Annotated in this window: 48 protein-coding genes and 2 pseudogenes; 28 read left to right on the top strand and 22 right to left on the bottom strand. The window is 71.8% G+C overall.

Annotation, left to right across the window (positions count from 1 at the left end):
* On the top strand, positions 1-396 hold a 396-nt coding region (locus tag DMB66_RS49020; RefSeq protein WP_148112843.1), incomplete at its 5' end, for an integrase core domain-containing protein.
* Positions 397-907: 511 nt separating this feature from the next.
* Here the strand turns inward: DMB66_RS49020 and DMB66_RS64775 are convergent.
* From DMB66_RS64775 to DMB66_RS48985, 7 genes are all read right to left on the bottom strand, one after another.
* Positions 908-2389, bottom strand: coding sequence for an HNH endonuclease signature motif containing protein (locus DMB66_RS64775; RefSeq protein WP_158647606.1), 1482 nt, complete (start codon positions 2387-2389; stop codon positions 908-910).
* Positions 2390-3179: 790 nt separating this feature from the next.
* The gene (locus tag DMB66_RS49005) at positions 3180-4109 is read right to left on the bottom strand and encodes a PDR/VanB family oxidoreductase (RefSeq protein WP_125810975.1); all 930 of its coding nucleotides are present in this window, start codon (positions 4107-4109) and stop codon (positions 3180-3182) included.
* Entirely contained in the window at positions 4106-4273 is a 168-nt protein-coding gene (locus DMB66_RS63140) for a hypothetical protein (RefSeq protein ID WP_199753080.1), read from the bottom strand. The genes DMB66_RS49005 and DMB66_RS63140 overlap by 4 nt, the downstream gene beginning before the upstream one ends.
* Before the next feature lie 200 nt (positions 4274-4473).
* Positions 4474-5499, bottom strand: coding sequence for an aromatic ring-hydroxylating dioxygenase subunit alpha (locus DMB66_RS49000; protein WP_125810974.1), 1026 nt, complete (start codon positions 5497-5499; stop codon positions 4474-4476).
* 64 nt (positions 5500-5563) lie between these two features.
* The gene (locus tag DMB66_RS48995; protein WP_125810973.1) at positions 5564-6328 is read right to left on the bottom strand and encodes an IclR family transcriptional regulator; all 765 of its coding nucleotides are present in this window, start codon (positions 6326-6328) and stop codon (positions 5564-5566) included.
* 3 nt (positions 6329-6331) lie between these two features.
* Entirely contained in the window at positions 6332-7120 is a 789-nt protein-coding gene (locus DMB66_RS48990; RefSeq protein WP_125810972.1) for an alpha/beta fold hydrolase, read from the bottom strand.
* Between the two features lie 30 nt (positions 7121-7150).
* Positions 7151-7594 carry a MarR family winged helix-turn-helix transcriptional regulator gene (locus tag DMB66_RS48985; RefSeq protein ID WP_125810971.1) on the bottom strand — a complete coding sequence of 148 codons (444 nt, stop codon included), beginning with the start codon at positions 7592-7594 and terminating at the stop codon, positions 7151-7153.
* Between the two features lie 181 nt (positions 7595-7775).
* On the opposite strand from DMB66_RS48985, the gene DMB66_RS48980 reads away from it, so the two are divergent.
* The 7 genes from DMB66_RS48980 (at position 7776) to DMB66_RS48950 (ending at position 15405) form a co-directional block, all read left to right on the top strand.
* Complete coding sequence (locus tag DMB66_RS48980) at positions 7776-8885, top strand: NAD(P)-dependent alcohol dehydrogenase (protein ID WP_125810970.1); 1110 nt, start codon at positions 7776-7778, stop codon at positions 8883-8885.
* A 25-nt stretch (positions 8886-8910) separates the two neighbouring features.
* On the top strand, positions 8911-10383 hold the full coding sequence (locus DMB66_RS48975) for an aldehyde dehydrogenase (protein ID WP_125810969.1): 1473 nt from the start codon (positions 8911-8913) through the stop codon (positions 10381-10383).
* 38 nt (positions 10384-10421) lie between these two features.
* The gene (locus tag DMB66_RS48970) at positions 10422-11315 is read left to right on the top strand and encodes an SDR family NAD(P)-dependent oxidoreductase (RefSeq protein ID WP_125810968.1); all 894 of its coding nucleotides are present in this window, start codon (positions 10422-10424) and stop codon (positions 11313-11315) included.
* On the top strand, positions 11312-12184 hold the full coding sequence (locus DMB66_RS48965; protein ID WP_125810967.1) for an amidohydrolase family protein: 873 nt from the start codon (positions 11312-11314) through the stop codon (positions 12182-12184). The genes DMB66_RS48970 and DMB66_RS48965 overlap by 4 nt, the downstream gene beginning before the upstream one ends.
* A gap of 27 nt (positions 12185-12211) precedes the next feature.
* On the top strand, positions 12212-13714 hold the full coding sequence (locus DMB66_RS48960; RefSeq protein ID WP_125810966.1) for a long-chain fatty acid--CoA ligase: 1503 nt from the start codon (positions 12212-12214) through the stop codon (positions 13712-13714).
* The gene (locus DMB66_RS48955; RefSeq protein ID WP_125810965.1) at positions 13711-14169 is read left to right on the top strand and encodes a MaoC family dehydratase; all 459 of its coding nucleotides are present in this window, start codon (positions 13711-13713) and stop codon (positions 14167-14169) included. The genes DMB66_RS48960 and DMB66_RS48955 overlap by 4 nt, the downstream gene beginning before the upstream one ends.
* Before the next feature lie 171 nt (positions 14170-14340).
* Positions 14341-15405, top strand: a complete 1065-nt coding sequence (locus tag DMB66_RS48950) for a cellulose-binding domain-containing protein (protein ID WP_233625385.1) — start codon at positions 14341-14343, stop codon at positions 15403-15405.
* Positions 15406-15505: 100 nt separating this feature from the next.
* Here the strand turns inward: DMB66_RS48950 and DMB66_RS48945 are convergent, their stop codons facing one another.
* The gene (locus tag DMB66_RS48945) at positions 15506-16756 is read right to left on the bottom strand and encodes an MFS transporter (protein WP_125810963.1); all 1251 of its coding nucleotides are present in this window, start codon (positions 16754-16756) and stop codon (positions 15506-15508) included.
* 143 nt (positions 16757-16899) lie between these two features.
* Between DMB66_RS48945 and DMB66_RS48940 the strand changes: the two genes are divergently transcribed.
* Positions 16900-18111 (top strand): DUF418 domain-containing protein, encoded by a 1212-nt coding sequence (locus tag DMB66_RS48940; protein ID WP_125810962.1) that lies wholly within the window; start codon positions 16900-16902, stop codon positions 18109-18111.
* A gap of 507 nt (positions 18112-18618) precedes the next feature.
* Here DMB66_RS48940 and DMB66_RS48935 read toward each other — a convergent pair.
* Complete coding sequence (locus tag DMB66_RS48935) at positions 18619-18843, bottom strand: hypothetical protein (RefSeq protein WP_125810961.1); 225 nt, start codon at positions 18841-18843, stop codon at positions 18619-18621.
* 142 nt (positions 18844-18985) lie between these two features.
* Here DMB66_RS48935 and DMB66_RS48930 point away from each other — a divergent pair, with 142 nt between their 5' ends.
* Positions 18986-19390: a hypothetical protein gene (locus DMB66_RS48930; protein WP_125810960.1), complete on the top strand. Its 405-nt coding sequence runs from the start codon at positions 18986-18988 to the stop codon at positions 19388-19390.
* A 130-nt stretch (positions 19391-19520) separates the two neighbouring features.
* Positions 19521-19726, top strand: a pseudogene (locus DMB66_RS64770) (ISNCY family transposase); the annotation flags it as partial.
* Between the two features lie 35 nt (positions 19727-19761).
* Here DMB66_RS64770 and DMB66_RS48925 read toward each other — a convergent pair.
* Entirely contained in the window at positions 19762-20721 is a 960-nt protein-coding gene (locus tag DMB66_RS48925) for a LysR family transcriptional regulator (RefSeq protein ID WP_199753079.1), read from the bottom strand.
* Between the two features lie 63 nt (positions 20722-20784).
* Here DMB66_RS48925 and DMB66_RS48920 point away from each other — a divergent pair, with 63 nt between their 5' ends.
* Together DMB66_RS48920 and coaD are read left to right on the top strand one after the other, a co-directional pair.
* Complete coding sequence (locus DMB66_RS48920; protein ID WP_125810959.1) at positions 20785-22893, top strand: MMPL family transporter; 2109 nt, start codon at positions 20785-20787, stop codon at positions 22891-22893.
* A gap of 57 nt (positions 22894-22950) precedes the next feature.
* Positions 22951-23388: a pantetheine-phosphate adenylyltransferase gene (gene coaD, locus DMB66_RS48915; RefSeq protein WP_125810958.1), complete on the top strand. Its 438-nt coding sequence runs from the start codon at positions 22951-22953 to the stop codon at positions 23386-23388.
* Between the two features lie 229 nt (positions 23389-23617).
* Here the strand turns inward: coaD and DMB66_RS48910 are convergent, their stop codons facing one another.
* The 4 genes from DMB66_RS48910 to DMB66_RS48895 form a co-directional block, all read right to left on the bottom strand.
* A complete protein-coding gene (locus tag DMB66_RS48910; protein WP_158647605.1) occupies positions 23618-24289 on the bottom strand; it encodes a DUF998 domain-containing protein in 672 nt (223 codons plus the stop codon).
* Between the two features lie 105 nt (positions 24290-24394).
* Positions 24395-24592 carry a hypothetical protein gene (locus DMB66_RS48905; protein ID WP_125810956.1) on the bottom strand — a complete coding sequence of 66 codons (198 nt, stop codon included), beginning with the start codon at positions 24590-24592 and terminating at the stop codon, positions 24395-24397.
* 132 nt (positions 24593-24724) lie between these two features.
* Complete coding sequence (locus tag DMB66_RS48900; protein ID WP_125810955.1) at positions 24725-25177, bottom strand: DoxX family protein; 453 nt, start codon at positions 25175-25177, stop codon at positions 24725-24727.
* A 148-nt stretch (positions 25178-25325) separates the two neighbouring features.
* Complete coding sequence (locus DMB66_RS48895; RefSeq protein ID WP_125810954.1) at positions 25326-26471, bottom strand: acyl-CoA dehydrogenase family protein; 1146 nt, start codon at positions 26469-26471, stop codon at positions 25326-25328.
* A 78-nt stretch (positions 26472-26549) separates the two neighbouring features.
* On the opposite strand from DMB66_RS48895, the gene DMB66_RS48890 reads away from it, so the two are divergent.
* From DMB66_RS48890 to DMB66_RS48870, 5 genes are read left to right on the top strand one after another with little or no spacing between them, the layout of a single operon-like run.
* On the top strand, positions 26550-28346 hold the full coding sequence (locus DMB66_RS48890; RefSeq protein ID WP_125810953.1) for an acyclic terpene utilization AtuA family protein: 1797 nt from the start codon (positions 26550-26552) through the stop codon (positions 28344-28346).
* Complete coding sequence (locus DMB66_RS48885; protein ID WP_370320758.1) at positions 28343-29941, top strand: acyl-CoA carboxylase subunit beta; 1599 nt, start codon at positions 28343-28345, stop codon at positions 29939-29941. The genes DMB66_RS48890 and DMB66_RS48885 overlap by 4 nt, the downstream gene beginning before the upstream one ends.
* 8 nt (positions 29942-29949) lie before the next feature.
* The gene (locus DMB66_RS48880; protein WP_125810952.1) at positions 29950-31935 is read left to right on the top strand and encodes a biotin carboxylase N-terminal domain-containing protein; all 1986 of its coding nucleotides are present in this window, start codon (positions 29950-29952) and stop codon (positions 31933-31935) included.
* The gene (locus DMB66_RS48875; RefSeq protein ID WP_125810951.1) at positions 31928-32602 is read left to right on the top strand and encodes a TetR/AcrR family transcriptional regulator; all 675 of its coding nucleotides are present in this window, start codon (positions 31928-31930) and stop codon (positions 32600-32602) included. The genes DMB66_RS48880 and DMB66_RS48875 overlap by 8 nt, the downstream gene beginning before the upstream one ends.
* 43 nt (positions 32603-32645) lie before the next feature.
* Complete coding sequence (locus DMB66_RS48870; protein WP_125810950.1) at positions 32646-34937, top strand: bifunctional diguanylate cyclase/phosphodiesterase; 2292 nt, start codon at positions 32646-32648, stop codon at positions 34935-34937.
* On the opposite strand, the gene DMB66_RS48865 is transcribed toward DMB66_RS48870, so the two are convergent.
* The 4 genes from DMB66_RS48865 to DMB66_RS48850 all read right to left on the bottom strand — a co-directional run bounded on the left by DMB66_RS48865 (position 34911) and on the right by DMB66_RS48850 (position 39023).
* Positions 34911-35687, bottom strand: coding sequence for a heme ABC transporter ATP-binding protein (locus DMB66_RS48865; protein ID WP_233625384.1), 777 nt, complete (start codon positions 35685-35687; stop codon positions 34911-34913). The genes DMB66_RS48870 and DMB66_RS48865 overlap by 27 nt on opposite strands.
* Positions 35684-37024, bottom strand: coding sequence for an iron chelate uptake ABC transporter family permease subunit (locus tag DMB66_RS48860; RefSeq protein WP_233625383.1), 1341 nt, complete (start codon positions 37022-37024; stop codon positions 35684-35686). The genes DMB66_RS48865 and DMB66_RS48860 overlap by 4 nt, the downstream gene beginning before the upstream one ends.
* Complete coding sequence (locus DMB66_RS48855; protein WP_233625382.1) at positions 37021-37974, bottom strand: hemin ABC transporter substrate-binding protein; 954 nt, start codon at positions 37972-37974, stop codon at positions 37021-37023. Before DMB66_RS48855 ends, DMB66_RS48860 begins: the two co-directional genes overlap by 4 nt.
* Before the next feature lie 278 nt (positions 37975-38252).
* A complete protein-coding gene (locus DMB66_RS48850) occupies positions 38253-39023 on the bottom strand; it encodes a hypothetical protein (RefSeq protein ID WP_125810948.1) in 771 nt (256 codons plus the stop codon).
* A 164-nt stretch (positions 39024-39187) separates the two neighbouring features.
* On the opposite strand from DMB66_RS48850, the gene DMB66_RS48845 reads away from it, so the two are divergent.
* Entirely contained in the window at positions 39188-40354 is a 1167-nt protein-coding gene (locus tag DMB66_RS48845) for an HtaA domain-containing protein (protein WP_125810947.1), read from the top strand.
* 325 nt (positions 40355-40679) lie between these two features.
* On the top strand, positions 40680-41564 hold the full coding sequence (locus DMB66_RS48840; protein ID WP_125810946.1) for a WxL protein peptidoglycan domain-containing protein: 885 nt from the start codon (positions 40680-40682) through the stop codon (positions 41562-41564).
* Here DMB66_RS48840 and DMB66_RS48835 read toward each other — a convergent pair.
* Entirely contained in the window at positions 41536-42570 is a 1035-nt protein-coding gene (locus tag DMB66_RS48835; RefSeq protein WP_125810945.1) for an NAD(P)-dependent alcohol dehydrogenase, read from the bottom strand. The two genes, DMB66_RS48840 and DMB66_RS48835, sit on opposite strands and share 29 nt — an antisense overlap.
* A gap of 252 nt (positions 42571-42822) precedes the next feature.
* Here DMB66_RS48835 and DMB66_RS48830 point away from each other — a divergent pair, with 252 nt between their 5' ends.
* On the top strand, positions 42823-44325 hold the full coding sequence (locus tag DMB66_RS48830; RefSeq protein ID WP_125810944.1) for an FGGY-family carbohydrate kinase: 1503 nt from the start codon (positions 42823-42825) through the stop codon (positions 44323-44325).
* 7 nt (positions 44326-44332) lie between these two features.
* Here the strand turns inward: DMB66_RS48830 and rfbD are convergent, their stop codons facing one another.
* A complete protein-coding gene (gene rfbD, locus DMB66_RS48825) occupies positions 44333-45175 on the bottom strand; it encodes a dTDP-4-dehydrorhamnose reductase (protein WP_199753078.1) in 843 nt (280 codons plus the stop codon).
* The gene (gene rfbB / locus DMB66_RS48820) at positions 45175-46152 is read right to left on the bottom strand and encodes a dTDP-glucose 4,6-dehydratase (protein WP_125810943.1); all 978 of its coding nucleotides are present in this window, start codon (positions 46150-46152) and stop codon (positions 45175-45177) included. Before rfbB ends, rfbD begins: the two co-directional genes overlap by 1 nt.
* Before the next feature lie 46 nt (positions 46153-46198).
* Between rfbB and rfbA the strand changes: the two genes are divergently transcribed.
* The 7 genes and pseudogenes from rfbA to DMB66_RS48775 all read left to right on the top strand — a co-directional run bounded on the left by rfbA (position 46199) and on the right by DMB66_RS48775 (position 54314).
* Positions 46199-47083, top strand: coding sequence for a glucose-1-phosphate thymidylyltransferase RfbA (rfbA, locus tag DMB66_RS48815; RefSeq protein ID WP_125810942.1), 885 nt, complete (start codon positions 46199-46201; stop codon positions 47081-47083).
* Positions 47080-47679 (top strand): dTDP-4-dehydrorhamnose 3,5-epimerase family protein, encoded by a 600-nt coding sequence (locus DMB66_RS48810; RefSeq protein ID WP_125810941.1) that lies wholly within the window; start codon positions 47080-47082, stop codon positions 47677-47679. Before rfbA ends, DMB66_RS48810 begins: the two co-directional genes overlap by 4 nt.
* A 348-nt stretch (positions 47680-48027) precedes the next feature.
* Positions 48028-49533 carry a sugar transferase gene (locus DMB66_RS48805; protein WP_125810940.1) on the top strand — a complete coding sequence of 502 codons (1506 nt, stop codon included), beginning with the start codon at positions 48028-48030 and terminating at the stop codon, positions 49531-49533.
* A gap of 16 nt (positions 49534-49549) precedes the next feature.
* Complete coding sequence (locus DMB66_RS48800; protein ID WP_125810939.1) at positions 49550-50875, top strand: UDP-glucose/GDP-mannose dehydrogenase family protein; 1326 nt, start codon at positions 49550-49552, stop codon at positions 50873-50875.
* 105 nt (positions 50876-50980) lie between these two features.
* Positions 50981-51913: a glycosyltransferase gene (locus DMB66_RS48795; RefSeq protein WP_233625381.1), complete on the top strand. Its 933-nt coding sequence runs from the start codon at positions 50981-50983 to the stop codon at positions 51911-51913.
* A gap of 268 nt (positions 51914-52181) precedes the next feature.
* Positions 52182-52792: pseudogene (locus tag DMB66_RS64765) on the top strand (integrase core domain-containing protein); the annotation flags it as partial.
* A 232-nt stretch (positions 52793-53024) separates the two neighbouring features.
* A complete protein-coding gene (locus DMB66_RS48775; RefSeq protein ID WP_125810935.1) occupies positions 53025-54314 on the top strand; it encodes an IS256 family transposase in 1290 nt (429 codons plus the stop codon).
* Between the two features lie 7 nt (positions 54315-54321).
* Here the strand turns inward: DMB66_RS48775 and DMB66_RS48770 are convergent.
* On the bottom strand, positions 54322-54724 hold a 403-nt coding region (locus tag DMB66_RS48770), incomplete at its 5' end, for an integrase core domain-containing protein (RefSeq protein WP_148112842.1).

The following is a 54724-nucleotide window of genomic DNA, read 5'->3' as shown; positions in this document are numbered from 1 at the left end:
GCGGTCGCGGACCACATGCGCACCGAGTTGGTCGTCGACGCTATTGAGATGGCGGCCCGTAACATCACCATACCGAAAGGTGCGATCTTCCACTCTGATCGCGGCAGCCAATACATGTCGCACGAGTATCGCCGGACGCTGAAGAAACTCGGTCTGCGGTCCTCGGTCGGCCGTACGGGGGTCTGCTGGGACAACGCCCTAGCAGAATCGTTCAATGCCAGCCTGAAAAATGAGATGGTCAACCGGACCGTCTTCCCGACGAAAGCCCACGCACGAGACGCTATTGTGCGCTATGTCGAACTGTACTACAATCGCCAAAGGATCCACTCGGCGCTCGGCTATAAGACGCCGTACGAAATTCTCAGCGGACGCACGGACAACACATTAGCGGCGTGAAAACACGCTAAAAGCACTGTCCGGAAAACGCGCGGCAGCCCAAGGCGGGTTTCGTTGGCGGTCGACTCGATCAGAGTCCGCGGGGCGGCTCGGTCGTTGTTGTCGGCTCGGTCGTTGTTGTCGGCTCGGTCATTGTTGACGGTTCGGTTCGGTTGCGGCTGTCGGTGGCGCGGGTCGTCAGGATTGCCACCTGGTCTTGAACCCTGTCTGGCTGCGTGCCAGGTAGATCTGGTCGCGATGCTCGGCGACGAGCCGACCCGGCCGGCGTGGAAGGCCGGCATGGGAGACCGACGTAGAAGACCGGCGTGCAAGACCCGCATGGACAGCCGACGTGCAAGACCGACGTGCAAGACCCGCACGGACAGCCGACGTGCAAGACCGACGTGCAAGACCCGCACGGACAGCCGACGTGCAAGACCCGCATGGACAGCCGACGTGGGAGGCCGACGTTCAGGTCGTGAAGGGGTTGCCGGGAGTGCTCCCGGGGGCGGTTCGGCGCTGCATGGTGGGCTCATTGGCGGCGGTGGTAGAGGTTGCGTTGGGGGCGGCGTTCGGGGTCGAGGGTGGCCGGTGGGAGGAATTCGGGGTGTCCGTCGGGGCCGAGACGGGCCTGCCAGCCGCTGTCGTTGTGCAGCAGGCGGTGGTGTCGGCGGCAGACGAGGGAGGCGTTGGCCAGGGTGGTGGTGCCGCCGTCCGCCCAGGGGATCAGGTGGTGTCCCTCTGTCCAGCGGGCGGGTCTATCGCAGTGCGGGAAAGCGCACCCGTGGTCGCGCAGGATGAGTGCGCGGCGGAGCGGGCCGGTGAACAGTCGTCGGGCGCGGCCGAGGTCGAGGACTTGGCTGTCGCCGCCGAGGACGGCGGGCACGATGTGGGCGTCGCAGGCGAGGCGTCGGGCTTCGGCTGGGCTGATCGGGGCTCCGGTATCCAGCCAGCCCACCCCGTTTCCGGCGCTGCCATGGCCGTGTGGCCTGGTGTTGGTGTGGGCGCCTGTCTGGGGCGCTCGGTCGCGGGTCTGACCCCCGGTGGCGGCGGTGCCAGTAGCGGCCGAGCCAGTAGCGGCCGAGCCAGTAGCGGCCGAGCCAGTAGCGGCCGAGCCAGTAGCGGCGGTGGCGGCGGCGGTGGTGGCGGTGGTGGCGGTGGTGGCGGCGGTTGGCTCGGTGTTCGCGGGCGGTTCGGTCAGCGTGGTGAATGGGATCGTGACGACCATTTGCACCGGATCACGGCCTTGGCCTGGCAGATCCGATCCACCGCGCGACGCACCGATGCAGATGTCCACCAACGCGTCCGCGCGCCGCTGCGCCGGGGTGCGTTCCTCTGCCGGGTCGTACCGGGGATGGCACAGCGGGTCCAGGGCGGCGGTGACGGCGCCGGCGCCGGTGACGTCGAGGTAGCCGGACAGCCGAACTTGGCCGTTGCCGAGCGGGCTGAGGGTGAATGCCCGCCGGTGGTGGGCTCGGGCTTCTTGGCGGGCCAAGAAATCAGCCTCGCGTTGCTCGGCGGCCTCGGGGGCGACATGCTCCAAGATCCGTCCGCCCAGTCTGCCCAAGGTTGCCGGGTCGAAGTCGTCGGCCCAGTCCACCAGCATGACCTCGGCTTTGTCGGTGACCTCCCGGCCCACCTCGGCCGGCAGGTCCGCGATCTTGGCCGCGATGGCCGTGGCGTGGTCGGCGGAGACCGTGCCCGCGCACACCTCGGTGTCCAGCACCGGCCGCGCGTGCAGAGCCTCGGCGATTTTGACCAGCCGCACCGCCGCGCCAGGGCTGACCCGGAGCTGATGGCGTAGCCACACCGCGGTGCTGGTCGCCGCGTGCGCCTGCGGCAAACCCTGTGCTTGCGCCTGCTGGATCAGATGCGCGGTCACTGCGGTGAGCTGCTGCACCGCGGCCCAGGACTGCTGCAGGCACTCGACCAGATCGCGGTCCGAGACTGCCCAGGCAGGGGCCGCGGCGCACGCGGCAGCCGCGCGGCGGGTCTCGGACAACAGCTCCAACACCCGACCAATTTGGCACATCCGTACGACAGGATGGGGGCCTGTGGATAACCCCGTGCCGACCCGCCCGACCCGGCATCCTCGAGGCGGGCAGGGCGCCGATGGCACCCGCTGGACATGCCCGCCCGGACGCGACACCACGGCTGTACCGGGCGAGGTGGGACACCGACGCCGCCCGCGACGACGCGCGAGCCCTGGTATGCAGCGGCTCGACAACACAACCGCTCGGCAACACAACGTTTCGGCAATACAGCTGCTCGGCAATACAGCTGCTCGGCAATACAGCTGCTCGGCGATCCGAACGCCGTGCTGGTTCCGGATGAGACCGGGAACCTAAAGAGGGGCACCCAGCCGGTCGGGGCCAGCGGCAACACATCGGCACCACCGGCCAGATGGCAAGACCCATCGCCGCGCCCGATGTCATCGCCGCCGGAAGGCCTGCCGCTGAGCTGCCTGCCGCTCAGCTGCCTGCCGCTCAGCTGCCTGCCGCTCAGCTGCCTGCCGCTCAGCTGCCTGCCACTGAACCGCCCGCCGCTGAGCCGCCACTGAACCGCCTACCACCGCCCGCCGCTGAACCGCCACTGAGCCGCCTGGCAGTGCCGCCCAGCCGGCGCCGGATCCAAAAGGCGAACGACTCAACGACTGGCCCCGGCTCGACAACATCACCACCAAGGCCACACCAAAAGGCCAGCGAAGGCCACACCAAAAGGCCAGCGCCGGCACTCCCGGCACCCGCCGCCCCAACCTCGCATTCCAAACATGATCGCGAACGGCGGCTGCCGTACCAGGGATGTCAGAGGTCGAGCACCAGGCTCCGCCCCCGGCACCGGGACACGCAGATCATCATGACGTCACCGGCGGCGCGCTCCGACTCGGTGAGCACCGAGTCGCGGTGTTCCGGTTCCCCGTCGAGGACGCCGGTCTCGCAGGTGCCGCACGTGCCCTCCCCGCAGGAGGAGAGCACGGTGACCCCGTCCTGCTCGACGGCCTTGAGGATGGAGATGCCCGCGGGCACCCGTACCGTCCGGCCGCTCTGCCGCAGCACCACCTCGATGTCGTGGTCGACGGCCGGCGCCGCCGGCCGCGCGGCGAACCGTTCGGTCCGCAGGGCGCCCTCCGGCCAACCGGCGCAGCGCTCCTCCACGGCGGCGAGCAGCGGTTCGGGCCCGCAGCAGTACACCAGGGTGTCCGGGCGCGGGGTGTCGAGCGGGCTCAGGTCGAGCAGGCCGGTTTCGTCCTGGGCCCGCACGCCGACCCGGTCGCCGTAGCGGTTCAGGAGGTCCAGGAAGGCCATCGACGTGCGTTGGCGGCCGCCGTAGAGCAGCCGCCAGTCGGCCCCGTTCGCCGTGGCGGCGGCGACCATCGGGAGGATGGGGGTGATCCCGATGCCGCCGGCGATGAAGAGGTACTCGCGGGCCGGCAGCAGCTCGAAGTGGTTGCGCGGGCCGTCCACGGGCAGTCTCATGCCCGGCGCCAGCCGCTCGTGGACGTGCCGGGAGCCGCCCCGGCCCGCAGGTTCGCGCAGCACGGCCAAGCGCCAGCGGTGCCGGTCGGCCGGGTCGCCGCAGAGCGAGTACTGCCGCACCAGCCCGGGTTCCAGCACCAGGTCGACGTGGGCGCCCGGGCGCCACGGCGGCAGCTCGCCGCCGTCCGCCGCCCGCAGGGTCAGCCCTCGCACACCGTCGGCCAGCGGCTCCACCCGTTCCAGGATCATCTCGATCATCGGGCCCGCCCGTCCGGCGCGGCCACGGCGTGGTCCGGGTGCGCCAGCAGCCACTGCCACATCTCGACCGGATCGTCGGCGTCGTGCTCGGCACCGCAGTGGCAGGTGCCGTGCAACCGGTCCGAGCCCGGCGCCCAGACGATCCGGTAGACGGTGCCGCTCATGCTGTGCCCACCTCCCGCATGCACTCCAGGCCCTTCCCCCGCAGCCTCCACCCGGCGCAGCCGCTCATGCTCTGCCCACCTCCCGCACGCGCTCCAGGCCCTTCCCCCGCAGCCTCCACCCGGCGCAGCCGCTCATGCTGAGCCCACCTCCCGCACGCGCTCCAGGCCCTTCCCCCGCAGCCTCCACCCGGTGCCATCGCTCATGCACCCGCGAGCTTCCGCAGCAGGCGCCGGGCGGCCAGCCCGCCGGTGTCGATGTTGATGCTCAGCTCCTGGTAGCCGTCCGGCTCGCCGGCGATCGCCAGTTCCAGGGCGTTGAGGGCCACCACGTCCTGCATGACTACGGTGTGGTTGCTCTTCGCCAGGTAGTCCGAGACTTCCTCGTCGCCGACGGCGAAGTCGCGGGCGACCATCCAGAAGTCCAGGGTGCTGTTCGCGGTCTCCGGGGTGATGGCGTAGACGATCTCGGCGTGGCAGGCGGCGCTGTCGTCGCCGTCCGGGCCGGGTTCGACGCCGGTCGGCGCGATCCGGCTGTGCAGCAGGTACAGGCCCGGCGGGTGGTATTCGATGTCCTGCCAGCGGTCGATGCGCCCCTCGATGCCGGTGGACTTCGCATAAAACGGCGGGCACTCGACATCCTTCATCCGGCGTCGCACGTGCACGATGCCGGCGCCCTCGTCGACCTCGGTGGTGATCGGCGTCTCCGCCACCTCCGGGGTGCCGATGTAGCCGCCGTGCAGGTACGTCTCGTGGGACAGGTCGAGCAGGTTGTCCACCAGCAGGCCGTACCGGGCGGCCAGCGGTTCCATCCCCCGCACCGTGGTGTAGGCCGGCGAGGACAGCCAGGGCACCCGGGGGATGGTGCCGGCGTCGGCCCGTTCCGGCTCGCCGATCCACACCCAGACCAGCGAGTCCTGTTCCACGACCGGGTAGGCGGGCACCCGGGCGGTGCGCGGGATCCGGGTCTGCCCGGGCACGTAGACGCAGGCGCCGCTGGGTTCGTAGGTGAAGCCGTGATAGCCGCAGACGATGCGGTCGCCGTCCCGGCCGCTCAGCGACAGCGGGTACCGGCGGTGCACGCACCGGTCGCTCAGCGCCACGGCGGTGCCGTCCTGGGTGCGGTAGAGAACGATCGGTTCGCCGAGGATCGTCCGGCCGAGCAGCGGCTCCCCGACCTCCTCGCTGTAGGCGGCGACGTACCACTGGTTGCGGACAAAGTCGGTCATCGGCGTCTCCCGTTCCCCTGCGACGTGTGTCACTCCGACGATCGGTGCCGGCCGGCTCCGGTCGCTACGGACCTTCCATTGAGCGGAAGGATTGCGGCTGCGCCCGGAGCGCGCGCGAGATGCCACGGGCGGCGGTGCGGACCGCCGGAGCCAGCGCCGCCGGTGCGACCGAGCCCGCCCGGACCACAATGGACAGAGCCGCCACCACGTCGTCGGCGGTGCCGTGCACGGGCGCGGCCACCGACAGCGCGTCCAGGGTCACCTGACCGTCGCTCACCGCGTACCCGCAGCGCCGGACCTGGGCCAGTTCCCGGCGCAACCGGTCCGGGTCGGTGATGGTCCGGTCGGTGAACCGGGCCAGCGGCCCGGCCAGGTAGCGCTCCTGCGTCCCGGCGGCGGCGTACGCGAGCAGCACCAGGCCGACGCCGGTGCTGTGCGCGGGCCACCGGCCGCCGACCCGGGTGCGCACCCCGACCGAGGAACGGCCGGCGAAGCGCTCGACGTAGACCACGTCGGCGCCGTCGAGCACGGCAAGTTGCACGTTTTCGTGGGTGGCCTCGTACAGGTCCTCCAGGAACGGCAGGGCCATCTCGCGCAGGCCGAGGCCGCGCGGGGCGAGCGAGCCGACCTCCCACAGCCGCAGGCCGATCCGGTACCGGCCCTGGGCGTCGCGTTCCAGCGCACCCCAGGCCGCCAGCTCGCCGACGAGGCGGTGGGTGGTGGCCAGCGGCAGGCCGGTGCGCCGGCTGAGCTGGGTGAGCGACAGGTTCCGGTGGTCGGCGCCGAACGCGCCGAGCACCGCCAGCACCCGGCTGGCCACCGAGTCCACGGCCTACTCCGCGAGCAGGAACTTCTGGACCGCGTCGAGGAGCTCGGCCGGGCGCTCGAAGACCACCACGTGGCCGCTGTCGATCTCGGCGTACTGGCTGCCGGCGATCGCGTCGTGCAGCGCCCGGGCCCGCTCGACCGGCACGACCTGGTCCCGGGTCAGCCCGACCACCAGCGTCGGCGCGGTGATCCGGGGCAGCAGGGGGCGCAGGTCGGCGGTGCGGTCGACCTCGAGGTGCCGGCGCATGCCGGGGGTGATCGGCGGACCGTTCTCGACGAACTGCCGCAGGCCCTCCGCGCCCAGCCCGTGCAGGAACGGCGCGCTGAAGCACTGCACCTGCAGGAACCGGTTGAGCAGGTCGTGGTCGGTGGCCTCCAGCCGGGACCACACGTCCATCAGCAGCTGGTGCCGGCCGTCCTCGGGGTCCGGCCAGCCGGCCACCAGCACCAGCCGGCGGACCAGGTCGGGACGGCTGCCGGCCACCGCGGCGGCGACGACGGCGCCGAGCGAGAAGCCCACCATGTCGACCGGGCCGTCCGGCGAGGCCGCGGCGGTCGCCGCCGCGATCTGCTCGGCGAGCAGGTCGAGGGTGAGCTCGCCGCCGGGGTCGGTGGTCTCGCCGCCGCCGGCGTAGTCGGCCAGGACCACGGTGCGGTCACCGGTGAACGCGTCCAGCAGGTGGCCGTAGTTGAGGTCGGCGGACAGCCCGGTGCCGGGCACGAGGACCAGCGCCGGGCCGGCCCCGGCGGTGCGGTAGTGCACGGTCGTGCCGGCGACGGAGGTGGTGGGCATCAAAGGCTCCTTCGGGTACGGGGGTCAGGATCAGGCGGTGTCGCCCATCGGGTGGGCGAGCGCCAGGTGGCAACGTTCCAGCAGCTTGCGCAGGGTGGCCTGCTCCGCCTCGGTGAGATCGGCGAGCATCTCCCGTTCGATCAGGTCGGCGTCGGCGCGGCATTCGGCGAGCTTGGCGGCGCCGGCCGGGGTGAGCTGCGCGAGCAGCACGTGCCGCCGGTCGGCGCTCGGGTGGCGCAGGATCAGGCCCTGCCGTTCCAGGGTGACGACGAGTTCGTGCATGGTCTGCGGCCGGACGAAGCAGCGCCGGGACAGCTGCGCCGAGGACAGGTCGCCGCGGTGCTGCAGCACGGTCAGCGCGGTGTACTGCACCGTGGTGACGCCGTGCTGCCGCAGGGCCACGTCCAATCGCGCCCGGATGGCCGATTCCACCTGTTTCACCAGGTACGTGGTCAGGGACGGCGGGCCGGCCATGCTTCGACTCCTTCTTGAGATGCGGATCCAGCGTGAGATACGAGCTCTTGGGAGATACGGACATTTCGCCCGATCCGCGAGCCGCTGTTGACGACGCCGTAACGGGCAAGCTACAAACTAGCAATCAGGATTCCTGATAGCCAGACGGTCAACCAGATGAATTGAGACCGCAGGAGGCACCATGTCGCTCGTTACCGCCGCGGCCGCCGTAGCCGGCGCCGGCAAGCCCTTCACCATCGAACAAATCACCCTGAACGGGCCGGCCGACCACGAGGTCGTGGTGCGCATGGTCGCCGCCGGCATGTGCCACACCGACCTGACCGTGCAGGCCGGGTTCATTCCGTTCCCGCTGCCGGGAGTCCTCGGCCACGAGGGCGCCGGCGTGGTCGAGGCCGTCGGCGCGGCGGTCGCCTCCGTCGCACCCGGCGACCGCGTGCTGCTGTCGTTCACCTCGTGCGGCACCTGCGATGCCTGCCGGGACGGCCGGCCCGCGCTGTGCGAGACCTGGCTGCCGCGCAACCTGCTCGCCGGCGCCCGCCCCGACGGTACGGCGCCCCTGACCGACGCCGACGGCGGCGAGATGCACGGCTCCTTCTTCGGGCAGTCCTCGTTCGCCCGGCACGCCCTGGTCGACGAGCGCAGCGTCGTGAAGGTCGGCCCCGACACCCCGCTGGAAGTGCTCGCCCCGCTCGGCTGCGGCGTGGTCACCGGCTTCGGCACGATCGTCAACGTGCTCAAGCCCGGCCCGGGCCAGAGCATCGCCATCCTCGGCGCGGGCAGCGTGGGCCTCAGCGCCGTGATGGCCGCCGCCCTCAGCCCCGCCGACCGGATCATCGCGGTCGACCGGGTGTCGCAGCGCCTCGAGCTGGCCCGCGAGCTCGGCGCCACCGACACGATCGACACCACCGGCACGGACCTCGCCGCGGCGCTCACCGAGCTCACCGGCGGGCGCGGGGTGGACCGCGTTCTCGACGCCACCGGCGTGCCGGCCCTGATCAGCGCCGGCATCGCCGGGCTCGCGGCCGGCGGCATCTTCGCGTTCGTGGGCGCGCCGCCGTTCGGCACCACCGTTCCGGTCGACGTCAACGCGATGCTGCCGGGCCGCAGCCTGGTCGGCGTGACCATCGGCGACGCGCAGACCCAGTCGCTGATCCCCGCCATGGTGCGCCTGCACGCCCAGGGCCGGCTGCCGGTGGAGAAGCTCATCACCTCGTACGCGTTCGACCAGATCCAGCAAGCCGCCGACGACATCCACGCCGGCCGTGTCATCAAGCCGGTCCTGCACTTCTGATACCCGCCCGCCGAGGGAGCACACCATGACCCAGACCCAGGAACCCGTACGCGAGACATCCGCCCCGGCCGTGGCACCCGGCCGGCTCTACATCGGCGGCGGCTGGCGCGACGCCGTCGCCGGCCGCCGGCGCGACGTGATCAACCCGGCCAACGGCACCCGGATCACCACCGTGGCCGAGGGCGACGCCGCCGACATCAACGCCGCCGTGATCGCCGCCCGGGTCGCCTTCGACGAGGGCCCGTGGCCGCGGCTGAGCGCCCGCGAGCGCGGCGACGTGCTGCTCAAGATCGCCGCCACGCTGCAGGAGCACCGCGAGGAACTGGCCCAGCTGGAGAGCATCGACACCGGCAAGCCCATCACCTTCGCCCGGATGGTCGACCTCGGCGACACCGTCGACCATTTCACCTACTACGGCGGCCTGGCCGGCACCGTCGAGGGCGCCACCCGCAGCATCCGCCGGCCCGGGTTCGCCTACACCCTGCGCGAGCCGATCGGCGTGGTCGGCGCGATCAGCCCGTTCAACTTTCCGCTGATCCTGTCCACCAGCAAGATCGCCCCGGCGCTGGCGGCCGGCAACACCGTCGTGCACAAGCCCGCCGAGGACACCCCGCTCACCGCCCTGCGGCTGGCCGAGTTGCTCACCGAGGCGGGGCTGCCCGACGGCGTGCTCAACGTGGTCACCGGCGGCGGCGCGGCCGGGGCGGCCCTGGCCGAGCACCCCGGCGTCGACAAGATCGCCTTCACCGGTTCGACCGCCACCGGCGCCAAGGTCGCCACCGCGGCGGCCGCCCGGGTCACCCCGACCACGATGGAGCTCGGCGGCAAGAGCGCCCAGATCATCTTCGCCGACGCCGACGTGGCCCGCGCCATCGAGGCGGCGGTCGGCGGCTTCGTGTTCAACACCGGCCAGTTCTGCATGGGCGGCACCCGCCTGCTCGTGCACCGCGACCTGTACGACACCGTGCTCGGCGCGCTCGCCGAGGCGGCCACCCACGTGCCGGTCGGCGACCCGCGGCAGGAATCCACCGTGGTCGGCCCGATGGCCGGCCCGCACCACCTGGAGAACGTCGAGCGCTACATCGCCCTCGGCGAGGGACGGGTGGTCGCCGGCGGGCACCGGCTGGACATCGACGGCGGCTACTACTACGCCCCCACGGTGCTCGCCGACGTGGCCGACGACGCCCGCGTGGTCCAGGAGGAGATCTTCGGACCGGTGCTCACCGTGCAGCGCTTCGACACCGAGGACGAGGCGGTCGCGATGGCCAACGGCACCCCGTACGGGCTCGCGGCCGGCCTGCACACCAACGACGTCGCCCGCGCGCACCGGGTCGCCGCGAAGCTGCGCGCCGGGATCGTCTGGGTCAACTCCTGGGCGGTGCTCGACGCGGCCCTGCCGTTCGGTGGCTACGGCCGGTCCGGGCACGGCCGGGAGAACGGCCCCGAGGGTCTCGACGAGTACCTGCAGACCAAGTCCGTCTACCTGCCCACCGACTGACCCGCTGAAGAAACCGACCCGCTGAAGAAGAGGAATCCATGGATCTCACCGGAAAAGTCGCCGTCGTCACCGGCAGCGGGCAGGGCCTCGGCCTCGCGTACGCCCGGGCGCTGACCGCGGCCGGCGCCAGTGTCGTCATCAACGACATCGACGCCGACGTGGCCAAGCGGGCCGTCGCGGAACTGCCCGCCGGCCGCGCGGTCGCCGAGGTGGTCGCGGTCGGCGACGCCGACGCGGCGCAGCGCCTCGTCGACCGGGCGGTCAGCGAGTTCGGCCGCCTCGACATCATGTGCACCAACGCGGGCATCCTGCGCGACCGGGTGCTGTGGAAGATGTCCGACGAGGAATTCGACGCCGTCGTGCGGGTCCACCTGCGCGGCACGTTCACCTGCGTACGGGCCGCCGCGCAGCGCATGCGGGAGCAGAACGAGGGCGGCACGGTCATCGTGGCCGGCTCCCCCGCCGGCCAGCGCGGCAACTTCGGCCAGACCAACTACGCCGCGGCCAAGGCGGGCATCGCCGCGATGGTGCGCACCTGGGCCATGGAGCTGGCCAAGGCACAGATCACGGTCAACGCGGTGGTCCCCAACGCCGCCACCGCGATGACCCGGACCATCCCGGCGTTCGCCCCGTACGTCGAGGCCTGGGAGGAACGCGGCGAGCCGCTGCCGGACGCGCTGCGCAAGGGTGAGGGCTTCGGCACCGCCGACGACTGCGCCGGCCTGGTCGTCTTCCTCGCCTCGGCGGCCGCCCGCCAGGTGACCGGCCAGTGCATCGGCATCGGCGGCGACAAGCTGTCACTGTGGTCGCACCCCCAGGAGATCGCCAGCGCGTACACCGACGGCGGGTGGAGCGCCGACGCCATCGCCGCGGCGTGGCCGACGAGCGTGGGCCGGCGCCCCGAGACGTACGGCATCGTGATGCCCTCATGAACGTCGCCGACCTGGTCGCCATCGACGTGCACACCCACGCCGAGGTCTCCTCTCGCGGTTCGGAATCGCTGGCGGAGGACCTGCGGGCGGCGTCCGACGACTACTTCAAGACCGGCGGCCGGAAACTGCCGACGCTCGACGAGATCGCCGGCCACTACCGGGAACGCCGGATGGCCTGCGTCGTCTTCACCGTCGACGCGGAGGCCGCCACCGGCGTGCCGGCGATCGCCAACGAGGAGATCGCCGAGGCCGGCGCCCGGCACCCCGACGTGATCATCCCGTTCGCCAGCATCGATCCCGCCAAGGGCCGGCTCGGCGCCCGGCAGGCCGGCCGGCTGGTCCGCGACCACGGCGTCCGCGGGTTCAAGTTCCATCCCAACGTGCAGGCGTTCTACCCCAACGACCGGGCGGTCTACCCGCTGTACGAGGCGATCCAGGAACTGGGCGTGCCGGTGGTCTTCCACACCGGACAGACCGGCATCGGGGCCGGCGCGCCGGGCGGCGGCGGCATCCGGCTCAAGTATTCCAACCCGATGTTCGTCGACGACGTGGCCGCCGACTTCCCGGACCTGCCGATCATCCTGGCCCACCCGTCGTTCCCGTGGCAGGACGAGGCGCTGGCCGTGGCGACCCACAAGCCGCTGGTGCACATCGACCTGTCCGGGTGGTCGCCGAAATACTTCCCACCGCAACTGGTCCAGTACGCCAATACGCTGCTGCAGGACAAGGTGCTGTTCGGCTCCGACTACCCGCTGCTGACCCCGGACCGGTGGCTCGCCGATTTCGACAAGCTGCCGATCAAGCCCGAGGTACGACCGAAGATCCTCAAGGACAACGCCGCCCGGCTCCTCGGGCTGGCCAAGAGCTGAGCCCCACCCGGCGGAGGGACGCTGCACATGCGCAACCAGGGAATCGGCTCGTGGCCGGCACGGCGGGCCCGCAAGACGCCCGACCGGGTCGCCATCGAGTACGGCGACGAGGCATGGACCTACCAGCAGCTGCACGAGCGGGTGCAGCGGGTGGCGCACGGGCTGGGCCGGCTCGGTGTGTCCCCCGGCGACCGGGTCGCCTACCTGGGGCCGAACCACCCGGCGTTCCTGGAGACGATGTTCGCCACCGGCCTGCTCGGCGCGGTCTTCGTGCCGCTCAACTCCCGGCTCGCCGGGCCCGAGCTCGCCGTCCAGCTCACCGACGCGGGCGTCGGCACCCTCGTGTACGACCCGCGGCTGGCCGCCGTGGCGGCCGAGTTGCCGCCGGTCCGGGCGCTCGCGCTCGACGACGGCTACCAGGAGCTGCTGGCCGGCACCGCCACCACGGTCGTCGACGAGGCCGTCTCGCTCGACGACCCCTGCATCATCATGTACACCTCCGGCACCACCGGCACGCCCAAGGGCGCCGTGCTGACCCACGGCAACATCACCTGGAACGCCATCAACGTGGTGGTCGACTCGGACCTGGCCGGCGACGAGGTGACGCTGCTGGTGGCGCCGCTGTTCCACACCGCCGGGCTGAACATGAACTGCATGCCGACCCTGCTCAAGGGCGGCCGGGTGGTGCTGGAGCACGCCTTCGACGCGGGCCGGGTGCTCCGGCTCATCGAGGAGCGCGGGGTGACGCTGATGTTCGCCGTACCGGCGATGTACAACACCCTCGCCACCCATCCGCGCTGGCCGGACACGGACCTGAGCAGCCTGCGGACGCTCATGTGCGGCGGGGCGCCGGTGCCCGAGGCGACGATCCACACGTACCTGGGCCGCGGCCTGGCCTTCGTGCAGGGTTACGGGATGACCGAGGCGTCGCCGGGGGTGCTGCTGCTCGACCGTACCCAGGTGCTGGCCAAGGCCGGCTCGGCCGGCGTGCCGCACTTCTTCACCCAGGTCCGCGTGGCGCGGCCGGATCTGACCGACGCGGGACCGGGTGAGAAGGGCGAGGTGCTGGTCGCCGGGCCGAACGTGATGTCCGGCTACTGGGGCCGGCCCGAGGCCACCGCGGCCGCGTTCACCGACGACGGGGTGTGGTTCCACTCCGGCGACGTGGCCGTGACCGACCGGGACGGCTACGTGTACCTCGTCGACCGGGTCAAGGACATGATCATCTCGGGTGGCGAGAACATCTACCCGGCCGAGGTGGAGAAGGCCCTGGCCGAGCATCCCGCCGTGGCCGACGCCGGAGTGTTCGGCGTGCCCGACGCCAAGTGGGGCGAGGTCGGCTACGCCGTCGTGTCGCTGCGCCCCGGCCAGCGGGCCGACGCGGAGGACCTGCGCGAGTTCCTGCTCGGCCGCATCGCCAAATACAAGATCCCGGCCTCGTTCCGCTTCGTGGACGAGCTACCCCGCAACGCCGTCGGCAAGGTTCTCAAGAACCGGCTGCGCGACGCCTACGCCAAGGAGACACCATGACCATCACGGTGCAGGGCCTGACCGAGCTCAAGACGAAGGCCGGCACGGACCTGGGACACAGCGACTGGCTGGAGATCACCCAGGACCGGGTCAACGCCTTCGCCGGCGCCACCGACGATCACCAGTGGATCCACGTCGACCCGGAGCGGGCCAAGTCGGGGCCCTTCGGCCGGACGATCGCGCACGGCTACCTCACCCTGTCGCTGCTGATTCCCCTCTTCAACGAGTTGCTGGTGGTCGAGGGCGTCGGGATGGCCGTGAACTACGGGCTGAACAAGGTGCGGTTCCCGGCACCCGTACCGGTCGGCGCCAAGATCCGGCTCGCCGGGCGGCTGGCGGAGGTGGAGGACGTCGCCGGTGGCGGCGTCCAGCTCCTCGCCGACTTCACCGTCGAGGTGGACGGCGGCACCAAGCCGGCGTGCGTGGCGCAGGCCGTCTACCGCTTCTACGCCTGACTTCACCTCCTGGGGGTGACGCGCCGGCCGGTAGCCACCGGCCGGCGCGTCATATATTGACGCTCATCGAACGCTGTGACAGCATTCGCTGCAGATCGCCTCATGCGTCATCCGGGCAGACGCGACGGACGCCAGCGGGTCTCCGCTGGCCGCGAGCCCTGGGAGACAGCAGTGAGACTTCAGAGACCCCGGTTCAAGCTCCTCGCCCTGGCGCTGGCCGCGACCGTCACCGGTGTCACCGCCGGAGCGGCCGTCGCCAGCGCCGCCGCCGCCGGATGCCGGGTCACCTACGCGGTCGGCTCGCAGTGGGCGGGCGGCTTCACCGGCAACGTCGGCATCACCAACCTCGGCGATCCGCTGACCTCCTGGACGGTGCGCTGGTCGTTCACCGCCGGCCAGACCGTGACCCAGGCGTGGAACGCCGGAGTCAGCATGAGCGGTAGCACCGTGACGGCGGTCAACACCACCTGGAACGGCGCGCTGGCCACCGACGGCAGCGCGTCGTTCGGCTTCAACGGCTCGTGGACCACCGCGAACCCGGTGCCGGCCGGCTTCACCCTCAACGGCGTCACCTGCACCGGTACCACGACACCGCCGGCTACCACCACGCCGACCGCAAGTCCGTCGACTACGACACCGCCGTCCACCCCCCAGCAGCGGACCGTCCGGGTCTACTGGCTGAAGCCGTCCGACGTGGCCTTCGACCAGCGGTGGCCGGACGGCATCGCCAACGTCATGCGCGAGGCGCAGCGCTACTACCGGCAGGAACTGGGCCGGACGTTCACGCTCAACAACCAGGTGGTCGAGGTCGTGAACGGCGACCACGTGAAGTCCTGGTACGAGAACACCCCGAACGGCAACGACCGATACTGGTGGTCGGTGTTCAACATGCAGCAGGAACTGATGCGCAAGCTCAGCCTGCGGGCGCCGGACAGCCGCTGGATCAACGTCGGACTGATCAGCGCGGAGGGCCCGGGCGCGGGCGGCGGGGGCGGCGGCGGCTGGGTCATCCTCTGCCAGCACGACGCCGACGGCGCGGCGGGCGTGAACGGCCCGATGAACCGGTGGTACGGCGGCATGGTCCACGAACTGGGCCACGCCCTGGGCCTGCCCGACTCGACCTCGACCGACGGCACGCCGATGTCGGCGTCGTTCTACTCCTATCCGGACACCCACTTCAACCAGAGCCAGAAGACCCAGATCCTGAACGGACCGTACGGCAGCTTCCTGTCCTGAACCCGGCTTCGCGGCCCCGCCCGTCGGTCAACGCACCGGGTGGGGCCGCTCGTCGGCGTGGTCAGCTCCCGGCCGGCTGGGGCCGCCCGTCGCCGTACGGTCAGCTCCCGGCCGGCTGGGGCCGCTCGTCGGCGTGGGCGATGCGGGTCATCTCCCGCCAGAGCAGGACGACGAAGGCAGCCGAGCCGGCGAACGCGAACCAGAACGGTGCCGTGACCCCGTAGTGGGTGGCCAGGGCGCCGCCGACTGCCGAACCGACCACCAGGCCGCCGTACACGCCGATGGTGTTGACGCTGGTGACGCGGCCCTGCAGGCGTGCCGGCACCGCGCGCTGCCGGACGGTGATCGAGGTCGTGTGCCAGATGAACGCGTGGGCGCCGAAGACGAAGAAGATCAGCATGGCTACCCACGCCGAGGTGGTCACGGCGAGGGCGAGGTGGGTGAGGGTCTCGATGACGAGCCCCGCCCGCATCACGTTGCCCAGGCTCACCCGCCGGGTGAGCCACCCGTAGAGCCCGGTCCCGAGTATGCCGCCGACCGCCGAGACCGTGGTGAGCAGGCCGAACCCGATGGCGCCGAGGCCGAGCCGCTGGGTGGCGTAGAGCACCAGCACCGACCACGCCGCACCGAAGGTGACATTGAAGATCAGAATGGTCAGCACCAGCGTGCGGACCGCGGGGTTGCGCACCACCCACCGGAAGCCCTCGGCGATGTCGCGGCGCACGCCGGCCCGCACCTCCGCCGCGCTGCGGCCGTGCGCGGGCAGCACGATTCTCGACACCAGGAGCACGCCCGCGGCGACCAGGAGGAACTGGGCGGCGAACGGCCACATGGCCCCGACGGCGAACAGCGCGGCGCCGATCGACGGCCCGACCAGTTGGTTGAGCGTGATGAACCCGGTCTGCAGCCGGGCGTTGGCGGTCGCCAGGTCGTCGCGGCGCACCAGCATCGGCGTCAGCGTCGTCGCGGTGTTGTCGGCGAACACCTCCGCGGTGGCGAGCAGGCCCAGCGCCACCAGCGCGACGACCACCGAGACCGTACCGGTGACCAGCATGACGGTCAGCGCGCCCAGCACCGCGACCCGGGCCGCGTTCGCGGCGATCACGACCCGGCGGCGGTCGTGCCGGTCGGCCAGCACCCCGGCGTAGAGGCCGAACACCAACGGCGGCGCCCACCGCATCATGGCGGCGAGCGAGATCAGGAACGGATCGTGGGTCAGCGACGCGACCAGCAGCGGGCCGGCGGCGGCCGCGACACCGTCACCGAGATTCGTCGACCAGGACGAGGCGAGCAGCCACCGGAAGCCCGCCCCGAGGCGCGCCGGTATCAGGATCTCCGCGGTTCTGCTCACAAGTCGAGGACCCTACGGTCACCGGCCGCCGGGGCGCACCCGGTTATCCCGGCGCCGACCGGCCTCGCGGACACCGACTTTGGTTATCGCATACCGACCGATGGGCGACGAGGATCGCGGCTCCGGCTGATTGGCTGAGGGCCATGACAGCGCCGACTCCGCCCGCCAGAGACCTGGCCTTGGCCGACCCGACGAACACTGACCCGCCCCGGCCGACCCCGGTCGCCCACCGCGCGCTGGGGCCCGACCTGGCCCGCGGCTTCATGCTGTTGTTCATCGCCCTGGCCAACTCGCACTATTTCCTGCGCGGCGCGTCGGTGCTCGGCGGCTACCCGCAGGACGAGTCGGCCCTCGACCGGGCCGTCATCTGGCTCATCGCGACCTTCGTCGACGGCCGGGCGTTCCCGTTGTTCGGTGTCCTGTTCGGATACGGCATCGCCCGGATCGCCAGCCGGCAGCAGGATTTGGGCCCGCGAGGCGTGCGCCGGCTGCTGTGGCGGCGCAGCCTCGTGCTGGTGGTCGTGGGCTTCCTGCACGCGGTGCTGCTCTACGTCGGCGACATCCTCACCGCGTACGGTGTGCTGCTGTTCCTGGGCGTGTGGTGCCTACGATGGAAGGACCGCTGGCTGCTGGTGACGGCCGCGGTGTTCTTCGCGCTGAACGCGCTGCCGGGCGACAGCTCGTTGAGCACCAGCAGCGAGCCGCCGGGCGTCGAGATGCTGCCGCCGGACCCGCTGTCCATGATCATCCATCGCCCGCCGGTGTCCCTCCTCATCGCCCTGCTGGGCTTCCTGGGCTTCATGTGCCCGTTCGTGATCGGCCTGTGGGCGGGCCGCCGGCGCGTCCTGGAACAGCCGGAGCGACACCGGAGGTTGCTGCGCGTCACGGCATGCGCCGGCCTCGGCGCCGCAGTGCTCGGTGCCCAACCGGTCGCCCTGATCCTCGCCGGCGTGGTGACCACGCCGGACCGGGCGTCGCTCGCGCTGCTGGGCCCGCTGCACGACGCGACGGGAATCCTGGGCGGCTTCGGCTACGCCGCGCTGCTGTCCCTCATCGCCCTCCGGCTCCAGGCGCACCAGCCGCGGCCGGTGGTCGACGCCATCGCCGCCGTCGGTCAACGGTCGATGACCTGCTACCTGGCCCAGTCGGTGGTCTGGACCGTGGTCTTCACCCCGTTCCTGCTCAACCTCTCCGGCACCCTCACAGTCGCCACGACGGCGCTGCTGGCCACCGGGACGTGGCTGACCACTGTGCTGCTCGCCGACTGGATGCGCCGGACGGGACGCCGAGGGCCGTTCGAGACGCTGATCCGCCGCATCACCTACCGACAGCGGGCACACCGAAAGGGCGTCTGATCCGTTCCGCCGCCCTTTCCGGAAAGCCGATCGATCCATCTGCCGGATCCGGCAGCCGATCCCGAACACCCCGCCTGACTGACTACGCCCTCCCGAACGAGGAACTGATCGACGGCTGCGGTGGAGAGGCTCGCCCGACCACACAGGGGCGGACTCGCCCGGCCACACGGGGGGCGGGCTCGCACGACCGCTCGGAGGCGGGCTCGCACGGCCACACAGGGGCGGGCTCGCACGACCGCTCGGAGGCGGGCTCGCCCAGCCACATAGGGGCGGGCTCGCACGACCGCGCGAAGGCGGGCTCGCCCAGCCACACAGGGGCGGGCTCGCACGACCGCTCGGAGGCGGGCTCGCCCAGCCACACGGAGGCGGGCTCGCACGACCACACGGAGGCGTGTTCGCCCGGCCGCTCGGGCGGGGCGAATCCGTCCCGTTCGGGGACCAACACCGGCCGACCGGATGATCCGGACGGACCGCCCCAGGCCGCACCATTTCGGCATGTTCCGAAGACTACTCGCGTTTGTGCTGGTGGGCGTCGTGGCGTCCGCCGGCCTGGTCGCGAGCAGCCCGCACCGCGGCACCGCCGGGACGGCCGGCCAGCCGGCCGCGCTCGACGTGCTGTTCATCGGCAACAGCCTGATCGGCACCCGGACGGCCACCGGGGGAGGACACCCCCGACGTCGTCTGCCGCCTGGCCCGGTCGACCGGCCGCACCGTCCGGGGCACCAAAGTCATCCGGTACGGCCACACCCTCCAGCGCACCTGGGACGCGGGCCCGGCGCGAGCCGCCCTGAGCGGCTCCACCCGTTACGACTACATCCTGCTGCAGGAGTACAGCACCCTGGTCGCCACCGCCCCGGCGCGGGCCACGGCGACTTTGCTGCGGACGTACGCTCCCGCCCTGTCGCGTTCGCTCAAACCCGGCGGCCGGATCGTGCTCTTCAAGAATTGGGCGCTCGCCGACCCGGCGCCGTTCGCCTCGCGCGCCCAGAACGTGGCCGCGATCAACGCCGGATACGACCGGCTGGCCGCCGCGCTGCCGCTGCCCGCCGTGGTGGCCCCGATCAGCGACGAGTTCGAGGCCGTGCTGGCGCGCGGCGGCACCGGTTCGCTCATCGACCCGGACGGCAAGCACCCGACCGGCCGGGCCGTCTATCTGGACGCGGTCACCCTGTACGGCATCTTCTTCGGTCGCTCGCCCCGCGAGCTGCCCGACCTGTACCTTCCCCCGGCGGAAGCGGGTCACCTGCGTAGCGTGGCCGCAGCCGCCCTCGGCTACTGACAGAGGACACCGTGGGTCGTTGTCGGCTCTCGACGGGCGGGCCCGCCAACACACCATACGGGGCGGCGGCGCTGGCCGGCTGGACCATGCCGATGGCGCGGAAATCGTTGTGGTGCAAGGGATTGCGGTCATGCTGCGGACCCGGAACGGGCAGCCGTCGTTTCGGGAATCGGTGCTTCCGGAGATCTGCCTGCGGCTGCCGGCCGAGCGGAACGCGTCGATGCCTGGTTGGCCGGCGATCGGTTCGTCGCCCCGTTCCTGCCGCACTTCTCGACCCGGATGGGCCGCCCGAGCATCCCGATCAGGACGTTGATGTTCCTCGATTGCCGCTACCGCCCAACCGGCCTAAGCCGTTGAGGCGAGGGTGGTGGTCAGGGCTTCTCCTGAGGATCGCCGGTGGGCCAGTTCCAGCCGGTGATCGTGGTGCGCATCAGCCGGGCAGCGGTCGACAGGTGGCTGTCGGCGCTCCAGTACAGGGTGACCCTGCGGCGACAGTCCGGGCTGTCGACGGGGATCCATACGCCGGGGGCGCGGGTGGCGCTGCGGCGGGCGAAGGCGGGGACGAGGCCGATGCCGAGTCCCGCGCTGATCAGGTCGGCGATGGCGCTGTGCTCGTCGCTTTCGCAGACGATTCTCGGGGTGAGCTCTCTCGCGGCGAAGAGCCGGTCGAGCAGCCGGCGTAGCCAGTGTCCCTCGCGGGCGGTGACGAAGGGTTGACCGGCGAGTTCGTCGACGCTGACGGACGTGCGGCCCGCCAGTGGATGATCGAGGGGCACGCCGATGCCCACCACCTCTTCGAACAGCTGCGCGGACTCCAGGCCTTCCACCTGGATCGGCTGCGAAGCGACACACAGATCGACTTCCTGGGCCCGTAAGCGGCGGGCCATGTCTTCGGCCGGAGACCACTGGAGCTCGATCTCGACGGCGGGATGGGCTCGCTTGTAGGCCGCCAGCGGGCCGGTGAGGGTGAGGAAGGTTTCCGACGCCAGCCGCGCGGTGCCCACGCCCTCGCTGGTGGCCTCGGCGACGGCGCGCCGCCCCGCGTCGAGTTCGCCGAGGGAACGTTCGACGTGATCACGGAAGAGTTTGCCCGCATCGTTCAGCCGGAGCCGGCCGCTGCGGTCGAACAGCGGTGTGCCCAGTTCGTTCTCCAACCGAGCGATGGTGCGGCTCAGCGACGGCTGGGCGATGTGTAACTCGTCGGCTGCCCGGCTGAGGTGCTCGAGCCGCGCCACCACCAGGAACTGCCTGAGCGAGTTCAGCTCCATCATGCCCCCCAAGTCATACCAGCATAGCAATATCGATCTTATGAAAGATAACTCGAAAGACATAGCATCGAGGCGTTGCGAATCCCGCCGAGCTCTCCTCCATCGATTGAACAGCGAGGAATTCCCGTGCTGCGAAAGCTGCTCTCCCTGCCTGCGGGCAGGGTGGCGAAATGGGTCACCGCGGCCCTCTGGCTCGCCCTGCTGATCCCGGCGCTGATGCTGGCCGGCAAGGTCGGCGACGTCGAGAAGAACGACAACGCGGCCTGGCTGCCCGGCAACGCGGAGTCGACCAAGGCCGTCGAGCGGGCCGGAAAGTTCCAGCCCGCCGAGACCCTGCCCGCCATCGTGATCTACGACCGGCCCGCGGGGATCACCCCCGCCGACATGGCCAAGGCCCTGGCCGACGCCGACGCCTTCAAAGACATCAAGAACGTCGTGGGGCAACCACAGGGCCCGTCGAAGTCCCAGGACGGCAAGGCCATCCAGACCGTGGTCCAGATTCACGACGGCAAGGAGGGCTGGGACGGAGCCCGCGATGTCGTCGACGCGATGACCGAGGTCGGTGAGCAGCACGCCGACGGTCTCGGGTTCCACGTCACCGGACCGGCCGGTTACGCATCCGACTCGATAGACGCCTTCAGCGGAGGAGGTCTCGTGGAGACGATCACCGCGTTGGTGGTTGTCGCCATCCTGCTGTTGACCTACCGCAGCCCCCTGCTGCCACTGGTGCCGCTGCTGGCCGCGGGTGGCGCTCTCGTCACGGCCGAAGCGGTGATCTATCTGCTGGCGAAGAACGCGGGGCTCACCGTCAACACCCAGACCAGCTTCATCCTGACGGTACTGGTGTTCGGCGCCGCCACCGATTACGCGCTGCTGCTCATCTCGCGCTACCGGGAGGAACTGCGGCGGCACGAGGACCGGCACGAAGCCATGGCGCAGGCCCTGCGTCGCTCCGGTCCCGCCATCATCGCCAGCGCCGCGACCGTCGCGGTCAGCCTGCTGGTGCTGATGCTCGCCACCCTCAACTCCACCAAGGGACTCGGGCCGGCCAGCGCCATCGGCATCGCCGTCGGGCTGCTCGCCATGGTCACGCTGATGCCGGCCCTGCTGGTCATCTGCGGCCGCTGGATCTTCTGGCCGGTCAGACCGTCGTACGGATCGGCCCCGCCGACCCGGCCCAGCATCTGGACCCGGGTCGGGACCGCTGTCTCCCACCGGCCCCGGACGGTGTGGATCGGCACCGCCGGAATCCTCGCCGTCATGACCATCGCCGTGACCGGGCTCAAGGCCGACGGGATCCCGAGCAGCGGCCAGTTCACCACCAGCACCCAAGCCGTCGTCGGCGAGCAGATCCAGGCCAGGCACTTCCCCGCCGGATCAGGCGACCCCGTCTACGTGGTGGCCGAGGCCAGCTCCGCCGACCAGGTCACCACCGTGCTGTCCACCGTTCCCGGCATCACCGACGTCACCGCACCGACCATCAAGGACGGTGACGCCCTCATCCTCGCCACCCTCCGAGACGCCCCCGGCAGCAAAGCCGCCATGCGCACCATCGAACGGGCCAGAACTGCCATCCACCGGATCGACGGCGCGGGCGCCCTGCTCGGCGGAAACACCGCGATAGCCCTCGACATCCAGCAGGCGGCCGCCCGCGACGCCAAGGTGATCATCCCCATCGTGCTGCTCGTGGTCCTCGCCATCCTCGCCCTACTGCTGCGGGCGATCGTCGCACCGCTGCTACTCATCGCCACGGTGGTGCTGTCCTTCGGAGCCGCGCTCGGGGTGAGCAGCCTGGTGTTCAACCACGTGTTCGACTTCGCCGGAGCGGACGCGAACTTCCCGCTCCTGGTGTTCGTGTTCCTGGTCGCCCTCGGCATCGACTACAACATCTTCCTCGTCACCCGGGTGCGCGAAGAGGCCTTGTCGCACGGCACCCGCCAGGGCGCGCTGACCGGCCTGTCCGCCACCGGCGGCGTGATCACCTCGGCGGGCCTGGTGCTGGCCGGAACCTTCGCCGCACTGGGCGCGCTGCCCCTGGTGTTCGCCGCGCAACTCGGATTCGCGGTGGCCTTCGGTGTCCTACTGGACACCATGATCGTCCGCTCGGTGCTCGTGACCGCGCTGACCCTCGACGTAGGCCGATGGATGTGGTGGCCCAGCGAACTGTTCAACCGTCACCACCACACCCAGCCGCCCGCGGACAAGCCCGACCTCGAACCCGCCCACGCCGGATGATGACAACGCAACGGTTCGGCCCCGCCCCCGCCCGCCGCACTGCCCTAGTCTGGCCCGATGCCTCATGCGCCTGATGGCGGCCTCGGGCCGACCCGAGCGGTCTATCCCGGGACCTTCGATCCCTTCACACCTGGTCACTTCGACGTCGTCGACCGGGCGCGCCGCATGTTCGATCATGTCACCGTCCTGGTCGCCGTCAACGACGACAAACGACCGACCCGGACGGCTGCTGCGCGGGCGGCGGAGATTCAGCGCTCGCTTCCAGCGGACTGGGAGAACGTCTCGGTGGCTGCCTGGCAGGGGTTGACCGTGGATTACAGCCGGCACCATGGATGCGGTGTGATTATCCGCGGCGTCAGGAACTCCACTGACTACCAGCACGAGCACGAACTCGCAGCGATGAACGAAGCGCTGGGAGTGACGACGTTGCTCGTGCCCGCGCGGCCGGAGCTGGCAACGACGTCGTCCACCGCAGTACGGGCTCTGCGAGCCTGAGCGCTCACCGTTCCGTCATCTGCGAGCCGATGCCGCTCGGCCGGAGCCTGCTCGGTCCGCTCACGGTCGTCCATGAATGGACAGCGGATCACCGGGACGAGTTCCTTTGACGCTCGTGACCCCGTTGAGGCATACCCACCCGCCACGAGGATCCCTCCGGGCGTGACGACGCGGCCGGCGACGTGGCCGGCGTCCGATCGCCGCTGCTGTCGGTCACCGCTGCCGTTGGTTATGGACGTGCGGTCCGGCGCGCGACGACCCGCGCGACGGTGATCTGCCAGCCGGCGTATGCGAGGACGAGGATCCGCTCCGGCCACCCGATCGGGACGTCCGGGCCGAAGCCGTCGTCGCCGAGCAGGACCGCCTGGGCGGTCAAGAACATGACCAGCGCGGCGAGCGGGAGCGCCGCGGTCCACCGCAGGAGGCGCCCAGGGACGGCAGGCCCGCCACTGCGGGCGAGTCCGAGGTTGACCAGCAATGCCGCGACCGGCAGGACCATGAGCGCGAGGCCCGCACCGAGGCCGTGCAGGGTGCCGCTGGTGGACAGTTGGTCCTGCGGCGTGTCGATCGGGTCGGTGACGAAGACTCCGCCGACGGCCGTACCGGCGGCCGCGAGCGCCAGGATGACCGCGCCGGCCCGGGTGAGCGCCTGCCGGGGCCCGGCGAGGAGCGCGACCGCGAGGGCGCCGTAGCCCACGGCGGAGAGCAGGAACGCAGTCACCATGAGCCAGCCGAGCCCGCCGACCGCGTACTCGCTCGTGGTCTGCCACCTCGGCGAGACATCGGGCCGGATCGCATGGATCAGCGTCAGCAGCACCAGGAACGCGATGCCAGCGAGGAAGGAGATGCCGGCGGCTGTCGGCCGGGTGCCCGGGTGGGCCAAGGCTGGTGTGGGGGTCACGATGCACGTCCTTCCGAAGCCGGATGGCTTCCTCAGGAGGTGGTCGTGGCCGCGTCGCGACTCTCGACATGCGACAGCCGGTGAGGATCACCCGGCTGCCCCGGATCAGGGCCGATCCGCGCAGCGGGATCGACCACGAGGCGGACCACCGCCACCGGCCGGGACCTCGAACACCAGCGCGATGACCGCCTGGCCGACGCCGACCACCACCAGCTGAGCCGCCGACAGCCGCGCGTCGGCGACCAGGTGGACGCTGGCGACGACCCACCGCCCGGGTGCGGCGCGGCCCGGCACCAGCTCCACCGCACGAAGACGGTGCCTAGGCCCGGACCGTCGCCACTCGCCCACCGGCCCACGGCCTACAGACCCACCGGCACGACCGGACGGAGCGGCCGCCGGCACGCGCCAGCGGTTGACGACCCGCGATCCGCTCCGCTAGCGCCGACTGCCGGCCAGATCGCGTTCGGGTGCGGTGGCTCGCGCGCCGCCGCGGCGACGGGCGATCAGCGCGTCGAGTGACCACGGGCCGGCGCCGAGTACCGCGATCGCCAGGAAGGCCCAGGCGTAGAGCGCCGGTGTGACGCCACCGTTCTGGATCGGCATGAGGGCCTCCGGCTGGTGCACGACGAAGTAGGCGTACGCCATCGAGCCGGAGGCGAGGATCGCGGCGGGGCGGGTGGCGAGGCCCGCGAGCACCAGGGCGCCGCAGACGAACTGGATCACGCCGGCGTACCAGCCCGGCCAGGTGCCGACCTCGACCGGCTGGCCGGAGCCGCGGCTGCCGCCGAGCAGCCCGAAGACCGAGGCCAGCCCGTGGCAGAGGAACAACAGGCCCACCACGATGCGGAAGAGCGACCAGACCGGAGCCGAGAAACGATGGGAGGGCATGGGATCTCCTTCGAAGCGGCGACCTTGATGCTTGAAGGTTAGAGAAACTAGGGCGACAACACAATGATGTGCGTCAATATCTCACGGAACGATGGGAGCGCTCCCATCCGCTGAGACAGCGCGGTCAGGCAGGCGGGCTGGCAGTCGGTCAGGCGGGCAGGCCGTCCAGGCGCGCCAGGACCTGGAGCATCACCTCGTCGGCGCCCGCGCCGATCGAGGTCAGCCGGGTGTCGCGCAGCAGCCGGGCGGTCCACGTCTCCTCGAGGTAGCCCATGCCGCCGTGGAACTGCAGGCACAGGTCGGCCACCTCGCGGATCAGCCGGCCCGCCTTGAGCTTCGCCACCGTCGCCGGCCGGGTGACGTCCTCGCCGGCCATCAGCGCCTCGCAGGTGACCAGGTTGTGGCTGCGCAGCAACTCCACCTCCGCCTGCAGCTCGGTGAGGCGGAAGGCGACGTACTGCCGCTCGGCGAGCGGACGGCCGAAGACCGTGCGGCCGCGGACGAACTCGCGCGTGCGGTCGAGCGCGTACTGGCAACTGCCGACGGTGGTGTACGCGGCGAACATCCGCTCGGTGACGAACTGCCGCATCTGCTGCTGGAAGCCGCGCCCCGCCTCGCCGATGGTGTTGGCGACCGGCACCCGTACGCCCTCCAGCACCAGCTCGGCGGTGTCGGAGCAGCGGTTGCCGAGCTTGTCGAAGGTGCGCGCGACGGTGAAGCCAGGCAGGTCGGTGGGCACCACGATCTGCGACATCCCCCGGTAGCCGCCCTCGTCCGAGGTGCGCGCGAGCAGGCAGATCCAGTCGGCCTGGGCGCCGTTGGTGATGTAGACCTTGCGCCCGGTGATGACCCAGTCGTCGCCGTCGCGCACCGCGCGGGTGCGCAGCCGGGCGACGTCGGAGCCGGTGTCCGGCTCGGTGACCGCGACGGCGGTGACCGCGGTGCCCGCGATGGCGGGTGCGAGGTAGCGCTCCTTCAGCTCCGGCGACCCGAACTCGTGCAGCGACGGCGTCGCCATCATCGCCTGGACCCCGATGGCCATGCCGACGCCGCTGGCGTGCATCCGCCCGTACGCCTCGGCGGCGACCATCTGGAAGCTGTGGTCGGCGCCCTCGCCGCCGTAGGCCTCCGCATATTCCAGGCCGAGCAGGCCGAGGGCCGCGGCCTTGGGAAACAGGTCGTGCAGCGGCACCCGCCCGGCCGCCTCCCAGCCGTCGACATGGGGGTTGATCTCGGTGTCGACGAACCGGCGGACGCTGTCGGAGAAGGCGCGATGGTCCTCGTTGAGCCGCATGCGGCGACGGTAACGAAGGGCACCCAGCAGAAACAAGCGTGCTTGCTTGTTTTTCTCGCCTGTGCCAATGTCACGGCCATGAGCCGGACCACGGATCCCGAGACGCTGCGCGTCGGCAACTGCTCCGGATTTTACGGCGACCGGCTCGCGGCGATGCGGGAAATGCTCACCGGCGGCGAGTTGGACGTGCTCACCGGGGACTACCTGGCCGAGCTGACCATGCTCATCCTCGGCCGGGACCGGATCGCCGACCCGGCGGCCGGCTACGCGCGCACGTTCCTCGCCCAGTTGCGGGACTGCCTGCGGATCGCGCTGGACCGGGGGGTCCGCATCGTCACCAACGCGGGCGGCGCCAATCCGGGCGGCCTGGTGGCGGCGATCCGCGAGCTGAGTCCGGAGCCCAGGATCGCGCTGGTGCACGGGGACGACCTGACCGCGCGGGCCGGCACGCTCGGGCTGGGCTCGCCCCTCGGCGCGCACGCCTACCTCGGCGCCTTCGGGATCGCCCGGGCGCTGGCCGCCGGTGCCGACATCGTCGTCACCGGGCGGGTGACCGACGCCTCGCTGCTCATCGGGCCGGCGATCGCGCACTTCGGCTGGGGCCGCACCGACTTCGACGCGCTCGCCGGCGCCACGGTCGCCGGCCACGTCATCGAGTGCGGCACCCAGGCCACCGGCGGTAACTACCCGTTCTTCACCGAGATCGACGACCTGCTCCGGCCCGGCTTCCCGGTCGCCGAGATCCGCCGGGACGGGTCCAGCGTCATCACGAAACACCCCGGCACCGGCGGGGCGGTCACCGTCGGCACGGTCACGGCCCAACTCGTGTACGAGGTGGACGACGCGCGCTACGCCGGGCCCGACGTCACCACCCGCCTCGACACGGTGTCGCTGCGGCAGGCCGGGCCGGACCGGGTGGAGATCACCGGGGTACGCGGCGAGCCCCCGCCGCCCGACGTCAAGGTCGCGTGCACGGCGATTGGCGGCTACCGCAACGAGATGACGGTCGTGCTCACCGGACTCGACATCGAGGCCAAGGCCGAGCTGTTCCGCCGCCAGTTCACCGCCGCCCGAGGCACCGAGCCGGCCGAGGTCACCTGGTCGCTGGCCCGGCTCGACACCCCGGACGCGCCGACCCAGCAGCAGGCGTCCGCGCTGCTGACCGTCGTCGCCCGCGACCCCGACGAGAAGGTGGCCGGCCGCGCGTTCGCCGCCGCCGCCGTGGAGGTCGCGCTGGCCTCGTACCCCGGATTCTTCGCCACGGCGCCGCCGGGGCGCGCCCATCCTTACGGCGTTTTCACCGCGGGCTACGTGCCCCAGGCGGTCCCCACGCACGAGGTGGTGTTCCACGACGGGACCACCGAGCGGATCGACCCGCCGCCGCTCACCCGGCCGCTCGCCCCGCTGCCCGGCCCTGAGGCCGCGCCCCGCGGCCCCGGGCCGACCCGTCGGCTGCCGCTCGGCACAATCGCCGGGGCGCGCTCCGGCGACAAGGGCGGGGACGCGAACGTGGGCCTCTGGGTGCGCGAGGACGCGGCATACCCCTGGCTGGCCGCGCTGATCACCGAGGACACCGTCCGCGACCTGCTCCCGGAGGCGGCGGCGCTGCCGGTACGGGTCACCCGGCTGCCCGCCATCCGCGCCGTCAACGTCGTCATCGAGGGCCTGCTGGGCCAGGGCGTCGCCTACCACGCGCGCTTCGACCCGCAGGCCAAAGGGCTCGGCGAGTGGCTGCGGTCGCGGCACGTGGAGATCCCCGAGGCACTGCTTGCCAAGGCCGACAACGTGGAGATCCCCGAGGCACTGCTCGACAAGGCCGACAACGTGGAGATCCCCGAGGCACTGCTCGACAAGGCCGACAAGGAGGAACGGTGACCATCCTGCGCTCCACCCTGGAACCGGACGCCGAGGACGCCCGCGCCGCGCGCCGGGCGATGCTCGACGCCCTCGACGGGCTCGCGGGCGAGTTCGCCAAGGCGGTGGCCGGCGGCGGCGACAAGGCGGTCGCCCGGCACCACGCGCGGGCGAAGCTGACCGCCCGCGAGCGGATCGAGCTGCTGCTCGACCTGGATTCGCCGTTCCTGGAACTGGCCGCGCTGGCGGGCTACGGCTCGCCGTTCACCGTGGGCGGCAGCGTCGTCGCCGGGATCGGCGTGGTCAGCGGGACGGAGTGCCTGCTGATCGCCAACGACCCCACGGTCAAGGGCGGCGCGAGCAATCCATGGTCGCTGCGCAAAACGCTGCGGATGCACGAGATCGCCCTGCAGAACCGGCTCCCGGTCATCGCGCTGGTCGAGTCCGGCGGTGCGGACCTGCCCACCCAGCGGGAGGTCTTCATCCCCGGCGGTGCGGTCTTCCGCAATCTCACCCGGCTGTCCGCCGCCGGGATCCCGACGATCGCGCTGGTCTTCGGCACCTCGACGGCCGGCGGCGCCTACCTGCCCGGGCTGAGCGACCACGTGGTCATGATCGAGAAGCGGTCGAAGGTGTTCCTCGCCGGTCCGCCGCTGGTCAAGGCCGCCACCGGCGAGGAGTCCGACGACGAGTCGCTGGGCGGCGCCGAGATGCACGCCCGGGTGTCCGGCCTCGCGGACCACTACGCGGTCGACGAGCAGGACGCCATCCGGATCGGGCGGCGGATCGTCGCCCGGCTGAACTGGCGCAAGGCGGCCGGCCCGGCGACGGCCGCGCCGAAGCCGCCGCGATACGCCGCCGAGGACCTGCTGTCGATCGTGCCGCCCGGCCTCAAGGCGCCGTTCGATCCCCGCGAGGTCATCGCCCGGATCGTCGACGACAGCGACTTCGACGAGTGGAAACCCCTGTACGGCGGCTCGCTGGTGACCGGCTGGGCCGAGCTGCACGGCTATCCGGTGGGCATCCTGGCCAACGCCCGCGGCGTGCTGTTCAGCGAGGAGTCGCAGAAGGCGACCCAGTTCATCCAGCTCGCCAACCGGTCGCACACTCCCCTGCTGTTCCTGCACAACACGACCGGCTACATGGTCGGCAAGGAGTACGAGCAGGGCGGGATCATCAAGCACGGCGCCATGATGATCAACGCGGTGTCGAACTCCACGGTCCCGCACATCTCGCTGCTCATCGGCAACTCGTACGGCGCCGGCCACTACGGCATGTGCGGCCGCGCCTACGACCCCCGGTTCCTGTTCAGCTGGCCGAGCGCGCGCTCGGCGGTGATGGGTGCCCAGCAACTCGCCGACGTCACCTACCTGGTGTCCAGGGCGTCGGCGCTGGCGCAGGGCAAGCCCTTCGACACCGAGGGCGCGCAGATCGTCCGGAACGCGATCGAACAGCAGATCGCCGCGGAGGCGCTGCCGGCGGTGCTGTCCGGGCTCGTCTACGACGACGGCATCATCGACCCGCGGGACACCCGCGACGTCCTCGGCGTCGCCCTCTCCGCGATCCACACCGCCCCGGTCCAAGGCACCGACGCCTTCGGCGTCTTCCGGATGTGAGGACTCGAATGAACCCGCCCCCGATCACCGCCGTGCTGGTCGCCAACCGCGGTGAGATCGCCCGCCGGATCTTCGCCACCTGCCGCCGGCGCGGCCTGGCCACCGTGGCCGTCTTCTCCGACGCCGACGCCGGCAGCCCGCACGTGCGGGAGGCCGACAGCGCGGTGCGCCTGCCCGGCGCCACGCCGGCCGAGACCTACCTGCGCGGCGACCTCGTCATCGCGGCGGCGCTGCGGGCCGGTGCCGACGCGATCCACCCCGGCTACGGCTTCCTCGCCGAGCACGCCGGCTTCGCTCAGGCCGTACAGGATGCGGGGTTGACCTGGATCGGTCCCGGCCCGGCGGCGATCGAGGCGATGGGTTCCAAGGTCGGCGCCAAGGCCATGATGGCCGCGGCCGGGGTGCCCGTGCTCGGCCTGCTCGACCCGGCCGCCATCACCGAGGCCGACCTGCCCGTGCTGGTCAAGGCGTCGTTCGGCGGCGGCGGGCGGGGCATGCGGATCGTCCGCACGCTCGCCGGGCTGCCGGCGGCCGTGGCGTCCGCCGAGCGCGAGGCCGCCGCCGCGTTCGGCGATCCGACCGTGTTCTGCGAGCGCTACCTGGAGTCCGGGCATCACGTCGAGGTGCAGATCCTGGCCGACGCCCACGGCACGGTCTGGGCGCTGGGCGAGCGCGAGTGCTCGCTGCAGCGCCGCCATCAGAAGGTCATCGAGGAGGCGCCGTCGCCGCTGGTCGACCGGCTGAGCCACCCGGAATCGGGCGGTGACCTGCGTGAGCGCCTGCTCGCCGCGGGCCGCGCCGCCGCGGCCGCAGTCGGCTACCGCGGGGCCGGGACGGTGGAGTTCCTCGCCGACGGCCGCGGCGACTTCTGGTTCCTCGAGATGAACACCCGCCTGCAGGTCGAGCATCCGGTCACCGAGTGCGTCACCGGCACCGACCTGGTCGGCCTGCAGCTCGACATCGCCGCGGGCCGCCCGCTGAGCGGTCCGGAGCCGGCCATGACCGGCCACGCCATCGAGGCCCGCCTGTACGCCGAGAGCCCCGCCGACGACTGGCGGCCGCAGACCGGCACCGTGGTCACCTTCGACGTTCCCGGCGTGACGGCCCGCTTCGGAGCCCTGGCCGCCGACGGGATCCGCCTCGACTCCGGCGTCGAGGACGGCAGCGTCGTCGGCACCCACTACGACGCCATGCTCGCCAAGGTCATCTCGTTCGCGCCGACCCGCGAGGCCGCGGCGAGGCAACTCGCCGGCGCCCTGCGCCGTTCGCGCGTGCACGGCGTGACCACCAACCGCGACCTGCTGGTCGCGAGCCTGCTGCACCCGGAGTTCCTGGCCGGCACGGCCGACACCGGCTTCTACGACGCCCATCCGCCGGCCGCGCTGACCGCCGGCGGTGGCCTGGAGCCGGCGCTCGGCGCGCTGGTCGCGGCCCTGGCGGACGCCGCGGCCGAGCGCGGCCCGCTGCTGCCCGGCCTGGCGAGCGGATTCCGCAACATCCCGGTCGGCTACCGCAGCCGCGGCTATGCCGCCGGCGAACGGGAGATCGAGGTGCGCTACCGGTTCGGCCGCGACGGCCTCGAGGTCGCGGGATCGCCGGGGGTCTCGCTGGTCGACGCCGCCGGCGACCGCGTCGTCCTCGACCTCGACGGCGTCCGCCGGAGCTGGACGGTGGGCCGGTTCGACGACCGCGTGGTCGTCGACGGCCCGCAGGGCTCGGTCGAGCTGCGCCGGGTGCCCCGCTTCACCGACCCGACGGTGCGGCTGCCGGCGGGTGCGCTGGCGGCCCCGATGCCCGGCACTGTGGTGCGCGTCGAGGTGCGCGTCGGCGAGCAGGTCAAGGCCGGTCAGCCGCTGATCTGGCTGGAGGCGATGAAGATGGAGCACGTGGTGCACGCCCCGGCGGCCGGCACGGTGGCGGAGCTGCCGGTCGTCGTCGGGCAACAGGTCAGCCAGGGCACGACGCTCGCGGTGGTGTCGAGCACGGATGACTGACGGTTCCGCGCCGAAGCAGGACCGGTCCCGGGAGACCCGCCGGCGGTTGCTGGCGGCGGCCATCCGGTGCCTGGCCGACCACGGGTGGGAGGTCTCGACGGTCGGCTTCATCGCGGTCGAGGCCGGCATCAGCCGCGGCGCGGTGCAGCACCACTTCCGCACCCGCGAGGCACTCATCATCGCCGCCCTGGAACACATGTTCGCCGAGCGCGTGGCGCTGCTCGACGCGCTGCCCGACCCCGGGGGTGCCGGGCCCGACCGGGTGCACGCCGTGGTGTCCGGCCTGGTCGACGCCATCGGGGGCGAGCTGTTCCGGGCCGCGCTGCAGGTGTGGACCGTGGCGGCCGCCGATCCCGAGTTGCGCTCCGCCGTGGTCCCGCTGGAGCGCCACTTCGCCCGCGGCGTGCACCGCCGCGCCGTACGGCTGCTGCGGGTCGACGACAGCGACCCCGCCGTGCGCGGCCTCATCCAGGCCACCCTCGATCTGGCCCGCGGCCTGGCCCTCGCCGACGTGCTCACCGACGACTCCCGCCGGCGGGCCGGGGTCGTCCGCGCCTGGTCGAACCAGCTGGCGGCCGCCCTGGCGGGCGGTGCGGCCGGCCGGCCGGCACCGTCTCAGCAATCCGGCCACCCGGCCGAAGAGGGAGGTGCAGGCCCCACGACGTGACGCGGGTCGACGCACGCATCTCGCCGGCTGAGGGGACCCGCCCATGGTTACGCCACCGAAGTGGCTGCGGAGCACGGCCATGCGGGTGTTCGAGCCGCTCCTGGCCCTGCCGGTGCTGGCCGTCCTGCACGAGTTCGGACTGCTCGGTCCCGCACCGCTGTGGCTGCTGGTTCTCCTGGTGCTCACCAGCAGCGTCATCCAGCAGCCGGAGGTCCAGCAACGACTGGCCGGCGGCGGCACCCAGCCTAGGCTGCACCTGGTGGTCGCCCTGCAGTTCGGCCTCGTCGGGGTGGTCATCTATCTCAGCGGGTGGGGGCCGCTGCTGGCGATGGTGTTCGCCATCGTCGCGACGCACTGCCTGCGGACGTTCGGGTCGGTCGTCTGGCGCCCGTTGGTGGTCTGGATGGTGGTCGTCATCGCCGCCGGTCAGACGGGCCTCGCGCTCGGCTGGGTGTACAGCCATCTGCCGACCCAGACGGTGGCGCAGGTCGCCGGGTTGCTCGGCGCGCAGATCGGCGTCCTGCTGATCCGGGCGCTCGGCATCTCGGCGGAGAAGATCGAGCACGCGGAGGCGGAGGTCCGCAGCCGGGAGGAGCGCTTCCGCGCCCTGGTGCAGGACTCCTCGGACGTGGTCAGCATCGTCGACCGCGCCGGGAAGACCCGGTACGTGAGCCCCGCCATCGAGCATCTCACCGGGCTGCGGCCCGACGAGTTCATGGCCGCCGAATACCAGCGCTGGCTCCACACCGACGACCACATCGACGCCGCCCGGGTCTTCGAGCGGTCCCTCGCCGACCCCGGCGGCGAGCACCGCGTCGAACTGCGGCTGTGGCACGCCAACGGCGACCTGCGCTGGATGGAGGTCACCCTCCGCAACCTGCTCGACAATCCCGCCGTCGACGGGCTCGTCGCCACCTACCGCGACGTCACCGAGCGCCGCGCCATCCAGGAACGCCTCATCCACGACGCCAACCACGACCTGCTCACCGGGCTGTCCAACCGGGCCGCGTTCCTGCGCGGACTGCAGGACAGTTTCACCGACGCCGCGTCGGCCCGCACCCCGGCGGTGCTCTTCGTCGACCTGGACGGCTTCAAACAGGTCAACGACACCCACGGCCACCAGGCCGGCGACGCCCTGATCATCGCCGTCGCCGCGATGCTGCGCCGCAGCGTGCTCGGCTCCGACGTCGTCGGCCGGCTCGGCGGCGACGAGTTCGGCATCGTGCTGACCGGGGTCTCCTCCAGCGACGACGCCGTCACCGTCGCGAAGCGGATCCTCGCCGAGATGGACCACCCGGTGACCGTCGGCGACCAGGAACTCTTCGCCCGGGCCAGCATCGGCATCGCGGTCGCCGCACCCGACCACACCGACGCCGACGAACTGCTCCACCACGCCGACATCGCCATGTACAGCGCCAAACGGCGCCACACCCACAGCTACCAGCTCTACGTCGACGGCATGCGCGACCCCGCCGTCGACGCCGTGGCCCTCGACGACGAACTGCGCCAAGCCGTCGGCAACGGCGAACTGCGCCTGCACTACCAGCCGATCGTCGCCCTCGACGGCGGCGACCTGATCGGCTTCGAGGCCCTCCTGCGCTGGCAGCATCCGGCCAGAGGGCTGCTGCCGCCCGCGGAGTTCATCCCCCTGGCCGAGCAGACCGGCACCATCAGCGAGCTCGGCGCGTGGGCCCTCGAACACGCCTCCCACCAGGTGCTCGACTGGCAGACGCGGGTGCCGGCCGGGCGGCGCCTCAAACTCAGCGTCAACCTCTCGCCGCACCAGCTCGAACGCCCGGACCTGGTCACCGAGGTCCTCACCATCCTGCGGCGCACCGGATTCCACCCCGACGACCTCGTCCTCGAAATCACCGAGACCGCGCTGGTCCGCGACGAATCGGCGATTCCGGTGCTCACCGCGCTGCGCGCCGAGGGCATCCGGATCGCCCTCGACGACTTCGGCACCGGCTACTCCTCGCTGAAGTACCTCACCCGGCTCCCGGTCGACATCCTGAAGATCGACCGGTGCTTCGTCGCCGAACTGAACGGCACCGGCAGCGCCTCCGCGGTCGCCGAGGCCATGGTCCGGCTGGCCCAGGTCCTGCACCTGGAGACCGTCGCCGAGGGCATCGAGGACGCCGCGCAGCTCACCGAGCTCACCCTGCTCGGCTGCCAGAGCGGCCAGGGCTACCACTTCGCCCGGCCGCTGGAAGCCGGCGCCGTCGACCGGCTGATCGCCGGGTCGGCGACCCGGTGGCCCGCGCTGGAGGTCCCGGCGCCGCTCGCGCCGGCGGAGGCCGCGTACGGCTCAGCGAGCCTCGGCACGCCGGGGTAGCACCAGCGGAACGCCCGTCCTCGGGTGGCCGATGACCTCCACCTCGTGCTGGTAGACGTCGCTGAGCAGGGCCTCGGTGAACACCTCCGCGGGTGGGCCGTGGCCGCGCACCCGGCCGCGGGCGAGCAGGTAGACCCGGTCGGCGTGGGCGGCGGCCAGCCCGAGATCGTGCAGCACCACGACGACCGCGTCACCCGCCGCGGCCCGTTCGCGCATCGTCGTCAGGACGAGTTCCTGGTGGCGCAGGTCCAGCGCGGCGGTGGGCTCGTCGAGCAACAGCACCGGGCTGCGCTGGGCGAGGATCCGGGCGAGGGCGGTCCGGGCCTGCTCGCCGCCGGACAGCGCCGGGAACGGCCGGGCGCCGAACGCCGCCGTCCCGGTGCGGCGCATCGCCTCGGCCACGATCTCGTCGTCCGCCGCGCTCTCCGGCCGCCCGCGCCACGGCGCCCGGCCCATCCGCACCACGTCCCGGACGGTGAACGGGAACGACAGCGTGCTCCGCTGCGGCAGCACCGCCCGGCGCCGGGCGAGATCGGCCGGCCGGTAGCCGCCCAGGACCCGGCCGTCGAGCAGGACCTCCCCGGCCCGGGGCCGCACGTCGCCCGCGAGCGCGGCGAGCAAGGTCGACTTCCCGGCGCCGTTCGGCCCGGCCAGGACCACGACTTCGCCGCCGTCGACCCGAAAATCAACATCGTCGACCACGGTACGGCCACCGAGGTCGACGCTGACGCCGTGCGCCGCCAGGCTCACCCCCAGCCTCCGGCCCGCGCCCGGGTGCGGCGCAGCAGCCAGAAGAAGGCCGGCCCGCCGACCACCGCGGTGAGCACACCGAGCGGCAGTTCCTGATAGTCGATCGCGGTACGGGCGATGAGGTCGCCGGTGACCACGACGACGGCGCCACCCAGCGCGCTGGCGGGCACCAGGATCCGATGGCCGGGCCCGGCGACCATCCGGATCAGGTGCGGCACGACCAGCCCGACGAAACTGATGATGCCGGTGAACGCGACCGCCGACGCGGTGAGCAGGGCGGTCGCGACGATGGCGGTGACGCGCAGCCGCTCGGTGTCCACCCCGAGGTGCCGGGCCGGCGCCTCGCCCAGGGCCAGCAGGTCGAGCCGGCGCGCGCAGACCGCCGCGACGCCGAGGCCGGCCGCCGCGGCCGGGGCGGCGACCGCGACGGCGCCCCAGGTGGCCTGGGCGAGGCTGCCGAGTTGCCAGAACGCGATCGCCCGGACGCCGTCGTCGTCGGTGAGGAACATCAGCAGGCCGAGCAGCGCGCCGGCGGTGGCGTTCACGGCGACGCCGGTCAGGACCAGCGTGACGACCTCGGTGCGGCCACCGGAGCGGGCCATCGCATACACGGCGAAGGTCGTGAGCAGGCCGCCGACGAACGCCGCGGCGGCGATCGTCCAGGTGCCGAAGATGGTGACGCCACCGACGATCGCCGCGGCCGCACCGACCGCGGCGCCCGCGGCGACGCCGACCACGCCGGGCTCGGCCAGCGGGTTGCCGAAGACGCCTTGCATCAGCGCACCCGCGCAGCCCAGGGCCGCACCGACGACCACGGCGAGCATCACCCTCGGGAATCGGACCAGCCAGAGCGCGTTGTCACCCTGCGCGGCGGCCGGCATCGGCCCGAGGTCGAGACCGAGCCGGTGCAGCAGGGACCCGATGACCTCAGCCGGTGAGACCGGCACCTGCCCGGACCCGGCGGCAACCAGGCAGAGCACGGCGAGCCCCGCCGCGAGGCCGGCGATCAGCCAACGTGGCCCCGGGCCGGCGCGGCGCTCCGGCCCGGCGCCGGGCTCCGGCTCCGCCGCGCGCTCCGCCCGCCCGGCGAGATCGGCGCCGGACTCCGGCCCGCAGACGAGAGCAGCGCCGGGCTCAGGCCCGCCGACGGCCTCGACACCAGGCACCGCCCCGTCGGCGAGATCAGCGCTGGGCTCCGGCCCGCCGACGGCCTCGACACCAGGCCCCGCCCCGTCAGCGAGATCAGCGCCGGACTCAGGCCCGTCGACGGCCTCGACACCAGGCCCCGCCCCGTTGGCGAGATCGGCGCCGGGCTCCGGCCGGTCGGCGCGGGTCATCGGCACGGGCCGTACACCGCCTCAGCGAGCGCGGCGACCGCCTGGCCGGTGCGGCCGCCGAAGTTGAGCAGAATGCCGTCGTCCATGTCGACGATCCGCCGGTTGGCCCCCGCCGGTGTCTGCGCGACCCCGGGGAGCTTGAGCAGCCCGTCCACACCGCCGACGGAGGTGAGGCCCTCGGTCATCACCAGGATCACCTCCGGCGCGGCGTTGATCAGTCCCTCGCTGGTGAGCGGGCGGAACTTCTTCAGGCCGATGGCGCTGCCCGCGTCGACCGCGCCGATCGCCTCGATCATCGCGTCGGAGCCGGCGCCCCTGCCGCCGATCAGGAAGACCCCGGCGGTGCCGCGAACGTAGAGGAAGGCGATCCGCGGTGCCGTGCCGGACTTCGGGGCCGACGCGCGGGCGGTGTCGATCTCGGACTGGACGCGGGTGACGAGCCGCTCCCCCGCCTCGGGCACGCCGAGCGCGGCGGCCACGGCCCGGACGTGCCGGGGCACGGCCTGCAGGGTCTGCTCGTCGTCGACGATGACGACCGGGATGCCGGCCGCGCGCACCTGGTCGAGGACCTTGGGCGGGCCGATGCTCGCGTCGGCGATCAGCACGGTCGGGTTGAGGTCGAGCATCGCCTCGGCGGACAGGTCATGGCCCTGCGGGGTGACCAGGGGCAGCCCGGCGGCGGCCGGGAAGGTGGTCGAGGTGTCGCGGCCGATCACCCGGTCGCCGAGGCCGAGGCTGAAGACAAGCTCGGCGAGCGAGCCGTAGAGGTTGACGGCGAGGATCCGGTCGGCACTGGTGACGGTGACCTCGCGGCCGTCCGCGGAGTCGACGGTGGCCGGCAGCTTCGGCGTGGGGCGCGGGTCCAGCGGGGTGACGTCCTCGGTCTTAAGCGTGGCGGTCGCGGCGCCGCAGCCCGGCCCGGCGGCCGTTTCCGGGCCGATCTCACTCACCGCGGTGCACCCGCCGGCCAAGAGCAGCAAGCCGGCCAGGCCAACCAGAACCTTCCACCCAGCAGGCTTCCTACGACCTCCCACGCGATCCGGCCACGCCATGCGGCCCTCCACGCGATCCGCCCGCGTCATGCGACCCTCCACGCCATCCGCCCGCGCCATGCGACCCTCCACGCCATCCGCCCGCGCCATGCGACCCTCCACGCCATCCGCCCGCGCCATGCGACCCTCCACGCCATCCGGCCACGCCATGCGGCTCTCGATGCCATGCGGCCGCGTCATGCGGCTCTCCGGGCGGCGCTGCGGCGGCGCAGGCGGCCGATGACGGTGGCGCCGAGCAGGCCGGTCAGGAAGGCGCCCGCGATGGCCCACCAGTGGCCGAGCGGGGTCGCCGCGGTGGTCCGGGCCAGCGGGATCGCCTGGCTGCGCATCGCGGCCGCCGCGGTGGCCGACGGCGGTGCGGCGGTGGCGAGCCGGCCGGTGGGCGGCCCGGCGGGTTTGCTCTTCCCGGTGGCCGGCCCGGTCGGTGTGGCGCCTCCGGGCACCGCGACCGCGGTGGCCGCAGTTCCGGTCGCCGGCGGCGCGAACCGGACCGCGACGCGGACGTCCTGGGAGCGGTCGCTGGTGCGGGTGTGGTCGGCGCGGGTGACGATGGCGCAGCCGCGGAGCGCGCAGTCGACGTCGCCGATCCGCTGGCTCACCCTGATCGACACCCGGAAGGTCCCGCCCTTGCCGTACGCCTTGGCGAGCCCCTCGCCGTAGGACGGCGGGTTCGAGGAGATCCAGCTGGATGTGCCCGAGGCGCCGGACATGTCGGCGCCGCCACCGCACGGCGACGGCATCACTCCGGCGCCGTTGTCGACACAGAACGCCACATAGATGCCCTTGCTGACGTCGTACCCCCGGCCTGAGACGGTGACCGTCTCGCCGGCCCGGCTCAGGCCGCGGGTCTTGGAGACGGAGAGCTTGCCGGCCGCCTGGGCGGGCGCCACTGCGACGACCTGTAGTCCGGCGGTGGCCAGCAGCGCCACAACGGCCGCGGTTCTCACGGTGATCCCCTTTCCCGATTAATTAGGTGAGGCTAACCTAACAAGCAAGCCGGAGGCAGGGTGCGATCGTTCACATGATCTTGGATTGCCTAGCGAGTTAGGTGAGGCTAACCTAACCGAGCTCGCAACCGCGGGCAACTGGCCATCCAGAAAGGACACTGAGCATGGCCGTACCCCTGCCCGGCCCGCGTCGGGTCGCACTGTGGGCGAGTGCCGTCACCCTCGGCGCCGCCGCGGCGCTGACCGGCACCGCACCCGCCCTCGCCGCGCCGGCCGACGTCGCCGGCGGGAGCCTCGACTGGGGCTTCAAGGCGTCGTTCCGCTCGTACGTCTCCACCGGCAACGGCAACCCGCCCATCGCCACCAGCGACGGCGCGACCCGCAACGCCGACGGGACGTTCGACTTCCCGGCCGCCGGCGGCAGCTACGACGCCGCGGCCGGGACCGCGACGGTCCACTACGGTGGCACCGTCGTGTTCTCGTATCCGGCACACTTCTTCCAGATCACCCTGGCCAACCCGAGCGTCGTCGTCGACGGCGACGGGACCGGTTCGCTGCTCGCCGACGTCGACCTCGTGGCCAACGGCGGCACCACCGAGCAGCACCTGGACCAGGCGGAGATCGCCACCCTGGTGACCACCGCCCCGACGGTCACCGGCGGCGACATCAGCTTCAACGGGCTCGCCGCGACCCTCACCGCCGAGGGTGCGAGCGCGTTCGCGGGCTTCTACGCCGCGGGCAGCGCGCTCGACCCGGTCACCGCTTCGGCCTCCACCTCGGCCACCCCCGAGGAGCCGGAGGAGCCCGCCGATCCGGAGGAGCCCGCGGAGCCCGAGGAGCCCGGCAGCGGTTCCGCGACCCAGCGGATCACCGCGGCCGTGACCGGTGGTGCGCTCACGCTCACCTCCGCCGGCTCCACGACGGCGCTGTCCGCCGTCACCCCGGGCCAGACCGCGACCGGCACCCTCAACCCGGTCACGGTCAGCGACCTGCGCGGCACCAACAGCGGGTGGGATCTCGTCGGTCAGGTCACCGACTTCACCAATGCCGGTGGAGCCGTCGTCCCCGCCGACAACCTGGGCTGGGCGCCCACCGCCGCCGTCGCCACCAGCAACCTGGTGGCCGCCGACGGCGTGGCCAACGCGGTGACGCCCGGCGGTCCCGCCGCTCCGGGCGCGGGCAGTGGCCTGGGCAGCAGCCGCACCCTGTGCACCGCCGACCCGGGAAGCAGCCTCGGCAGCTCGACGTGCGGCGCGGGGCTGAGCCTCGGCGTGCCCGAGTCCAGCGCCGCCGGTGAGTACAGCGCCGTACTCACCCTGACCCTCGCCTGAGCCTACGGCGGGAGAACCGGCCGGGGGCCCCGATATGACCCCCGGCCGGCCCAGGCCATCGTAAGGAGCACCATGCCGGTCCGCGCCACCGCCGCCCTCCTGCTCGCCGCCGCGCTCGTGATGCCCGCCGCGCCAGCCCAGGCGGCGCCGGCGGACGGCGCCCCCCGACGGTCCGTGCAACTCGGCAAGGCCGACCCGCCGCGCCAGGCCATGAATAAGGCGCCGGCAGACGGCGCCCCCCAACGGTCCGTGCAACTCGGCAAGGCCGACCCGCCGCGCCAGGCCATGAGTAAGGCGCCGGCGGACGGCGCCCCCCGCCTGGTCCGTGCAGCCCTCGACCGCGAAGGGCCCGGACGGCCGGGACTACTTCATCCGCCGGGCCGCGCCCGGCGAGCGGCTCACCGACCACGTCGGCATCACCAACCTGACCGGCGAACCCCAGACCTTCTCCGTGTACGGCACCGACGCGTTCACCACCGCCGACGGTGCCTTCGCGCTGCTGCCCGCGGCCCGGTCCCCCACCGACGTCGGCTCGTGGATCGCGCTGGCGCGGCGCGCGTACACGATCCCGGCGAACACCCGCCTCGACGTGCCGTTCTCGCTGACCGTGCCCACCAACGCGACGCCCGGCGACCACGCGGGCGGCATCATCGCCGCGGTCACCGAGGAACAGACCGACGCCAAGGGCCAGAAGGTGCTCGTCGACCGGCGCATCGCGGCCCGCGTCTACCTCACCGTCGCCGGCGCGACCGCGCCGAGGCTCAGCATCGACACGGTACGGCTGGAGTACCGCCAGTCCGCGAACCCGGCCGACGGCGGCGCGATGACGGTGACCTACCAGGTGCGCAACACCGGCAACCTGCGGCTCAGCGGCACCGGCTCGATCCGGCTCACCGGCCCGTTCGGCTGGGAGCTGGCCCGGACCGGCGGCATGACGATCCCGGAACTGCTGCCCGGCGGCGCGCTGACCGTCACCGAGCGGATCGTCGGCGTGCAGCCCACGCTGCGGCTGACGGCTCAGGTCGAGGTAGAGCCGGCCACCTTCACCCAGAAACTGCCGGCGGTGGCCCGTACCACCGGGGTCTGGGCCTGGCCGTGGGCGCTCGCCGCCGCACTCGGCCTGGCGTTGCTCTACCTCGCGTCCCGCCTGATCCGCCGGCGTCTCGCCGGCCGGCGCGGCCCTACTCCTGGACGGCCACGACCGTCTTGAGGACCGCCGGATCGGTTCGGCCCATGGTCAGCGCCCGCTCGGTCTCGGCCAGCGGCAGCCGGGCGCCGACGAGCGCGTCCAGGTCTATCCGGCCGGCCGCCACCAGCGAGATCGCGTCCGGGTAGGTGTGGGCGTACCGGAAGGTGCCGGTGACCGACAGTTCCCTGTTCTGTATCGCCTGCACGGGCAGTGACTGCTCGGCGGACGGGCTCATCCCGACCAGCACCGCCCGGCCGAGCGGTCGCAGCGACCTGATGCCGGCGCTGGCGACCGCCGGCGACCCGGTGCATTCGAGCAGCACCTCGGGCCGGAACGCGGCATAGTCCACCGTGTCGCGGGCGTCGATGACGCTGTCCACGTCGAACTCGCCGGCCGCCTTCAGCCGCGCGGGATGCACGTCGGCCAGGCCGACCCAGCCGGCACCGGCCGCCCGGGCGGCGAGCGCGGCCAGCACGCCGATCGGGCCGGCGCCGGTGACCAGCACCCGCGAGCCGATCCCGGTGGCCGCCCGGCGGTTCGCCCAGATGCCGACCGACAGCGGCTCGATGAGTGCCGCCGCGTCGTCGCTCAGCGCGTCCGGCACCGGATGGGCGAACGCCGCGTTGACCGTGACGTAGCGGGCCAGGGCGCCGTCGATGGGTGGGGTGGCGAAGAACCGCACGCCGGGGCACAGGTTGTAGGTGCCGCGCCGGCACTGCTCGCAGTGCCCGCACGGCACGCCGGGTTCGATGGCGACCCGGCGGCCGGCCTCGATGGTGGTCACGCCGGGACCCAGCTCGACCACCACGCCGCCGGCTTCGTGGCCCAGGACCATGGGGCTCTCGACCACGTAGTCGCCGATCCGGCCGTGCTCGTAGTAGTGGACGTCCGATCCGCAGATACCCACCGAGCTCACCTTGACCAGCACCTCGCCGGGCCCCGGCGCCGGCATGGGCCGTTCGGAGATGCGCAGGTCGCCCGGGGAGTGCAGGACGGCCGCGAGATTGCCTACCGATTCCACGCTCATGTGCCGAGCCTGCACCACCGCTGAGCTGCCCGTCCATGGTCATCGGGGCGGTCGGCGGCGGGCCCGGTGCCGGCCCGCCCGATCATCGGCCACCGGTGACCGATTCCCCCCGGACCGGCCGGGCAGGACGGCCGGGGGCGGGCTCGAGGCGGTTCCGTAACCGCCGGTGCCGTGCCCGATATTGCCCAGCCAGGAAATCGGCGGTGGGGAACCTTATAGTGGCGGGGTGGATCGCGTCATCGGCTCGCGCACTTGAAGGCGAGGCAGCGCCTGTTGCTCGGTGTCGACGCGGGGCAGTCCATCACCAAGGCCGCGCTGTACGCCCTGGACGGGAGCGAGGTCGCGGTCGCCCGGCACGCCACCGAGGTGGACAGCCCGCGGCCCCGATGGGCCGAACGAGACATGGACACTGTCCGGAAGCACGCGCACTCGGCCATCTCCGACGTCATCGCGCGGGCCGGGCCCGGGTACGAGGTCGTCGGGGTGGGCATCTGCGGGCACAATGACGGCCTCTACGCCGTGGACAGGCACGGCCGTCCGGTGCGGCCGGCGATCCTCGCCCTGGATTCCCGCGCCCACCAGGAGTCCCGCCGGCTCAGCCACGGCGCCACCGGCGCGGCGGCGCTGGCGCTGACCGGGCAGAAGCCCTCGCTGGTGTCGCCGGCGTCGCTGTTGTCGTGGTTGCGCGAGCACGAGCCCCGGTCGTACGAGCGCACCCGGTGGGCGCTGTTCTGCAAGGACTGGATCCGCCTGGGCCTCACCGGCGAGGTGGCCACCGACGTCACCGATGCGAGCGCGGCCTTCACGGGCCTGCGCACGCGGCAGTGGAGTGCGCCGGCGCTCGACCTGTTCGGCCTGACGGATGCCGCGGCGAAGCTGCCACCCGTCCTCGGCAGTGCGCAGCTCGCGGGCACGGTGAACGCGCAGGCCGCCGAGCTCACCGGCCTGGCCGAGGGCACCCCGGTGATCACCGGCGCGCACGACGTGGACGCGGCCGCCATCGGCATCGGGGCCGCGACCGTCGGCGCCGCCAGCCTGGTGCTCGGCACCTACTCGATCAATCAGGTGCTGGCCGATCGGCCGGTCACGGACGCCCGCTGGCAGGCCCGGTCCTTCGTCCAGCCGGGTCAGTGGCTGCACATGTCGACGTCACCGGCCGGCGCGGTCTGCCTGGAGTGGGCCGTGCGCCGGCTGGGCCCGTGGACGGCCGCCGGGCAGCCCGGCTTCGCCGAGGCCGTCGCCGAGGCCACCACCCGGGAGGACGCTCCGGACGCCCCACTGTTTCTGCCTTTCCTGTACGGATCGCCGCACGGCCCGGATGTCGAGGGTGCCTGGCTCGGCCTGCGCGGACGGCACGATCGCGGTGACCTCCTCGCGGCCGTGCTGGAGGGCGTCGCCTTCAACCATCGCACCCACGTCGAGGCGCTGCGTGAGGTCTTCGACCTCCGGGGCCCGGTGCGCGTCTGCGGTGGCGGTGCCCGCAGCGCGGGGTGGACCCAACTGCTCGCCGACGTCCTGGCCCTGCCGGTCGAGGTGACCTCCTCCGACGAGGCCGGCGCCCGGGGCGCGGCGATGCTGGCCGGCGTGGGCACGGGCCAGTTCACCGACCTCGAGCAGGTCACCGAGCGCTGGGTCCGGGTCATCTGCGGCCAGGAGCCCAGGCCCTCGCACGCGCCCGCGAGGGCCGACCGCTATCGCCGGTATCTGGCCGCCGTGGAGGCGCTGGGCCCGCAACGGCCACCCGAGAGCCGCTGAGCCACGGTCAGCGCAGGGCCGGCATCGCCTCGGTGAGCAGCACCCGCCAGTGCGGCAGCGGGGCGACCCCCGTGCCGAGCCAGCGGTCGTGGCCGAGCACGCTGTATGCCGGGCGCGAGGCGGGGCGCGGGAAGCGGTCGCTCGTGGTGGGGCGCACCCGCTCCGGGTCGAGGCCCGCCTCGGCGAAGACCGCGCGGGCCAGGCCGTACCAGGTGGTCGATCCGGCGGCCGTGCCGTGGTAGGCGCCGGGTGCGGCGCGGCCGGCCGCGGCCGCGCCGGCCAGCGCGACCACCTGCCGGGCGAGCGCGTAGGACCAGGTGGGCGGGCCCTGCTGGTCGTCGACGACCTCGACGGTGTCGCGCTCGGCGGCCAGCCGCAGCATGGTACGGACGAAGTTGGGCCCGTGCGCCCCGTAGAGCCAGGCGGTGCGCACGACGTACCCGCCGGCCGCCAGCACGGCCTGCTCGCCGATCGCCTTGCCGCGCCCGTACGCGTTGACCGGCGCCGGCGCCGTCTCCTCGGGATACGGGGTGGTCGCGGCGCCGTCGAAGACGTAGTCGGTGGAGAGGTGGATCAGCCGCTTGCCGGCCTCGGCCGCGAGGATCCCCACGGCGTGTCCGTTGACCGCCGTCGCGTCCTGTTCGGCGGCCTCGGCGCCGTCCACGTCCGTCCACGCCGCCGCGTTGAGCACGATGTCGGCGCCGGAGACCGCGTCGCGCACCGCGGCCGGGTCGGCGATGTCCAGGTCGGCGCGGGTCGCCGCGACCACCTCCGGCTCGCCCGCCTCGGCCAGGACCGCGCGGAGATCCCGGCCGAGCATGCCGCCGGCGCCGGTGACCAGCCAGCGCATCAGCCGGCGTCCCGCGCCTTGAGCGGCTCCCACCAGTCGCGGTTGTCGCGATACCACGCGACGGTGGACGCCAGTCCGTCCGCCAGGCTGACCTGCGGCGCGTACCCGAGCTCCGCGCCGATCTTGGTGATGTCCAGCGAATACCGGCGGTCGTGGCCCTTGCGGTCGGTCACCGGCCGCACCATGTCCCAGCCGGCGCCGCAGGCGTCGAGCAGCCGGCCGGTCAGCTCGCGGTTGCTCAGCTCGGTGCCGCCGCCGATGTTGTAGATCTCGCCGGCCCGGCCCTTCTCCAGCACCATCTGGATGCCACGGCAGTGATCGGCCACGTGCAGCCAGTCACGGATGTTGCCACCGTCGCCGTAGAGCGGCACCGGCTTGCCGTCCAGCAGGTTGGTCACGAACAGCGGGATGACCTTCTCGGGGAACTGGTGCGGGCCGTAGTTGTTGGAACAGCGCGTGACGACGACGTCCATGCCGTGCGTGCGGTGGGCGGCCAGGGCCAGCAGGTCGGACGAGGCCTTGGAGGCCGCGTACGGCGAGTTCGGCGCCAGCGGCCAGGTCTCGGTCCACGAGCCCTCGTCGATCGAGCCGTACACCTCGTCGGTGGAGACGTGGACGAACCGGCCTATATCGGCGGCCCGCGCGGCGTCGAGCAGCACCTGGGTGCCGAGCACATTGGTGGCGACGAAGGGCACGGCGCTGGCGATCGAGCGGTCCACATGGGATTCCGCCGCGAAATGGACCACCGCGTCGTGACCGGGAAGCAGCTCCCGCAACAGCGCCGAATCCGAAATGTCGCCATGGACGAAGCGAAGTCGGGAATCCGTCAGCGGCAGGTTGGCACGATTGCCCGAATAGGACAGTAGGTCGAGAACCGTCACCGAAGCGCCGGCCGCGCCTGCGTACTCGTCCTGCAGGAGGGCCCGGACGTAGGCCGATCCGATGAAACCGGCACCACCGGTCACTAATATCTGCACAGCTGGCGAGTGTACGCGCCCGGCAGGCACTGAATAGTCTCTTCCGGTGCGCGGAATCCTGCTTGCCGGTGGCACCGGCTCACGGCTCTGGCCGATCACGATGGCCATGTCGAAACAGCTCATGCCCATCTACGACAAGCCTATGGTCTATTACCCCCTGACCACCCTGGTGTCCGCCGGGATCCGGGAGATCCTGGTGATCACGACGCCCGAGGACCAGCCGCACTTCCAGCGACTGCTGGGCGACGGGGGCCGCTTCGGGCTCACCCTGTCGTACGCGGAACAGCCGAAACCGGACGGCATCGCCCAGGCGTTCCGCATCGGCGCCGACTTCATCGGCGACCAGCCGGTCGCGCTGATCCTGGGCGACAACATCTTCCACGGCGTGGGGCTGGGCCAGCAGCTGTCCCAGTTCGGCCAGCCGGCCGGCGGGCGCGTCTTCGCCTATCCGGTCGCCGACCCGGAGCGCTACGGCGTCGTCGAGTTCGACGACAGCGGCACGGTGATGTCGATCGAGGAGAAGCCGGACCGGCCCAAATCCACCTACGTGGTGCCCGGCCTCTACTTCTACGACGCCGACGTGGTCCAGATCGCCGACAAGCTGGAGCCCAGCGAGCGCGGCGAGCTGGAGATCACCGCGGTGAACGAGGAGTATCTGCGCCAGGGCCGGCTGAGCGTGACCGTCCTGGACCGGGGCACGGCGTGGCTGGACACCGGCACCTTCCAGTCGATGGTCCAGGCTTCCGAGTACGTGCGGGTCATCGAGGAACGGCAGGGCTTCAAAATCGGCTGCGTCGAGGAGGCGGCCTGGCGGCGGGGCTTCATCTCCGACGGCGAGCTGCGCGAGCTGGCCGGGCCGCTGATGAAGAGCGGGTACGGCGAATACCTGGTCCGGCTGCTCGACACCGGCCAGTACGGCGGTGTGCTGTGAAGATCCGTCCGCTGACCATCGAGGGCGCCTTCGAGGTCACCCCGCTCCAGCACGGCGACTCCCGGGGCACTTTCCTGGAGTGGTACCGTTTCGACGCCCTGGCCGCGGCCGTGGGCCATCCGCTCAATCTGGCGCAGGCAAACCTCTCCACCTCGGCCCGGGATGTCGTCCGGGGCATCCACTTCGCCGACGTGCCGCCGGGACAGGCCAAGTACGTGACGTGTGTGTCCGGGTCCGTGCTCGACGTCGTGGTGGACATCCGGGTCGGCTCGCCGACGTTCGGCACCTGGGAGGCCGTTCCGCTCGACGACGAGGAACGGCGGGCGGTCTATCTCGCCGAGGGGCTGGGTCACGCGTTCTGCGCGCTGACCGAGGGCGCCACGGTGGCATACCTGTGTTCGAGCACCTACCGCCCCGGGCACGAGCACGGCATCGACCCGCTCGATCCGGAGCTCGGCATCCGCTGGCCCGCCGGCACCCCCCTGCTGTCCACGAAGGACGCCGCGGCGCCGTCACTGGCCGAGGCGCTGGCCACCGGCCTGCTGCCCACATTCGATGCTTGTTCCAAACATATCGAAACAGTCAGTCGGACTTAATACATTCGAAATTCTCCGCCAAGCCATTGACGGGCCCTGCTCGGTGCAGTATGGGAACCCGTCCGCACGCAATTTTGTGGGCCCTGAAGTCCGATATATACCGAGGATCTGGTACGTCCGATCTGAACGTCTTGCAGCCATTTGTAATTGGCACTCATCCGATCCGCCATTCGTCTCGAACGGAAAGGTGTAGCGCGAACGGGGCACGATTCAGCAGGCTTCCTGTGGGTCCCGCGGGGTCACCGCCGCGGAACCGAAATCTCACCTTGAGACTCGTGCTTCACCCGGGGTCCGGAGCGTTACGACAAAGGACCGTGGCTGGCCGCAGTCGATGCTCGGAGGCTAGGCGTGCAAACGATCGACCCAAGATCGACCGGTACCATCCACCGGGAGGAATCGCAGTTCAACGCGGTTCGGGATCCGGAGCTCCGGGCCGTCTCGGCCCAGCCCGGCTGGCGTGGCCGGTACGCCCTGGGCCTGGGCGCGATCGACTGGGTGGTCGGCTTCGTGGCCGCGTGGGCGGCGCTGGTCCTGCGTTTCGGCTCGTCCGGCAGCCAGCCGTTCCCGCTTGACTATCGTCTGCTGACGCTGCTATTCCCGCTGGCCTGGATCGGCGCCCTGGCCATCAACCGAGCGTATGAGTCACGTCACCTGTTCGTCGGCACCGACGAATACGCTCGGGTCGTCCGTTCCGGGCTCGGCCTGACCGCGGCGCTGGCAATTGTCTCCTTTGCGTTCGACCTGCGTCTGGCACGCGGATATGTGATTATCGCGGTTCCGCTGGCCACCCTCGTCGACGTCGGCGCCCGGTACGTTTTCCGCCAATTGCTGCACCGTTCCTGGGCCCGCGGCGAACGGCTGCACCGGGTCATCCTGGTCGGGCACGCGCGGACCGTCGCCGACATGACCCGGCGGCTGCGCCACGAGAGCCACCACGGCCTCGGCATCATCGGCGCCTGCCTGCCGCCCGGCCAGACGGTCGAGGTCACCCCCGGGCTGCCACCGATCTACGGCAACTTCGACGACGTCGCCGCGGCGGTCTCCCTGTCCGGCGCGGACACCGTCGTCGTGCTGTCCTGCCCCGAGATCGACGGCCCCGCGCTGCGCCGCCTCGCCTGGCAACTCGAACGCGACGAGATCGACCTGATCGTGGCCAGCACGCTGGTCGACGTGGCGGGCGACCGGACCACGATCCGGCCGGTGGACGGCCTGCCGATGCTGCACGTCGAGCACCCGCGGCTCAAGGGCAGCGCCCGGCTCGTCAAGGCCGCCTTCGACCGGGTGGGCGCCCTGGTCCTGCTGACGCTGAGCGCGCCGGTGCTGGCCGTACTGGCCGGCCTGGTGATGTTCGGACCGGGCGGCCGCGGACCGGCGGTCTTCCGGCAGGAGCGGGTCGGCAAGGACGGCCGGCCGTTCGTCCTGTACAAGTTCCGCACGATGGTGGTGAACGCCGAGGCGCGGCTGCACAATCTGCGCGACCTCAACGACACCGACGGCGAGCTCTTCAAGATGCGCAACGACCCGCGGGTCACCCCGGTCGGCCGCTGGCTGCGCCGGTATTCGCTGGACGAACTGCCGCAGCTGGTGAACGTGCTCAAGGGCGACATGTCGCTGGTCGGCCCGCGACCGCCGCTGGCCCTGGAGGTGGCCGGCTACCCGGCCGACATGCTCCGGCGGCTCGTGGTCAAGCCGGGCCTCACCGGTCTCTGGCAGGTGTCCGGCCGTTCCGACCTGTCGTGGGAGGAGTCCATCCGGCTCGACCTGACGTACGTGGAGAACTGGTCCCTGGCGATGGATCTGGCCATCCTGGCCCGGACGGCCAGCGCGGTCGCCCGCAGCTCCGGCGCGTACTGAAAGGAGAGAGCCCGGTATGAACGCACTCCCCCGTCTCACCGTCATCGGCACCGGCTATCTCGGCGCCACCCACGCCATCTGCATGGCCGTGATGGGCTACGAAGTCATCGGGGTCGACGTCGACCCCGACAAGGTCGCGCGGCTCAACTCCGGCGAGGTGCCGTTCTTCGAGCCCGGCCTGCCCGAGCTGCTCGCCAAGGCCCTGGAGACCGGCCGGCTGAGCTTCACGACCTCCTTCGCCGAGGCCGGCGAGTTCGGCGACGTGCACTTCATCTGCGTCGGCACGCCGCAGATGGCCGGCTCCGAGGCCGCGGACATGACCTACGTCGACGCGGCGGTCACCGCGCTCGCCGCCCATCTGCATCGCCGCGCCCTGGTGGTCGGCAAGTCGACGGTGCCGGTCGGCACCGCCGCCCGGCTGGCCGAGTTGCTGCGCACCGCCGCGCCGGCCGGCGACCGGATCGAGCTGGCCTGGAACCCGGAGTTCCTGCGCGAGGGCTACGCCGTCGACGACACCATGAAGCCCGACCGGCTGGTCTTCGGCGTCACCTCGGCCTGGTCCGAGGAGCGACTGCGGGCGGTGTTCGCCCCCGTGCTGGCTCAGGGCGTGCCGGTCAAGGTCACCGACCTGCAGACCGCCGAGCTGGTCAAGGTCGCCGCCAACTCGTTCCTGGCCACCAAGATCTCCTACATCAACGCGATGGCGGAGGTCTGCGAGGCCACCGGCGCCGACGTGCACGACCTGGCCGAGGCCCTCGCCTACGACGAGCGCATCGGCGGCAAGTTCCTGCGCCCCGGCCTGGGCTTCGGCGGCGGCTGCCTGCCCAAGGACATCCGGGCGTTCGCGCACCGGGCCGAGGAGCTCGGTGTCGGCCAGGCGGTGGGCTTCCTGCGGGAGATCGACGGCATCAACGGCCGCCGCCGGGCCCGCACGGTCGACCTGGTCGTCGAGCTGTGCGGCGGCGACGTGGCCGGCAAGAAGATCGCGGCCCTGGGCGCGGCCTTCAAGCCGAACTCCGACGACATCCGCGACGCCCCGGCGCTGGACGTGGCGAGCACGCTGGCGGGCATGGGCGCGGACGTCTACGTCTTCGACCCGGCCGCGATGGCGAACGCCCGCAAGGCGCACCCCGAGCTGAACTACGGCACCGGCGCGCTGGACGTGGCCCGCGACGCCGACGTGGTCGTGCTGCTGACCGAATGGACCGAGTTCCGGAAAATAGCCCCGGAGGCCATGGCCGAGGTGGTCCGCGCGCAGCGGATCTTCGACGGCCGGCACGTCCTCGACCCGGCCGTGTGGCGCGCCGCGGGCTGGGAATACAAGGCACTCGGCCGCCCCTGAAGCTCCGCCCTGACACTCCGCCCCGGGCGCGCTCCGCCCGGCCGGCAGCACGGCGCGAACGGGATGACGGCAGGATGGGTGCGTCCGCGAGACTGGGAGGCCAGATTGGACAGCAAGACCGAGACGGTGGCCGTTGTCGCCGTCACGTACAACAGCGCACAGTTGGTGCCGGACTTCATCGCCGCCCTCGGCCCCGGCCTCGAGGGCGTCGACTGGCACCTCACGGTCGCCGACAACGCGTCCGCGGACGACTCGGTCGCCGTCGTGCGCCGGCTGGCGCCGGAGGCCACCGTGGTGGAGGTCGGCCGCAACGCCGGGTACGCCGCGGGAATCAACGCCGCCCTGGCCAAGGCCGGGCCGTTCACGGCGGTCCTGGTGCTCAACCCCGACGTGCGGCTGACCCCCGGCTGCGTCCGGACACTGCTGGGCGTCCTGCGCACCCCGGGCACCGGCATCGCAGTGCCCCTGCTGGTCGACGGCGAGGGCTCGCTCATCCAGACGATGCGCCGCGAACCGTCGGTGCTGCGCATGCTCGGCGACGCCGTCCTCGGCGCCGGCCGCGCCGGCCGATACCCACTGCTCGGCGAGGTGGTCACCGACGAGCAACGGTACGGCGAGGCGGCGGTCACCGACTGGGCCGAGGGCTCAACCGTGCTGTTCAGCGCGGAGTGCTGGGAGCGGTGCGGGCCCTGGGACGAGTCGTTCTTCCTCTACTCGGAGGAGACGGACTTCGCGCTGCGAGCCCGGGACGCCGGCCTGCTCACCCGCTTCACCCCGGCCGCGCGCGCCGTCCACCTGGAGGGCGACTCGCGGGTCTCACCCGGGCTCTGGACGCTGCTGACCCTCAACAAGGTCCGCCTCTACCGCCGGCGGCACAACGCCATGGCGGCGACCGCTTTCTGGGCGGCGCTGGTGCTCCGCGAGACCAGCCGAGCGGCAATAGGCAAGGCACCGAGCCGAATGGCGGCACGGGCCCTGCTGAGCCCAGCCCGACTGCGCGAACGGCCAGGCCCACACACCGTGCACCCGAACCGCTGACCCAACCAGAACCGCCCACCCAGGCCCGAGCCGCCGACAGGCACAGCGGCGGTTCGTGCCCCACGGCCACGCACCGGCACCCGGCGCCCGGGACCGGGGCTCGCCTCGCTCTCCGGACATCTCACCACCACCTCCGGACATCGCGACCCGCCTCTCGCCGCCGGCGGCGGGGAATCGCCCCCTGATCCGTGCCAGGCCGGCCGGGCCGGTGAGCCCGTCGACGGTGGACGGCTCGGTCGAGGACGACAACGCGCAGTTGCACCGGCGAGTGAACCACAAGCGGGTCGCCCGGGTGATGCGCCGCTTCGGCGTGCAGGGAATACGACTGCGACGGCGAGTACAGACCACCATCGCCGATCCCGCCGCGAGCAAGGCACCGGACCTGATCGGCCGCGACTTCACCGCCCCAGCGGTCAAATCAGCGTTACGTCGGTGACATCACCTACCTGCCCATCGGAGAGCGCGGATTCCTTTGCCTGGCAACGGTTATCGCCCTGCACTCACGCCGTCTGGCAGGCTGGGCGATCGCCGACCACATGCGCACCGACCTGGTCATTGACGCCCCCACCGCCGTGCACCGGATCCGCGGCAGCCTCGACGGGGCGATCACGGAGCCCAGGCCGTAGTCCGCCAATCGATGAGCAAGGTCGGGCAGCTCAGCTGACAACGCCCTCGCCGAGTCGTTCAACGCGACCCTCAAACGCGAGACCCTGCAGGGACGCCGCGCGTGCACCGACGAACGCGAGGCCCGGCTGACCTCATTTCGCTGGCTGCACCGCTACAACACCGTCCGCTGCCACTCCCGGCTCGGACAGCAAATTCCCTCTCGCCTACGAACGCACCACGGCCGCACCGGCGACGCTAGCGGCGGCCGCATGAACCCCGTGTCCGAGATCCGGGGGGGCAAGCCCCGCGGAACCCCCTACGCCAAACCTGCCTTTGCTCTGCTTCCCTATCGGAAACACCCGCCGCCGACGCCCAGAACCCCCAACCGAAGCGGAACCCGCGCATCTCCATCCGGTGTTTCCTATCGGGAAGCAGAGCAAAGGGCACCGTTGTTGCCGGGACTGTAAAAATAACGGTGTAACTCCTGATCAAGGAGACGCACCTGATGACTGTCACGACAGACCCCGTGGATACTTCCGCGGTGGCGAAGAAGAAGAGTCCGGCCGCGACGCCGGAGGGCGTGGACACCGAGCTGGTCGGCCGGCTGGTCGAGCAGGCCCGCTCGGCGGGCCTGCAGCTGACCGGTGAAGGCGGTCTGCTGCAGCAGCTGACGAAGCGGGTGATCGAGGCCGCTCTGGACGGCGAGATCACCGATCACCTCGGCTATGCCAAACACGACCCGGCCGGTAAGGACTGCGGGAACTCCCGCAATGGCGCCCGCGCCAAGACGGTGCTGACCGACATCGGCCCGGTCGAGATCACCGTGCCGCGGGACCGGGATAGCTCGTTCGAGCCGCAGATCGTCCGTAAGCGGCAGCGGCGGCTGTCCGGGGTCGAGGACATGGTGCTGTCCTTGTCGGCGAAGGGGTTGACGACCGGGGAGATCAGCGCACACCTGGCCGAGGTCTACGGGGCCGAGGTGTCGAAGCAGACGATCTCCACGATCACCGACAAGGTCATGGATGGCATGGCCGAGTGGCAGAACCGGCCCTTGGACCGGGTCTACCCGGTGATCTTCCTGGACGCGATCAACGTCAAAATCCGGGACGGGAAAGTCGCCAACCGGCCCATCTACGTGGCCTTGGCGGTCACTGCCGAGGGCAGCCGCGACATCCTCGGGCTGTGGGCCGGTGACGGCGGTGAAGGCGCCAAGTTCTGGCTGAACGTGTGCACCGAGCTCAAGAACCGCGGCGTCGAGGACGTGCTGATGGCCGTCTGCGACGGCCTCACCGGGCTGCCCGACGCCATCAACACGGTGTGGTCCGACACCGTGGTGCAGACCTGCGTGGTCCATTTGCTGCGTAACTCGTTCAAGTACGCGTCCCGGCAGCACTGGGACGCGATCGCGAAAGCGCTCAAGCCGGTCTACACCGCGCCCACCGTGGCCGCCGCCGAGCAACGCTTCCTCGAGTTCGCCGAAACCTGGGGCGACAAGTATCCGGCGATCGTCAGGCTGTGGACGAACGCCTGGGCCGAGTTCGTGCCGTTCCTGTCCTTCGACGCCGAGATCCGCAAGGTCGTCTGCTCGACGAATGCGATCGAGAGTGTGAATGCCCGGATCCGCCGGGCCGTACGAGCTCGCGGGCACTTCCCCAACGAGCAAGCCGCACTGAAATGCGTCTACCTCGCCGTCATGGCCCTCGACCCGACCGGCACCGGCCGGCGCCGCTGGATCACCCGCTGGAAACCCGCCCTCAACGTGGGCTGCCGCGCGTTTTCCGGACAGTGCTTTTAGCGTGTTTTCACGCCGCTAATGTGTTGTCCGTGCGTCCGCTGAGAATTTCGTACGGCGTCTTATAGCCGAGCGCCGAGTGGATCCTTTGGCGATTGTAGTACAGTTCGACATAGCGCACAATAGCGTCTCGTGCGTGGGCTTTCATCGGGAAGACGGTCCGGTTGACCATCTCATTTTTCAGGCTGGCATTGAACGATTCTGCTAGGGCGTTGTCCCAGCAGACCCCCGTACGGCCGACCGAGGACCGCAGACCGAGTTTCTTCAGCGTCCGGCGATACTCGTGCGACATGTATTGGCTGCCGCGATCAGAGTGGAAGATCGCACCTTTCGGTATGGTGATGTTACGGGCCGCCATCTCAATAGCGTCGACGACCAACTCGGTGCGCATGTGGTCCGCGACCGCCCAACCG

Source organism: Actinoplanes sp. ATCC 53533, assembly GCF_003947245.1.
The sequence above is the reverse complement of the archived record's forward strand: the minus strand, read 5'-3'. Positions and strand labels throughout refer to the sequence as shown.

Bases quoted from the DNA above. Each gene is read 5' to 3' on its own strand.
- DMB66_RS49005 (WP_125810975.1), bottom strand. From the start codon at position 4,109: ATGATCGAGATGATCCTGGAACGGGTGGAGCCGCTGGCCGACGGTGTG.
- DMB66_RS63140 (WP_199753080.1), bottom strand. From the start codon at position 4,273: ATGAGCGGCACCGTCTACCGGATCGTCTGGGCGCCGGGCTCGGACCGG.
- DMB66_RS49000 (WP_125810974.1), bottom strand. From the start codon at position 5,499: ATGACCGACTTTGTCCGCAACCAGTGGTACGTCGCCGCCTACAGCGAG.
- DMB66_RS48990 (WP_125810972.1), bottom strand. From the start codon at position 7,120: ATGCCCACCACCTCCGTCGCCGGCACGACCGTGCACTACCGCACCGCC.
- DMB66_RS48985 (WP_125810971.1), bottom strand. From the start codon at position 7,594: ATGGCCGGCCCGCCGTCCCTGACCACGTACCTGGTGAAACAGGTGGAA.
- DMB66_RS48980 (WP_125810970.1), top strand. From the start codon at position 7,776: ATGTCGCTCGTTACCGCCGCGGCCGCCGTAGCCGGCGCCGGCAAGCCC.
- DMB66_RS48975 (WP_125810969.1), top strand. From the start codon at position 8,911: ATGACCCAGACCCAGGAACCCGTACGCGAGACATCCGCCCCGGCCGTG.
- DMB66_RS48970 (WP_125810968.1), top strand. From the start codon at position 10,422: ATGGATCTCACCGGAAAAGTCGCCGTCGTCACCGGCAGCGGGCAGGGC.
- DMB66_RS48965 (WP_125810967.1), top strand. From the start codon at position 11,312: ATGAACGTCGCCGACCTGGTCGCCATCGACGTGCACACCCACGCCGAG.
- DMB66_RS48960 (WP_125810966.1), top strand. From the start codon at position 12,212: ATGCGCAACCAGGGAATCGGCTCGTGGCCGGCACGGCGGGCCCGCAAG.
- DMB66_RS48955 (WP_125810965.1), top strand. From the start codon at position 13,711: ATGACCATCACGGTGCAGGGCCTGACCGAGCTCAAGACGAAGGCCGGC.
- DMB66_RS48940 (WP_125810962.1), top strand. From the start codon at position 16,900: ATGACAGCGCCGACTCCGCCCGCCAGAGACCTGGCCTTGGCCGACCCG.
- DMB66_RS48935 (WP_125810961.1), bottom strand. From the start codon at position 18,843: ATGACTTTGGTGCCCCGGACGGTGCGGCCGGTCGACCGGGCCAGGCGG.
- DMB66_RS48925 (WP_199753079.1), bottom strand. From the start codon at position 20,721: ATGTCTTTCGAGTTATCTTTCATAAGATCGATATTGCTATGCTGGTAT.
- coaD (WP_125810958.1), top strand. From the start codon at position 22,951: ATGCCTCATGCGCCTGATGGCGGCCTCGGGCCGACCCGAGCGGTCTAT.
- DMB66_RS48900 (WP_125810955.1), bottom strand. From the start codon at position 25,177: ATGCCCTCCCATCGTTTCTCGGCTCCGGTCTGGTCGCTCTTCCGCATC.
- DMB66_RS48895 (WP_125810954.1), bottom strand. From the start codon at position 26,471: ATGCGGCTCAACGAGGACCATCGCGCCTTCTCCGACAGCGTCCGCCGG.
- DMB66_RS48890 (WP_125810953.1), top strand. From the start codon at position 26,550: ATGAGCCGGACCACGGATCCCGAGACGCTGCGCGTCGGCAACTGCTCC.
- DMB66_RS48880 (WP_125810952.1), top strand. From the start codon at position 29,950: ATGAACCCGCCCCCGATCACCGCCGTGCTGGTCGCCAACCGCGGTGAG.
- DMB66_RS48875 (WP_125810951.1), top strand. From the start codon at position 31,928: ATGACTGACGGTTCCGCGCCGAAGCAGGACCGGTCCCGGGAGACCCGC.
- DMB66_RS48870 (WP_125810950.1), top strand. From the start codon at position 32,646: ATGGTTACGCCACCGAAGTGGCTGCGGAGCACGGCCATGCGGGTGTTC.
- DMB66_RS48860 (WP_233625383.1), bottom strand. From the start codon at position 37,024: ATGACCCGCGCCGACCGGCCGGAGCCCGGCGCCGATCTCGCCAACGGG.
- DMB66_RS48845 (WP_125810947.1), top strand. From the start codon at position 39,188: ATGGCCGTACCCCTGCCCGGCCCGCGTCGGGTCGCACTGTGGGCGAGT.
- DMB66_RS48835 (WP_125810945.1), bottom strand. From the start codon at position 42,570: ATGAGCGTGGAATCGGTAGGCAATCTCGCGGCCGTCCTGCACTCCCCG.
- rfbD (WP_199753078.1), bottom strand. From the start codon at position 45,175: ATGCGCTGGCTGGTCACCGGCGCCGGCGGCATGCTCGGCCGGGATCTC.
- DMB66_RS48800 (WP_125810939.1), top strand. From the start codon at position 49,550: ATGAACGCACTCCCCCGTCTCACCGTCATCGGCACCGGCTATCTCGGC.
- DMB66_RS48775 (WP_125810935.1), top strand. From the start codon at position 53,025: ATGACTGTCACGACAGACCCCGTGGATACTTCCGCGGTGGCGAAGAAG.